Source organism: Streptomyces aidingensis, from assembly GCF_900112355.1.
Lineage (GTDB): Bacteria > Actinomycetota > Actinomycetes > Streptomycetales > Streptomycetaceae > Streptomyces > Streptomyces aidingensis.
The window spans coordinates 1-57,671 of sequence record NZ_FOLM01000019.1 but is presented as its reverse complement, the minus strand read 5'-3'; the positions used below and the strand labels follow the sequence as shown (position 1 = coordinate 57,671).

Below are 57,671 nucleotides of genomic sequence, written 5' to 3'. Positions count from 1 at the left end.
CGCCTGGAGATCGTCCACGCTGGCGGCCAGCAGCTTCTGCAGCCCGCCGAAGTGGTCCACCAGCCGGTCGATGACCGCGCCGGGCAGCCGCGGCACCTTGGCCAGCAGCCGGAAACCGCGCGGCGAGACCGCGCTGTCCAGCGTCTCGGGGGAGGAGCTGTAGCCGATGGCCCGGGCCACCATGGCCAGCTCCAGCAGCTCCGGATGGCTCAGCTCGTCCAGATCGCCCAGGGCCGTGCTCACCTTGCGGGAGCGCTTGCCGCCCGGGGTCTCCGGCAGATAGTCCCGCACCACGAGCTGGCGCTCCGGCTCCACACCGGCGATCAGCTCGTCGAGCTGGAGCGAGAGCAGCCGCCCGTCGGTGCCCAGCTCCACCACGTACTCGGCGATCTCGGCGGCGATCCGGCGCACCATCTCCAGCCGCTGCGCCACCGCCGCCACATCGCGGACCGTCACCAGATCCTCGATCTCCAGGGCGGAGAGCGTGCCCGTGACCTCGTCCAGCCGCAGCTTGTACCGCTCCAGGGTGGCCAGCGCCTGGTTGGCCCGGGAGAGGATGGCGCCGGAATCCTCCAGCACCCGCCGCTGCCCGTCCACATAGAGGGCGATCAGCCGCATCGACTGGCTGACCGAGACCACCGGGAAGCCGGTCTGGATGGACACCCGCTGCGCGGTGCGGTGCCGGGTGCCGGTCTCCTCGGTCTCGATTCCGGCGTCCGGGACGAGCTGCACCCCGGCCCGGACGATCTTGGTGATGTCCTTGTCCAGCACCACGGCCCCGTCCAGCTTGCACAGCTCGCGCAGCCGGGTCGCGGTGAACTCGACATCCAGCACGAAACCGCCGGAGCAGAGCGACTCGACCGTACGGTCGAAGCCCAGCACGAGCAGCCCGCCGGTGTTTCCCCGGAGCACCCGCTCCAGGCCGTCCCGCAGATGCGTGCCCGGGGCGACGGCGCTCAGCGCGGCACGCAGCTTCTCCGATCCGGCTCTTCCGGGCCCTGCTGATCGGTCGCCGCCTGCCATGCACTCCTCCGGTGATGGTTGTTCCCGTGCGGCATGAGTCTACCGGCGGGACTCGTTGGCAGGCTCGGGCTCTGTGCGTGCTCGTGGCGCGCGGCTGCGGCGCGGTGCGGAAGGAAGGACCCGGAGCGCCTCTCCTATGTCCGCCACCTCCAGCACCCGCATACCGGGCGGTACGTCCCCGGAATCGGCCGGGACCAGGGCGTGGGTGAAGCCGAGCCGGTGCGCCTCGGCGAGCCGCCGCTGCACCCCGGTGACCCGGCGGACCTCCCCGGCCAGGCCCACCTCGCCGACCGCCACCAGATTCTTGGGCAGCGGTATGTCGCCCGCGGCGCTGGCCAGGGACAGGGCGATGGCCAGATCGGCGGCGGGCTCGCCGAGCCGGACCCCGCCCACGGTGGCGGTGTAGATGTCGTTCTTGCCCAGGGCGCTGATCTGCCCGCGCTGCTCCAGCACCGCGAGGATCATGGAGACCCGGGAGGTCTCCAGGCCGGAGGTGGTGCGCCGGGGGGAGGGGATCTGGCTGTCCACGGTGAGCGCCTGCACCTCGGCGACCAGCGGCCGGCGGCCCTCCAGGGTGACCGTCAGACAGGTGCCGGGCACCGGCTCGGCACGCCGGGTGAGGAACAGGCCGGAGGGGTCGGCGAGCGAGGTGATGCCCTCGTCGTGCAGCTCGAAGCAGCCGACCTCGTCGGTCGCGCCGTAGCGGTTCTTCACCCCGCGGACCAGGCGCAGCCGGGCATGGCGGTCGCCCTCGAAGTGCAGCACCACGTCCACCAGATGCTCCAGCAGGCGGGGGCCGGCGATGGCGCCGTCCTTGGTGACATGGCCGACCAGGATGGTGGACATGGCGCGCTCCTTGGAGGCGCGGATCAGCGCGCCCGCCACCTCCCGCACCTGGGCCATCCCGCCGGGGGCGCCGTCCACCTCAGGGGAGGCCACGGTCTGCACCGAATCCATGATCAGCAGGGCGGGCCGGACCGCGTCGAGCTGGGCCAGGATGGCGGACAGATCCGTCTCGGCGGCGAGAAAGAGATGGTCGTCGAGGGCGCCGATGCGGTCGGCGCGCAGCCGCACCTGGCCGGCCGATTCCTCGCCGGTGACATAGAGGGTGGGGCGCTGCGCGGAGGCCGCCTTGGCGGCGACGTCCAGCAGCAGGGTGGACTTGCCGACGCCGGGCTCGCCGGCCAGCAGGGCCACGGCGCCGGGCACCAGCCCGCCGCCGAGCACCCGGTCCAGCTCGGGCACACCGGTGGAGCGGGCGGCGACCTGCCGGCCGTCCACCTGCCCGATGGGCAGGGCGGGGTTGACCACCCGGGCGGCGGCGGTGGTCCTGACGGCGGGCGCGCCGCCGACCTCCTCGACCGTGCCCCACGCGTGGCATTCGGGGCAGCGGCCGAGCCACTTGGCGGTGGACCAGCCGCACTCGGTGCACCGGTAGGACGGACGATCGGACTTGCTGCGGGCCATGCGGGAGAACCTACCCGCCCGCACTGACAGCCGGGCCGGGACAGCCGGGCCGTCACGGCCGCGGTCCGCGGCGGCCGGGTCAAGGGCAGGGACGGTACCGACGGGGTGAGGTCACCCATTAGGGGGAACCTTCCGGTGCCGGCGGGAGTGCGCGCGCCCGCTGCCCCTACGGTCGCGTGGTGACCACCACCAGCCGCGAGCGAACCAGGACGACCACCGCGCGCCGGGCCGTCGGGCACGCCCGGGATGCCGTGCCGGCCCCCGTTCCGGGCCGGGCCCCGAAGGAGCGGCAAGAGCCCCCCGCCGCGTACGAAGACGCCTGTCTGGACGGGCTGTTCACCTACTGCCTGTCCGTGATGTGCGAGCATGACGCCGCCGTCGCCGCGCTGGGCGAGGCGCTGGCGGTGGCCGAGCGGCAGCACGCGCGTGGCCGACGGCCGCGCGATCCGGAGCTGCGCCGTCCCTGGCTCTACGCGCTGGCGCGCTGGGCCTGTCTGCGCCGGCTCACCGCCCTCCGGCAGCGGGAGCAGGAGCGGGAGCGGGAGCGCGCCGGCGGCGTCGCCCGGTCCACCTCCGCGCCCCCTGCCGCGCCGGTGCCCGCCCCGGTGCCGCGCGCCGCCGGGCCGTCGGCCGAGCAGCGGCGCCGCGAACTGGCCGCGCTCGCCTGGCCGGAGGCCGCCGGGACCACCCCGGAGCAGCGCGAGGCCCTGGAGCTGGCGGTGCGTCACCATCTCTCCCCGCGCCAGGTCGCCGAGGTGCTGCGGCTGCCCGTCGAGGCCGCACACTCCCTGCTGACCTCCGCCGCCTGCGAGGTGGAACGCACCCGGGGCGCGCTGGCCGCGATCGAGGCCGCGGTCTGCCCCGCGCTCGCCGGTCTGACCGGCGAGGACCGGCTGCTGCTCGCCCCCGGGCTGCGCCGCGAACTCGTCCGGCACGTGGACGAGTGCCGCGCCTGCCGCCGTATCGCGCAGCGCGTGGCGGCCGGCTGGCCGGGCACCTCGGCGTCGTCCGGCTCCGGCCGGCTGACGGTGCTTGCCGCGCCGCGCCGGGCGGTGGCGGCGGCGCGGCTGGGGGCGCTCCGCACTCGCGCGCGCCCCATGCCGCGCTTCGACCGGTCCGGCTTCCCGGTGGACGAGCGGGAGCGCGCGGCCCGCCGCGAGCGGCTGCGCAGCCGTGCCATGACCACCACCGTGGTGGCCACCGTGCTGGCCGCGCCGGTGCTGGCGTTCTGGGCGGCCTACCGGAACGCGCCGTCTCCCGGGGAGGCGGCCGGCGACGGCTCCCCGGCGTCCTCCTCCGGGGACATCCCGCTGGGCCGGGGCGACGAGCTGGACCCGGACCCGGGCCGCGCCGGGGGCCCGGGCGGCGGCGCGGAGCCGACGGCGGGGCAGGAGACGGGCGCCCCGCGGCACACCCCCGACACCGCTGCGGCCGGAGAGCTGCCGTCCGCGGCGGCGGACGCCCGGGAGCGGGGCGGGCAGGCCGCGTCCCGGGAGCGGACCGGCACCGGGACCGCCGGCCGGCCGGGCCGAGAGGACCCGGGCGGCGGGACGGGGCACGGGCCGGGCCGGCTGACGATCGAGGCGGTGCCCACCGCGGCGGGCACCGAGATCACCCTCACCGCCTCGGGTGGCTCGGCCGTGCGGTGGACGGCCACCTCGGACGCCGACTGGCTGCGCCCGAGCGTCACCTCCGGCACCCTGCGGCCGGGCGAGCGCGTCACCGTGCTGGTCACCGTGGACCGCTCCCGGGAGCCGGCCGGGGCCTGGCGCGGGCGGATCACCATCGGCCCCTCGGGCGGAGTGATCACCATCGAGGGCCGGGGCGACGAACCGCAGCCCGAGCCCGGCCCGGAACCGGAGCCCGAGCCCGCGCCGGAACCCGAGCCCGAGCCCGAGCCCGAGCCGGAGCCCGGACCCGAGCCGGAACCCGAGCCCGTTTCCTGAGCGCCTGAGCGGTGTCAGTGCTCCGGCGGCAGCGGGGGCGGGCCGCCGGCGAGGTGGAACTGCACCACCGGGGAGAGCCGGCGGATCAGATCCTCCGCCTCGGCGGAGGCGAGCGGCTCCGCCCGCAGCACATAGCGCAGCATCGCCACGCCCACCAACTGCGCCACGGCCAGCTCGATCCGGGTCTCGATGTCCGGGGCGGGCAGCCGCTGCGCCACCCGGCTCACCAGATTCTTGGTGATGAACTGCCGGAAGATCCGGGCGGCCGTCTGGTGGGTCACCACCGAGCGGATGATGGCCAGCAGCGGCTCGCGCGACGCCGGGTTCTCCCACACGGAGAAGAACAGCCGCGTCATCCGTTCCCCGATCTCCCGGGGGTCGCCCTCCGCGAGGACGGACGGTCCGGCCAGCACCGGAGCCGCGGCCTTTGCCACCGCCGCCTCGAAGACCTGCTCCTTGGTGCCGAAATAGTGGTGCACCAGCGCCGGGTCGACCTCGGCGCGGCGCGCGATGGCCCGCACCGACGCCTTGTCGTAGCCGTGGGCGGCGAAGGTCTCGCGGGCGGCGTCCAGAATCCGGTCCCGGGCGGCGGGGACGTCCGCGGCCGTCCGCCCGGCGCGCGGTGGCCGGCCGCGCCGCCGGGGCGTGGACGGCCCGGAGGACGGGGCGGGCGGGGGCGCCGTCATGCCGGCCTCCGCAGCAGGCCGGGACCGGCCGCCGGGGCGGCCAGATGGCGCCGGGTGAAGGCCAGCGCCTCGGCCAGGTCGGCCTCCCGCTCGGCCGAGGACATCGCCCGGCGGGTGTTGATCTCCAGCACCACATGCCCGTCGAAGCCGCCGGCCGCCACCCGCCGGAGCAGCTCGGCGCACGGCTGGCTGCCGCGGCCCGGCACCAGATGCTCGTCCTTGCCCGAGTCGGTGCCGTCCCCGATATGCAGGTGCGCCAGCCGGTCACCCATGCGTTCGGCCATGGCCAGCGGGTCGCTGTGCGAGGTGGCGGTGTGCGACACATCGAGGGTGAAGTGCCGGTAGTCCTCCTGGGTCGGGTCCCAGCCGGGGGCGTACGCCTGCATGGCACGCCGCCGGTAGCGCCAGGGGTACATGTTCTCCACCGCGAACCGGATGTCGGTCTCCTCTCCCATCCGCCGCAGGCCGGGCACGAAGTCGCGGGCGTAGCCGCGCTGCCAGCGGAACGGCGGATGCACCACCACGGTGGAGGCGCCGAGCCGTTCCGCGGCGAGGCGCGAGAGTTCGAGCTTGCGCCACGGGTCGGTGGACCACACCCGCTGGGTGATCAGCAGACACGGGGCGTGCACCGCGAGCACCGGGATGCCGTGCCGGTCCGAGAGCCGGCCCAGCACGGCGGGGTCCTGGCTGACCGGGTCGGTCCAGACCATCACCTCCACGCCGTCATAGCCCAGCCGGGCGGCCGTCTCGAAGGCCGAGGCCGTGGATTCGGGGTACACGGAAGCCGTCGACAAAGCGACTTTCAGCCTGCGTGCCCCCTGCCCGGCCCGGGCGGACCGCACTGATCCATGACCTGCCACGCGCCCCAGCGTACGGGGCGGCGCGGGCGCACAGCGTGCCGACCGCGGGCGGGCGGCGGGCGGGCGGCAGGCGCGACGGGGCCGGCCGGCGGTTCCGGCTTGACGTCCGGGAGGGCCGGGAGCAATATTCAACACATGATGAATTTTTCCTCCGGGTCCCCTTCCGGGGCCCGCTCCGAGGCCGGACCCGATGCGCCGCCCGGCCCGGCGATACGAGCCGAGGGCCTCTCGGTGATCCGCGGCGGCCGGAAGGTCGTGCGGGAGATCGGCCTGACCGTCGGCCGTGCCACCCTCACCGGCCTGCTCGGCCCCTCCGGCTGCGGCAAGACCACCCTGATGCGGTCCATCGTCGGCGCCCAGGCCCAGGTCAGCGGGGAGCTGGAGGTGCTGGGCCGGCCGGCCGGCAGCGCCGCCCTGCGGCACCGCATCGGCTATGTCACCCAGGCGCCCTCCGTCTACACCGACCTCACCGCCCGGCAGAACCTGGAGTACTTCGGCGCCGTGCTGGGCATCCCGCGCGCCGGGCTGCCCGCCGCCGTGGACCGGGCACTGCGCGACGTCGACCTCTCCTCGCACGCCGACGCGCTGACCGCCAATCTCTCCGGCGGACAGCTCTCCCGGGTCTCGCTCGCCGTGGCGCTGCTCGGCGACCCCGAGCTGCTGGTGCTGGACGAGCCCACCGTCGGCCTCGACCCGGTGCTCCGCCGCGACCTGTGGAACCTCTTCCACAGGCTGGCGTCCGGCGGCGTCACCCTGCTGGTCTCCTCGCATGTGATGGACGAGGCCGACCGCTGCCAGGAACTGCTGCTGATGCGCGAGGGCCGCATTCTCGCCCAGGGCACCCCGGCCGCGCTGCGCGAGCGGACCGGCTCGGCAACCGTGGAGGACGCCTTCCTCCGCCTGATCGACTCCGCCCGCGAAGCCGAGGAGGCCCGCCCGTGAACGCGACCGACGCCGCAGGCACCGGAACCGGCACCGGCGCCGGGACCGGCACCCCGGCCGGCCACGGCCCGCGCCGCCGCCCGGTGCGCGCCGTCAACCCGGTGATCACCCTGGCCACCGCCCGCCGGGTGCTGCGCCAGTTGTCCCACGACCGCCGGACGGTGGCGCTGATGCTGCTCGTCCCGGTGTTCCTGCTGGTGCTGCTCTACTACGTCTTCGACGCCGACGAGCGGATGTTCAGCTCCACCGGCGCCTCGCTGCTGGGCATCTTCCCGCTGATCACCATGTTTCTGGTGACCTCCATCGCCACCCTGCGGGAGCGCACCTCGGGCACCCTGGAACGCCTGATGACCATGCCGTTCGGCAAGGCGGACCTGATCCTGGGCTATGCCGTCGCCTTCGGGGTCTTCGCCGTGGCACAGGCCGTCCTGGCCACCGCGGTGGCGATCTGGCCGCTCGGCCTGGAGACCACCGGCTCACCCTGGCTGCTGCTGGTGATCGCGGTGATGGACGCGCTGCTCGGCACCGCCCTGGGCCTGTTCGTCTCCGCCTTCGCCTCCTCCGAGTTCCAGGCGGTGCAGTTCATGCCGGCCGTGGTGCTGCCGCAGATCCTGCTGTGCGGCCTGTTCGTGCCGCGCGAGCAGATGAACGGGGTACTGGAGTGGATCTCCGGCCTGCTGCCGATGTCCTATGCGGTGGACGCCATGCAGGAGGTGGTCACCGAGACCGGGGTCACCGGTAGCTATGTGCGCGATCTGGTGATCGTCGCCGCGTTCGCGCTGGCCATGCTGCTGGTCGGCGCCGCCACGCTGCGCCGCCGCACTCCCTGAGGGCCGCGGCGCCGGAAGGCCGCGGCGCCGCTGTGTCCCTGCGCCGCCCGGACCCGTCCGCGCACCGTGCCCGGCCCCGCCCGGCCCCGCCCGGGCTCAGTCGTGGCCGTTGCGCATCTGGTCCAGGCGGCGCAGGATCACGCCCTCGCGCAGCGCCCACGGACAGATCTCCAGCTCCGGCACCCCGAACAGATCCAGGGCGGCCTCCGCCACCACCGCGCCCGCCAGCAACTGCCGGGCCCGGCCCTCCGACACCCCCGGCAGCCCGGCACGCTCCCGCTCCGGCATCACCGTCAGCTTGGGGCCCCACTCGCGCAGGGCCTGGCGCCCCAGCAGCCGCCGCGCGTACAGGCCCTCCGAACTCGGCGCCGCCCCGGTCAGCCGGGCCAGCTGCCGGAAGGTCTTGGAGGTGCCCACCACCCGGTCCGGCTTGCCCAGCCGATTGAACTCCCCGACCACCCGCGCCATCTGCGAGCGCACATCGCGGCGCAGCGCCCGCACATCCGCCGGGTCCGGCGGATCGCCCGGCAGCCGGCCGTTGGTCAGCCGCCCGGCGCCCAGCGGCAGCGAGACCGCGGCGTCCGGCGCCTCGTCCAGGCCGTAGGCGATCTCCAGCGAGCCGCCGCCGATGTCGAACAGCAGCAGCCGGCCGGCCGACCAGCCCAGCCAGCGGCGGGCGGCCAGAAACGTCAGCCGCGCCTCGTCCTCGCCGGAGAGCACCTGGAGCTCGATGCCGGTCTCCTCCGCCACCCGGGCCAGCACCCGGTCGGCGTTGGTGGCCTCCCGCACCGCCGAGGTGGCGAAGGGGAGCAGTTCGGCCACCCCCTGGTCCTCGGCCACCTCCAGCGCCGACTCGATGGTCTGTGCCAGGCGGTCCACGCCGTCCGGGCCGATCGCTCCGTCGCCGTCCAGCAGCTCGGCCAGCCGGAGCTCGGCCTTGTGGGAGTACGCCGGCAGCGGGCGCGCACCCCGGTGCGCGTCCACCACCAGCAGGTGGACCGTATTCGATCCCACGTCCAGAACACCGAGTCTCATGGGCGCTCACGCTACCGTGGCCGTCTACGCTGGGCGGTGTGGCTGAGACGAACGGGACAAAGCGGGAACACCGGTCCGGCAAAGATCCGGTCAAACCCGCGGGCGGCCCCCCGGCGGGACCGGCGGCGGAACCGGCGGCGGAGCAGGGCGGGCGGACGGTGTGGCAGCTCGACGGCGCCCGCCGCCGGGCCGCCGGGCACGAGGTGGCCCTGGACTTCCCCCGCGCCTGGGTCGAGTTCCCGGACCCCGCCGACCCGGACCAGATCTTCCGCTGCGACCTGACCTGGCTCACCTCCCGCTGGCAGTGCGTCTTCGGCAACGGCTGCGAGGGCATCCACGCCGGACGGGCGAGCGACGGCTGCTGCACCCTCGGCGCGCACTTCACCGACACCGACGACGAGCAGCGGGTCGCCGGCCACGCCGCCCGCCTCACCCCGGACATCTGGCAGCACCACGCGGCCGGCCACCGCGGCAAGCGATGGGGCGACGGCTGGACGGAGCGGAACGCCGACGGCGAGCGCCAGACCAGGCGCATCAAGGGCGCCTGCGTCTTCCTCAACCGGCCCGGCTTCCCCGGCGGCGAGGGCTGCGCCCTGCACATCCTGGCCCGGCAGGAGGGGCGCGAACCCCTGGAGACCAAGCCGGACGTGTGCTGGCAACTGCCGCTGCGCCGCTCCTACGAGTGGATCGAGCAGCCGGACGGCGAGCAGGTGCTGTACGTCACCATCGGCGAGTACGACCGGCGCGGCTGGGGGCCGGGCGGGCACGATCTGCACTGGTGGTGCACGGGCGCCCCGGCCGCGCACACCGCCGTCGAGCCGCTGTACCTCAGCTACCGGCCGGAACTGGTCGAGCTCATGGGCAAGGCCGCCTACGACGTGCTCGCCGAACTCTGCGAGACCCGTCTCGCCGCCGCCCCGGCCGCTCCCCCCGCTCCTCCCGCCGCCCCGGGCGCGGCCCCGGCCGGCACCCGGCTGCTCCCGCTGCTCGCCCCGCACCCCGCCGACCCGGTGGCCTGAACCGGCGCCCCGGCGCGCGCCCCGGCTTGTGCGCCGGTCGGCTCACGGTCTCGCCATCCGGTATTCGCCGTCCCATCCCCCGGGCAAGGGCGTACGCTCGGAAGACGCAGCCGTCCACCTCCAGGAGACCGGAATCATGGCGACACTGAGGTCCCGAACCGTCACCCACGGGCGCAACATGGCGGGCGCCCGGGCTCTCCTCCGCGCCGCCGGTGTAGCGCGGGAGGACTTCGGCAAGCCGATCATCGCGGTGGCCAACAGCTTCACCGAGTTCGTCCCCGGTCACACCCACCTCCAGCCGGTGGGCCGGATCGTCTCCGACGCCATCAAGGCGGCCGGCGGCGTGCCCCGCGAGTTCAACACCATCGCCGTGGACGACGGCATCGCCATGGGCCACGGCGGGATGCTGTACTCCCTGCCCTCCCGGGACCTGATCGCCGACTCCGTCGAGTACATGGCCGAGGCGCACTGCGCCGACGCCCTGGTCTGCATCTCCAACTGCGACAAGATCACCCCCGGCATGCTGATGGCCGCCCTGCGGCTCAACATCCCGGTGGTCTTCGTCTCCGGCGGCCCCATGGAGGCCGGCAAGACCACGCTGGTCGACGGCACCGTCCGCTCCAACCTCGACCTGATCAGCGCCATGTCCGAGGCGGTCAGCGAGACCACCTCCGACGAGGACCTGGCCCGGATCGAGGAGGCCGCCTGCCCCACCTGCGGCTCCTGCTCCGGCATGTTCACCGCCAACTCCATGAACTGCCTGGTGGAGGCCCTCGGCCTGGCCCTGCCCGGCAACGGCTCGGTGCTCGCCACCCACACCGCCCGCCGCGCCCTCTACGAGGAGGCCGGCCGGGCCGTGGTCGCGATCACCCGCCGCTACTACGAGCAGGACGACGCCTCCGTCCTGCCCCGCAACATCGCCTCCCGGGCCGCCTTCGAGAACGCCATGGCGCTGGACGTGGCCATGGGCGGCTCCACCAACACCGTGCTGCATCTGCTGGCCGCCGCCCAGGAGGCGGAGCTCGGCTTCGGCCTGACCGACATCGACGCCGTCTCCCGCCGGGTGCCCTGCGTGTGCAAGGTGGCGCCCAACGGCACCTATCACATGGAGGACGTGCACCGGGCCGGCGGCATCCCCGCCATCCTGGGCGAACTGCACCGGGCCGGCCTGCTCAACGAGGACGTGTCCAGCGTGCACGCCTCCTCGCTGGAGGAATGGCTCAAGAACTGGGACATCCGCGGCGGCTCCGCCTCCCCGCAGGCCGTGGAACTCTTCCACGCCGCGCCCGGCTGCCGCCGCTCCGCCGAGGCGTTCTCCCAGTCCGAGCGCTGGGAGTCGCTGGACACCGACGCGGCCGGCGGCTGCATCCGCGACGCCGCCCACGCCTACTCCGCCGACGGCGGCCTGGCCGTGCTGCGCGGCAACCTCGCCGAGGACGGCTGTGTGGTGAAGACCGCCGGCGTGGACGAGTCCATCTGGACCTTCACCGGCCCCGCCGTCGTCGTCGAGTCCCAGGAGGAGGCGGTCGACGCGATCCTCACCAAGCGGGTCAAGGAGGGCGATGTGGTGGTCGTCCGCTACGAGGGCCCGCGCGGCGGCCCGGGCATGCAGGAGATGCTCTACCCGACCGCCTTCCTCAAGGGCCGGGGCCTGGGCGCCAAGTGCGCCCTGGTCACCGACGGCCGCTTCTCCGGCGGCACCTCCGGCCTGTCCATCGGCCATGTCTCCCCCGAGGCGGCGGCCGGCGGCACCATCGCGCTGGTCCGGGACGGCGACCTGATCTCCATCGACATCCCGAACCGCACCATCGAGCTCAAGGTGGACGAGGCCACCCTGGCCGCCCGCCGGGAGGCGCTGAACGGCCGCTACGCCCCGGCCGCCCGCGACCGCAAGGTGTCCCTCGCGCTGCGCGCCTACGCCGCCATGGCCACCAGCGCGGACAAGGGCGCCGTCCGCGACATCACCCAGCTGGAGAACTGACCGCGCCCGCCGGGGGCGGCCCGCCGCCGCCCCCGGCCGCCCCACCGCCCGTCTCCTCCGGCACCCCTCGCGCGCCGTTCCGTTCCGCAGACCGACACACGGCGGGTGTGGACCTCAGCCCTCGATGCCGGATGCCTGACGCAGATCGGCCAACTGCGCACCTCCCACAGGGGCCGAGCGCGGCGGGCAACATGTGCCCGCCGCGCTCGGCTGCGTTCTGCGACCGGTGGCTGTCAGCGGAGGTAGGTCTGCTGCCACTCCACCGAGGTCATCGTCAGCGCCGCCTCGGCGAGGGCCTGAGCGGAGGCGGTCTTGAGGCTGTTCTTGCTGGTGTCGATCCAGTTCTGGACGTTCTGGTGCCCCTGCTCGCGGTACTCGACGGCCTGGAGGAGGCATTCGAGCTTGTCCGCGTCGTGGGCGACCGTGACCTCCAGGCCGTGGCCGTTCTCGTACTCGTCCACCACCCGCTGCACGCCGGCCGCGACGTCCGGGTGGGCGTCGGCGAGCTGGTCACGGGTGACCTCCTCGTTGGAGGCGGCGGTCAGGTAACGGCGGCCGATGTGCGGGATGTCGCCGACCCGGGTCTCCTGGGTGTCGTGGAACAGACACATCAGCGCGACCTGGGCCGGGTCCGCGCCCTCCATCATGGCCAGCACCGCGCCGATGACGCCCACCCGGAAGGAGTGCTCCGCGATGCTCTCCGGGTCCTTGACCCCGGCGATCCACCAGCCGGACCGCTTGGCCCGCTTCAGCATCCCCATCTCCCTCAGGAATCCGGCCGTTCCCCGGGCCGCCGCGGTGTCACCGGAGTGCTCAGTCATCAGTTCAGGTCCTCTCAACTGCGGTTCTGCAGACGGTAATGCACCGCACCGAGCTCACGTCGGGAACGGGCGGAGATCCGGCCGCCGTCCAGCAGCCGCTGGACACGGAGATCGAGTTCGCCGACGAGCGACGGCACGGCTTGCGGGAGCCAGGAGTGAGCGTGCAGCAGCGCCCACAGGGAGTGGACATACAGGTCGATGTACCCGGGTGCCTCGTGCAGGCCCGCAACGAGGAGACGCAGCAGGGTGATCGGGTCCCAGACCGGATCGCGGTCGGGCATGAACCGGTCGTCGGCCTGGGGGGCGGGAACGGCTCCGAGCCAGTAGGCCCAGTAGTTGAGATTTGCAGCCTCGCCCGCGTCGTCGTCGACGAGGGCACGGTCGATGAAGTCGATCAGTGGCTGTGGGTCGCCCTGCCGGGCCAGCGCCGTGGCGGTGGACCGGGCTTCCGGCCAGTGCGGTGACCATCCACGGAGCGAGAGCACTCCACGGTGGCCGTGCAGGGTGTGGATCGTCCAGGCCGAACCGCCCGGGCCACGGTCGTAGGAGGCCAGGTACAGGGCTTGGCGGCGGAGCAGGGCGGCGCTGTCGCCAGCCCGGTGGGCGGCCTCGGTCGTCTCCCGCAGGTTCGAGAAGAAGGCGTTCTTCTCCGCCGCCGTCAGGACAGGTCCCGGCGGGACGGCACCGCGACGCCGCTGCGACGGCAATGTGGGCAGCGTTCGCGGCGGAGTCCCGTTCAAGGCCCACGCGATCATGTGTGCGGTGGCCCGGGTGTGCACCCACACCGCAAGCGGGTGGTCCCCTGGGCTTGCGCCGGGAGGGTCAAGCGTGGAGGTGATGACGCGGTCGGCGTCCATGGCCGCGTCCATGAGGTGCACCAAGGCAGGGTCGGCCCCGATTGCCGGTAACCGCCGTCGCAGGTCCAGCAACGCCCCGGCCTTCATGTTCATCAGGGGGCGTCGGCCGGACTCCCAGCCCTGGACGGTCGCTAGGTCCACGCCGAGCCGCTCGGCGAGGCCGGACTGCGTCGCCGGGATGCTCTCCCGTGCCAGCCGCAGCACATAGCCGGTGATGGTTCCCCCTGCGCGTTTCCGGTTCACCGGGCTCATCAGCAACCCCTGTCATCTCGCGTGACAGAACACGTACTCACAGTCAGTTCCAGTGCATCCGGAGTGCTCCTACGGTCATAACCGGTAACCACGCGGCCACGCCAGCAGTCCGGTTGAGGCCGCAGGTTCCCTCGAACGAGCGTCGTTTCCATTGGGCCGCCCGGTGCTTGAGCGCCCCGATTCCCTCCCGGAGTACAGAGATGCCCCACCCGATGACGCAAGCCGACCGTCCTCCCGACCTGCACGAGGTGCACCGGGACGTAGCTCTCGCCCTGCCCCTGGCCCGCCACAGACGCTGCCACGGGGAGCTCGCGGCAGCACTCCGCCGGCGCCTTCGCGGCTACGCCCTGGTCCTGAAGCCCGACGCCCGCCGTCTCGCTGCTCTCCAGCCGGGAACAGCGAAACGGGCCGGGATTCAGACGACCGTCCGCCAGGCTGTGGACATCGCACGGGCCTCGACCGGACACGACGCGGCTCACTCAATCGCTGCGAGTGTTGGCCAAAGCCGCAGACGTAAAGGCACGGCTCTCAGACGTACCTGAACGCCCGGCCGCACAACGGGAGGCGTCGTGATCATCCCGCAGCCACGCGACCCCAACGAACACCGCCCGGAGCCTGCCCAGGGGTGCGTGGCCTGCGCGTACCTGGCGCGCCTCCGCGAGCGCGCCCACGCCGCTGGAGATGGCTCGGGCGTGTCGGACGCCAATGTCCGGATGCGCCGCCACCAGGCACAGGAGCACCCGACGTGATCCGCGCTCTGCGCCGTGCCGGATACGCCCCCGGGCTCCTGGCCGGGCCGCTGTCCATCTGGGCCGTCGGCTTCGGCATGGGCTTCACGCTCGCGGCCGCCCGGGCCAGATAAAGCCCGACGCCGAATCAGGCGCCAGATCTTCCGCACCCCGCAGTCGACAACAGGACGAGCGACAGCCATGCGCGACGACACCCTGATCACCGCATACGACCGACGCATCGCGTCGGTGCCACACACAGTGGTCCTCCAGCCGACGAGCTTCTGCAACCTGGACTGCACCTACTGCTACCTCCCCGACCGCGAGCGGCGCAGCACCATGACACCGGATGTGGCCGAAGCCGTCGTCCTTTCGGTCAGCGAGATCACCGACGCGGGCCCGGACCGGCGAGTGGATGTGATCTGGCACGCCGGCGAGCCGCTGGCCCTCGGTCGGCGCCGGTTCGCCGATCTGCTGGAGTCCTTCGAGGTCCTGCGGCAAGCGGGCCGGGTCCACCATTACGTGCAGACCAACGCCACGCTGATCACGGATTCTTGGTGCGAGTTCCTGACCCGCTACGGCTTCCGCGTCGGAGTGAGCATCGACGGCCCCGCCGCGCTCAATGTGCAGCGGGTGGACCGAGCCGGGCGGCCGACGTTCAGCAGGACGATCCGCGGCATCGAACACCTGCGACAGGCCGGGATCGGGTTCTCGGGCATCGCCGTTGTCACCGCCGACAGCATCACCCGCCCGGAGCCCCTGTTGGACTTCCTCGCCCGGCTCGGCTGCCACACCGCAGGGCTCAACATCGAGGAGGCCGAAGGCGTCAACACAGCCCGGCAGCAGCCCACCCTGCGTCAGGCCACGGAGTTCTGGCAACGCACCATTGCCTGGAGCCGCCGCAACCCCGGCCTGATCATCAGGGAGCTGGCCCGCCTCGGCGACTACCTCGCCCTGAACCGCACGGGCCTTGGCCATGAATGGGGACAGCGGCTGATCGACCCCATCCCCACCATCGCCGCCAACGGCGACGTGACGCTGCTCTCGCCCGAACTGTCCGGGATCACCGATCCCCGCTACGACGATTTCCGCGCCGGGAACATCCGCGACCAGACCCTCACCAGCATCCTCGCCCAGGCCCACCGTCTCACCTACGTACAGGAGTTCCTGAGCGGCCTCGACCGCTGCGAAGCCACCTGCGCCTTCTTCGACTTCTGCCAGGGCGCACAGGCCGGCAACCGCTACTTCGAGAACGGCCGCCTGGACACCACCGAAACCAACTACTGCCGCACCTCGCGGCAAGCCCTGATCACCGCACTGTCCGATACCGTCCGAGAGGAACACGCAGCGTGACTCTGCTCGAACTGCTCGCCATCGCCGACACCCCGGCCATCACCCACATCACCGGCCACGGCCGGCCGGAACTCACCATGAACAAGTTCAACAACCAGCCCACCTGGGACAACGCCGGAGGAGGCGCCTTCGACAACCGCCCCACCTGGGACAACTGGAACAAGAAGAAGTGACCCCTTCGCGTCAGCCCCGCCTCCGACGAGCAGCGAAACCGACGCCGCCCTCTCTTGGAGCACACCACCCATGACTGAGCGCACCTTCGGCCGCGTCACCGCCACCCTCCCTGATCTGGACGAGCCCGGCCTCTACCTCACCAACCGCACCTCACTGGAGAGCGGACGCGGCATCCTCCAGGACTTCCAGTACACCGGTGCCGACCTCCGCGACCTCGACCTCACCGACACCCGTCTCATCACCGGCCGCATCACCGACCTCTCCGCCAAGCGCACGCACCTCCACGGGGCACGCGCGGACTCCATCGAATTCGCCGGCTGCGACCTCGGCACCGCCGAGATGACCGACAGCAGACTCACCCGAGTCCTCTTCCGCGACTGCAAGCTCATGGGCGCCACCCTCAACAAGATCACCCTCGAAAACGCCGTCTTCGACACCTGCCGCCTCGACTACGCCACCCTCACCGAGGTCCGCGCCACCGGCCCGGTCCTCTTCACCCGCTGCGTCCTCACCGAAGCCGTCCTGGACCGCTGCGACCTCACCGGCGCGGTCTTCGACCAGTGCACGCTGCGCCTGACCGAGTTCGGCACCGGCCGCTACCACGACACCGACCTCAGCGGCAGCGACCTCTCCACCGTCCGCGGCGTCACCAACCTGCGCGGGACCATCATCGGCCGCCACCAGCAGACCGAGCTCGCCCACGCCCTTACCGCAGAACTCGACATCACCTACAGCGACACCCTCGCCCCCACCTGACCACCATGGACCTCAAGGTCGCCCACACCCACCCAACTTGGCAGCCCAACAGCCCCAGGGGGAATCACCCGCTGGGGCTGCTCGCTATCCCGGAGCCTTGCCGGGGCGTACTGTGCCGAGTGCGACCAACAGCACAGTCACGACAACGGAGCCCAGAATGCCACAGGGCACTGACGACCACATCGGCGCGCGCCTTGCTGACTACCGGAAGCTGCGCGGTCTGACGCAAAGCGGTCTGGCCCAGAAGGCTTTCGTCTCTCGTGGCACCATCGCCAAGGTGGAGGCGGGCCTTTCGCCGGCCACCCCGGGCATCGTGGCCGCCGCTTCCCGAGCCCTGCACGTCCCGGTTGACGTTCTCAACGGCCAGCCGTACATGTCCGAGCTACAGCAGGACCGCCTGGACGCGATGATCGAACCCCTTACCGCGGCCCTGGACATGTACGATCTCGGGCCCGACCCGGACATCACGCCCCGCCCCGTCGCGGCGCTGGCCGCCGACGTGGAGCGCCTGTGTGAGGGGACCTGCGCCACCGAGTACAAAGGCATCGGGGAAGCGCTGCCCGGGTTGATGAGCGAACTCACCACGGCCGTCGGTCTCGCTTCCTTCGGGGCCGAGCGGCAGCGACTCGCCGAACTCCTCGCCTGGACCTACTGGGTGGCCTACGAGTTCGCCTATCGCCTCGGCTATCACCACCTGGCGGCCATCGCGCTGGAGCGCATGGGGTGGATGGGCGAGCAGGCCCAAGACCCGCTGCTGCTGGCGCTGCGACTCGCGCGCCGTTCCAGCATGCTGCTGCGGCGCGGGGACAACCAGATGGCTGAGCGCATTCTGGAGCGTGGCCATCGGCTGGTGGAGCAGGCGGACGATCCGCACGCCGTGCCGGCGCTGGCGGTGGGGGGCAGCTTGCACCTGGCCGGAGCGATCGCCGCGGCGCAGGCGAAGAACAAGGACTCGGTGGAGGAGTACCTGAAGGAGGCCGGCGCGGCGGCCAAGCGGATCGGGCGGGATGTGCCCGGGGTGTACTGGGCCTCCTTCGGTCTGACGAACGTCAAGCATTTCGAGGTGGCCACGGCCGTGGAGCTGGGGGATCTTGGTGCAGCGGTGAAGGAGGCGAGGAAGCTGCACTTCCCGGCCGGGCATCCTCCGATGCGGACGGGGCGCTACTACATCGAGATGGGCCGGGCGTATGCGCAGATGGGGCGCTACGAGAAGGCGGAGGAGCAGTTGCACAGGGCGCGGAAAATCGCGCCGCAGCAGGCCCGGTATCACCCGCTGATGCGGTCCACGATCGGTGTCCTGGTGCGGCACCAGCGCCGCGCCCCGGATGGTTTGGTGTCCCTCGCCGGGTGGGTCGGCATGATCTGAAACCCGGAAATGTTCCCGGATCGGGGAACTCTACGGGCTGCTCCGGCCGCCAGGCTGTGACTGTCAGCGATGACCACGTCACAGGAGCCCCGTCATGACGGAGCGACCGCCCGCCGCACCCTGCACCGCCCGGCAATCGGCGCGCCGGATGTGCGCACACTGCAAGGAAATGACCGACACCCCGATCCCGGTCGGTGCGGTGCACCAGAACAGCAGGCCGGGGTGGACCGTATATGCCTGCCCCGAGGACGCGTCCCTGTTCCTGGATCGTGCGGGGCTGTGGGCGGCGCTGATGGATCACGCGCTGACCTGCGAACCCTGCCGCCGCACCGCCCAGGGCCCCGGCTGCGCCGTCGCCCGGACCCTGCACGACTCACACCGAGGCGCCCCCGAGGCCGGCCGGTGACCGCGCCGGCCATGACGCTCGGCGTCCCGGCCGAGCCCGGGCGGCCGGTCACCGGCATGTGCCGGCTGTGGTGCGGCGGTACCGCCGTACCGGTCTGGTGGGCCGGACATGTCCGCTTCGGCGCCGCCGCAGCCGGGCTGTGGGCCTGCCGCCCGTGCCTGGAACCCCTCGCCCGCATGGTCCGCGCTGCGGCCGACGCCGAGGAACGCGCCCGCCGCCTGGCCCCATAGAGCCGGCCGTCCGCCTGCTGCTGGGGAGCTTTCGGTGGGCGGCCAACCTCATCCCGTGGCCGGTCGGCGTTCTCGTCCTGCCCGGCCACGGGCCAATGACCGCCGCCGCCGGCTGGGTGCGGAAAGCGGCGGGCGCAGCCATCACGGGCCGCGTGTCGGGATCGAGCGTCAGCATCCCGGTCCTCTGCGTCGTCGTGGGGTGCCGCCCCGAGCCGGGGAGGTTTGCGGAGGCAGCCGCCGCGCGGGTGGCCCGTCACCACGGGCGAGTGGGGTGCCACCCCTGGTACTCGTCGGTACTTTGCCGCCTGGCCTGCGGGTTTTGCCGGGCGGCTGGAGCATTAGGGTGCCTTGTGTCGTGAGGAAGGCAGTGGCAAGGCGAGTGGCACGGGTCACGGTGCAGTGTGTGAGGGACGTATGCGACCGCCGGACGAACCGCGGACCCGGGCCGCGGACACGGAGGCGTTCGACGCCTTCTACGCGGCGAGCGTCGGCCGGCTGATCGGCCAGCTCTACGCGATGACGGGCGATCTGGCCGAGGCGCAGGACGTGGTCCAGGAAGCCTTTGTCCGGGCCTGGGAGCGCTGGGGCAGGCTGGACCTGGACGACGGTGCCCCCGAGGCGTGGGTGCGCACGGTGGCCTGGCGGCTGGCGGTCAGCCGGTGGCGGCGGATGCGGACCGCGCTGGCCTTCGTCCGGCGGCAGGGCCGGCCCGCCACGGTGCCGCCGCCGGATCCGCACCATGTGCTGCTGGTCCAGGCGCTGCGGCAGATTCCCGAGGCGCAGCGGCGGGCCGTGGTGCTGCACCATCTGTGCGATCTGACGGTCGAGCAGGTGGCCGCCGAGACCGACTGCCCCGTCGGCACGGTCAAGGCGCGGCTGAGCCGGGGGCGGACGGCCCTGGCGCGGCTGCTGGCCGATACTGAGCTGGACCCGCGGACGAGCCGGCTGCCGGAGGTGCGTCATGGCTGACGAGACTGTGCTGGAGGGCTATCTCTCCGACGTCGCCGAGTCGGGCCGCCGGCATGCGGTGCCGCTGGCCGCGGAGCGTATCCGGGCGCGCGCCGAGCAGCGGGTGCGCCGCCGGCGGACCGCGGCGGTCTCCGGCGGTGCGCTGCTGACCGCGGCCCTGGCCGTCGGGGGCCTGTCGCTCGCGCTGGCCCCCCGGGGGGAGCCGGAACCGCCCGCCGTCCCCCCGGAGCCGACCGCCTCGCTGTTCGCGCCGCCCACGCCCGCCGCGGGCGAGGAGTACGCCGACGAGCTGGGCTATGTGTACGGCGCGGTGGCGGAGGGGGACGCGGTGCGGGTCACCGTCGAGCAGCTCCGCACCGAGGGGGACACGACGGCGCCCACCGGTGTGGTGCACACGCTGATCCTGCCGGAGCGGACGCTGGTGGAGGCGCGGGAGCTGGCGGGCGGGGAGCCCGCGGATGTGGAGCTGGGCCGGCTGGTGGGGGAGCTGGCCGCCGGGCCTCGGTGGATCTTCGTCATCGACTACGACAGCGAGGGCCGGGTGCAGTCGCTGCGGGAGGCGTACTGGCTCACCGGGTGAGCCCGGCCCGCCGCGGCCGGGGCGGGCGGGCGGGCGCAGAAGATTCGCATCCGGGTGCAACCTTGCGGGTGGGGTGGCGCGTAGAGGTCGTGTACTGAAGATCCGTACCCGATCCAGGGGGGAACCTTGACCATGCGAGTCTCACACCGCCGGGCCGCCGCCAACTGCCTCATCGCCTTTGCTCTCGGTGCCGTGGTGCTGACCGGGTGCAGCGACGGCGGGACGGAGGCCGCCCCCGAGCCCGCGGACCGGGCGGCGTCGGAGACCTCGGAGACCTCAGAGGCACCGGAGGCACCGGAGGCATCGGAGGAAACGGCCCCGGAGGAGGGGGAGGCTCCGGCGGACGAGGAGTCCCCGGCCGGGGGTGACGGAGGGAGCGGCGGTACGGAGCCGGACGACTCGGCGGGGTCCGGCGACGAGGCCCCCTGGGCGGGCACCAAGCAGTTCGTGCAGATCGAGGAAGCCCGGATCATCGACGGACAGACCTACCTCTCGGTGCGGCCGGCCCAGAAGGAGGCCGTGACGGAGCCGCACGAGTACTGGGTGGTGGTTCCGGGCGAGGGCCCCTACACCATGGTGCCCATGGTGGAGGACGCCCAGGTGCTGCTGTCGGTGCCGATCGGCGACGACAAGCAGGCCTCCCCTTACTCGCAGGCCGAGTTCGTCACCCGGCTGGCGGCCCAGTCGCCCTCGGACCGCTCGCTCGTCGGGTACGACCTGAGCTTCGACGGCGAGGGACGGGTGACCAGGGTGCAGTCGCTGTTCGCCGCCCCCTGAGCGGGCGGGCCGCGGCGGCGCGCCAAGCGCCGTGCCGCCGCGGCCGGGCGTCCCCGAAAGGTCCACCGGAGGGCCACCATCACGATCCCGGGGCGCAACCCTCATGTAACGCGTCGTCAATTCCTGCTCGCATAGCCTCAGTAGTGCACTGCTCAACCAGTGCGCGGTCCCACCGGATTGGAAGCAGGAGCGATGCAGCACGCCCCGTCTGCGCAGCCGTCCTTCAGACCTCCCGCCGCGGCGGCGCGTCCCGGGCCCGCGCCGGTGAGATCCGCCGCGGCGCGGGCGCCCCGGCCGCGGCCCCCGGCCGCCGAGCGCTACCGGGGCCGGCTGCTGCGCTATGTGAGCCGGCTGACCGCCGGGGACCACCACCGCGCCGAGGACATCGTGCAGGAGACCATGGTCCGGGCCTGGCTGGCGGCCGACGAGTTCGCCGGCACCCACTCCCGCCACCAGGAGGAGGACCACCTCGCCGCGTGGCTGCACATCGTGGCCCGCAACCTGGCGGTGGACGCCCGCCGCCGCGACCGCAGCGTGCCGGTGGGCATCATGCCCGAGACGCTGCACCAGCGGTCCGCCGACGACGGCGCCGACCTGGCCGAGGCGGTCGCCAACCGCGTCACCCTGGCCCGGCTGCTGGCGCGCCTGAGCCCTCAGCAGCGCGCCGCCCTCACCCAGGTGCACGGGCTGGGCCTGTCGCAGCCGGCCGCCGCCCGCGCGCTGGGCGTCCCCGCCGGAACGGTCAAGTCCCGCGTGCACTACGCGCTGGCCACCCTGCGGCGGGAGCTGAGCCCCTCCTCATGAGGACCACCGACCCCATCGAGTTTCTCAACCGGCACCGCGAGATCATCTTCCGCTGGATCGGCATCCTCGCCGTCCTGCTGGTGCTGTTCCTGATTCTGCGCCACTTCGCGATGCGGCTCGGCGGCTGGCGCGCCGCCTGGCGGCGGGTGAAACGGGAATGCGCGGTCTCGGCCCATGCCTTCGCCGCGCCCGCCAAAGCCTGGCTGCGGCACCGGCGCTCGCTGCGCGTCCTGGTGCGCGGGCTGCGCGCGCCCGCGACCTGGCGGGACGCCGAACGGGCACTGGCGGCGGCCCGGCAGGCCGCCGCCGGCGCGGGCGGGGTGCCGTACGCGGCCCTGGTGGACGACGTCGGCGTCACGGTGCTGCTGGCCGGCCGACGGCCGCGCCCGCCGGAGGAGGAGCCCTGGTGGGGGGATGAGGAACGGCCCGACTGCTGGAGCGTGGACCGCGACGCCCTGCCGCCCGTGGTCCCGGTGCCCGACCAGACGCCGCCGGTCCTGGTGGCGCTGGGCGAGGACGGCGGCTGCTGCGTGTTCCTGGATGTGGCGGCCGGGCCGCCGCTGCTGAACGTCGAGGGCGACCGCCGGGCGGCCACCGCCGTGCACCAGGCGCTCGCCGCGCAGCTCGACGTCCGGCTCCCCGACGGCCTGGTGGTGGTCGCGCAGGGGGTGCACCGGGCGTTTCCCGGCCTGGAGGTGCGGGCGGCCCACCGGCGGGCCGAGGAGCTTCCGGCGCGGGGCGGCCTCGTGCCGTGGCTGGTCACCGCGGAGCTGCCCGACCCGCTGCCGCCCGGGATCGCCGCCCCGGCCGCCGCCCGCGCCGCCGGGCCGCGGATTCTGCTGCGGGGGCCCGGCCGCGGCTTTCTGCGGACCGTGCTGAGCGACCGGGAGGGCCGGCTGGCGGTGGCCGGCACCCCGCTGCTGGTCGCCGGCAATGCGCTCAGCCGGGCCATCGCCCGCGTGCTGTCCGACATCCCGCCGGTGCTGCCGCCGGGGCCCGGGAGCGTGAGCACCGCGGGGCGGGACGCGGCTCGCGCCTTCGCCGAGGACGACGAGCGGCCCGGCGCCGCGGCGGCGGACGGCGCGGCGCGGCACGAGCACGCGGACGCGGATGCCGGGGCCGACGCATGGCCGGGAGCGGACCGGGCCGCCGCCGCGCCCCCCGGGCCGGCGCCCGAGACCGAGACCGGGTCCGAGACCGAGGCGGAGCGCGAGATCAGGGCCGGGCGCCGTACCGAGGCCGCCCGCGAGCTCGTGGAGGAGGACGCGGAGGACGAGGAAGTCCAGGCGGCCGAGGCGGCCGAGGCGGCCGGGGAGGCCGGGGCGGAGCGCGGGAACGACACCGCGCGCACCGCGCCGGCCGGGCGCCGCCGGGAGCCCGAGGGCAGCGCACCCGTCCGCTCCGCGGCCGACCACTGATCACCTGATCACCTGATCACCCGACCGCCGACCCACCGACCGCTGGGACCGCCCCGTGAAGCTCACCGTCACCGCCGCCGACGCGCGCGGCCGGCTCACCGACCACCTGCTCGACCTGCCCGAGGGCGCCACCGTCGGGGAGCTGGCCGCGGCCCTGGACACTCCCCGGCTGTTCCTGGACCACCGCCCGCTCGACGCCGGCACGCCCCTGGTGGCCAGCGGGGTCCGCGACGGCGCGGTGCTCGGTCTCGACGGCCCCGCCCCGGCCCGCCCGGCGGCGGCCCGCGCCTGGCGGCCCCCGGACGGCGACCCCGTGCTGCTGGAGCTGCGCCATGTCTCCGGGCCGGGCGCCGGCCGGGTGTGGCGGCTCGGCCCCGGCCGCTACGAGGCCGGCACCGACCGCGGCTGCGCCGTCCGCCTCGACCCGGGCACCGGCCAGGAAGAGGTGACGGAGGCCGGCGCGGCGGGCCGGCTCGACCGGCTGCCGGAGCGCGGCGTCTGGATCACGGTCCACACCGACGGCTCGGCCTCCTTCCTGCTGCCCCCGGACGCCGACCCCGCCGCCTGCGGCCTGCGCAGCCTCACCCCGCCGCCGCCGGTGGACCCGGACACCGGAACCCCGCTGACCGACGAGGAGCCGGCCGGCCCGCAGGACGGCGGCCCCGGCGGGCACAGCGCCGAGCCGCCGCCGCCCGGTCCCGACGGTCTGCCGGAGCCGCCGCCCCTGCTGCCGCCCGGCGAGCAGCCGCCCCCGTCCGACGGTTCGCTGCCGTGGCCGCCGTACGCCGACCTCTCCCTCGGCGACCATCTGCTGCGCCTGGTGCCGCCCTCCGAGCCGGACGCCGCGGTCAAGCCCGCCGCCGACGGCCTGACCCTCGACTACAGCCGCCCGCCCCGGATGGCGCCGCATCTGGACGCCGAGCAGCTCACCCTGCCGGGGCCGCCGGCGCCGTCCGGGCCCCGGCCGTTCCCCTTCATCCTGATGATCTCGCCGATGGTGATGGGCCTGGCGATGATCATGCTGTTCCGGTCGTTCTACTTCATGATCCTGATCCTGCTCACCCCGCTGATGGCGGTCGGCAACTGGGTGACCGGGCGCCGCGCCAACCGCAAGCGGCACGAGGAGGCCATGCGCCGCTTCCGGCTGCGCCGCGCCGCCCTGGAGCGGGACATGCGCCGGGCCACCGCCCTGGAGCGGGAGCAGCGGGGCGCCGCCGCCCCCGACCCGGCGGCCGTGCTGCTGGCCGCCACCGGGCCCGGCCGCCATCTGTGGGAACGCCGCCGCCATCACCCCGACTATCTGAGCCTGCGCCTGGGCACCGTGACCCGGGCCTCGCTCAAGCGCATCAGCGACGCGGCCCGGGAGCAGAACCACCGGCAGGTGCACTGGCGGCTGGCGGACGTGCCGATCGGCGCCGAACTGCCGGAGCTCGGCGTGCTCGGCCTGGTCTGCCCGGCTGCCGGCACCGGCACCGCCGCCGACGGGCGGGCCGACACCACCGGGCGGGCCGTCGCCCGGTGGGCCGTCGCCCAGGCCGCGGCCCTGCACAGCCCGCGCGATCTGCGGATCGTCATCCTCACCGAGGAGGACCGCGCCGAGGACTGGGCCTGGGCCCGCTGGCTGCGGCATCTGCGGCCCTACCGGCCCGCCCCGGGCGGCACCCCGCTGCTGTCCCTGGGCACCGACGCGGAGTCCACGGCCCGCCGGGTCAGCGAACTCTACGCGGACATCCAGGCCAGAGCCGCCGCCGCGCCCTCCGGACCCGGCCGGGGCGGCGCGCCCTCGGGCCCCGATGTGCTGGTGGTCCTGGACGGCGCCTACCGGCTGCGCGACGTGCCCGGCCTGGTGGGCATCCTCTCCCAGGGGCCCGCGGTGCGGGTCTTCAGCCTGTGTCTGGAGGAGCGCGAGGAGCGGCTGCCCGAGGAGTGCCGGGCCGTGATCACCGCCGCCGGCGACCGGCTCAGCGTGCGCACCTCCGGCGCCCCCACCGTCAGCGGCATCCGCGCCGACCAGGTGACCCCGCAGTGGTGCGAGGAACTCGCCCGGGGCCTGGCCCCGCTGCGCGATGTCACGGTGGACGCCGACGCGGGCCTGCCGTCCCGGGTGCGGCTGCTGCCGCTCATCGGCCAGGAGCCGCCGGACCCGGAGGCGCTGGTCATGGCCTGGCGGCGACGGCCCGCCAGCACGGCGTTCGCGGTCGGCGCCGGCTTCGAGGGGACCGTCCATCTCGATCTGGTCGCGGACGGGCCGCACGGTCTGATCGGCGGCACCACCGGCTCCGGGAAGTCGGAGCTGCTGCAGACGGTCATCGCCTCACTGGCCGCCGTCAACCGGCCCGACGAGCTGACCTTCGTCCTGGTGGACTACAAGGGCGGCAGCGCGTTCCGCGAATGCGCCGAACTGCCGCACACCCTGGGCATGATCACCGACCTCGACGGACACCTGGTGCAGCGGGCGCTGGCCTCGCTCGACGCCGAGCTGAAGCGCCGTGAGCAGGTGCTGGCGGACGCCGGGGTGAAGGACCACCGGGAGTACCGCGCCAAGCGGGCCAGGGACCCGCAGCTTCCGCCCCTGCCCCGGCTGCTGCTGGTCATCGACGAGTTCGCCACCCTGGTGCGGGAGCAGGTGGAGTTCGTGCCGGGGCTGATCGGTCTGGCGCAGCGCGGCCGGTCGCTCGGCCTGCATCTGCTGCTGGCCACCCAGCGCCCGGCCGGCTCGGTCAGCAACGAGATCCGCGCCAACACCAATCTGCGCATCGCGCTGCGGGTCACCGACCGCACCGAGAGCCAGGACATCATCAACGCCCCCGACGCGGCGGCCATCTCGCCCCGGACCCCGGGCCGGGCCCTGGTCCGGCGCGGCAGCGGCGCGCCGATGCCGTTCCAGACCGCGTGGGCCGGCGCCGAGCGGCAGGGCGGCGGACCGGCGTCCGGCGCGGCCGGCGACGGCAGGCCGCGCGAGGTGCGCCGCGCCGAGCTGAGCTGGGCGCGGCTCGGCCGCCCGCCGGTGCTGTCCGCGGCCCGGACCGGGCCCGCCCCGGACGCGGCCCCGGACGGAGCGGCGGTGACCGCCGGAGGTGCCGGGGACCCGGGCACCCCCGCCGATCCGCCCACCGACCTGTCCGAACTGGTGGCGGCCATCCGCGCCGCCGCCGAGGCGCTGCCGGACTTCACGCCGCAGCCCCGCCCGTGGCTGCCGCCGCTGCCGACCGGCATCCCGGTGGCCGAGCCGGCCAAGGACCCCCTCCCCGGCACCCTGCGCCTGCCGCCCGTGCCCTATGTGATGTTCGACCTTCCGGGCAGCCAGAAGCAGGTGCTGGGCCATCTGGACTTCGCCGCCTTCGGCCATCTGTATGTGCTCGGCGCGCCCCGCTCCGGCCGTACCCAGACGCTGCGCACCATCGCCGGCTCCGCCGCACTGCACCTGTGCTCCGACCAGCTCCACCTCTACGGCATCGACGCGGCCGGCGGGGGCCTGACCGCGCTGGGCGAACTGCCGCACTGCGGCGCCGTGGTCTCCCGGCACGACTCCGAGCGCCTGGGCCGGCTGGTGCAGTTCCTGCTCGACGAACTGACCCGCCGACAGGGGCTGCTGGCCCGGCACGGCGCCGGCTCCCTCACCGAACTGCGCGCCAGACTGCCCCGCGAGGAGCGCCCGGCCCATCTGCTGGTGCTGATCGACGGCTGGGACGCGCTCTCCGCCCAACTGGAACGGGCCGACGGCGGCCGGACCCTGGAGGAGCTGCTGCGGCTGCTGCGCGAGGGCGCCGCGGCCGGCGTCCATGTCGTCGCCACCTCCGAGAAGTCGCTGCTCGGCGGCCGGGCCGCACAGCACAACGACCGCCGGGTGATGCTGCGCCAGGCCGACCGGATGGACTACGGCCTGATCGGCGTCAACCGGCGGGTGGTGCCGGAGCATGTGCCGCCGGGCCGGGGCTGGTTCGCGCCGGGCGGCGCCGAGGGCCAGATCCTCACCCTGCCGCTGTCCGCGCTGGCCAAGGGGGACGACCAGGCGGACGCGCTGGCCGCCATCGGCCGGCGGGCCGGCGCCCGGGACGGCGCGGTGCCCCCCGGGCAGCGGCCGGTCCCGGTCGCCGAGCTGCCGGCGGCGGTCGGCTTCACCGAGGCGGCCGGACTGATCCCGGACACCGACCGCCGCCCGCTGTGGGCGCTGCTGGGCCTCGGCGGCAACGACGCCGGCCCGGTGGGCTTCGACTTCGCCGAGTCCGGCACCTTCGTGGTGTACGGCCCGCCGCGCTCGGGGCGGTCCACGGCGCTGGCCGCGATGAGTGTGTCGCTGCTGATGGGCGGCACCTCCCTGGTGGTGGTCACGCCCCGGGACTCGCCGCTGCGGCGGCTCGCCGCGCACGGCCTGGCCCGCGTCCTCGACGGGCCCGACCTGGAGCCCGGGACGCTGAACGAGGCACTGGAGCAGCTCGCCGGCCGCCCGGCCGTGGTCGTCGTCGACGACGCCGATCTGCTGGCCAACGGCAAGGCCGACCAGGCCCTGCGCAAGGTCGGTTCGGCGGGCCGGGAACGCTCTCTGGGGCTGCTGCTGGCCGGGCCGGCCGACGGCCTGCCCTCGATGGGCTGGGTCGGGGTGGCCCGCCGGGCCCGCCGCGGCATGCTGATGGCGGCCCGCGGCCTCGGCGACGGGGAACTGATCGGCACCCGGCTCACCCCGGACCATCTGCGGCCCGCGGCGGCCCCGGGCCGGGCCTGGACCACGGACCGGTCGGGGTCCCCGATGGCCGTCCAGGTGCCGCTGACCGTGCTGGAGGAATAGCCGCCGGCCCCGGCGGGCGGCGGCGCACCCGGCGACGGGTCCCCGGCCGCGGGAGGCGGCCGGGGACCCGTCGCGTGGTGTGCGGGCCGGCGGGGCCGGCGGCGGCCGGGTGGCCTATGCGGAGTTCCCGACGGTGATCTGCGAGTGGTCCTCGTTCCACACCACCGGCGTGCCGTCCGAGCCGCCGCCCGGCGGGGACCACTCCGGCGGGTCGTCGGTCGGGGTGGTGACCTCCTCGGGCGTCAGCTCCAGGCCGCCCTCACCGTCGATGCTGGACAGCGTGGCGGCGAACAGGGCGGCGTCGTTGTTCTGGAACGCGTCGCTGATCGCGGTCAGCAGGTTGGCATAGCCCTGGATGTTGGCCGCCGCCATCTGGAGCGACTTGCTGAACTCCTCGTAGGCGGTCTTCAGCGCCGGGCTGGCCTGCTCCAGATACAGCCCGTTGTCCAGCAGCGTGTTGACCTTCTCCATCAGGCTGTAGATCTCGGGAACCATGATCCCGCACTGCGTGCTCATCTTCTGGCTGGCTTCCGCGATGCCCGCGTACTCGGCGGAAATGTCCGCCATCTGCTACCTCCTCGGATTTCCGGCGGGTGGACGCTACTTCGGGTTGCGGATGTTCTCCGCGTACTGGTGGTCGAAGTCCTCCATGCCGTCCTTGATCTGGATGAACTGGTCGGCGAAGCTGTCCACCGCCTCGCAGAGCAGGGTGAGCTGGTCGTAGATCTCGTTGAACTTGTCCTCGATGGCGCGGCTGGTCTCCGGCATCACCAGGGCGGTGGTGACCGCGGTGTTGAGCGCGTCCTTGGCCGCGTCCTTGGCCGGGGTGAGCACGTTCGCGTTGCTGCTCTTCATCGCGGCGGCACACTCCTCGACGTCCTGGTAGGTGATGCTGACGTTGGCTGCCATGGCGGTATCTCCTCACTGAACGGGGGCGGATCGGTGCCCGGGGACGGCGGGGCCGGCTACTGCTTTTCCTCCCAGTCCGCGAACGGGCCCGAGCGGGTGTACTCGGTGGTCTCGGTCTTCTCGCCGCCCTCCCCGTCCGGGTAGGTGGTGGTGATGGACCGGGTGCCGGAGCCGTCGTCGTTGATGACGACCTTCTCCACCGCCGTGGAGCCGTCCGGGCCGTTGCTGGTGACCGTGTAGTCGCGGGAGTCGTAGCTGAGCCCGGGATGGTCCGGGTCGTCGGAGTGGGGCACCGTGTGCACCTCCGGCGGGCCGTCGTACGCGATGGCCGAGGTGAAGGTCTCGCCGCCGGCGGTGGTGATGGTGGTCTCCTCCCGCATGATGTTGTAGTCCTCGTCGTAGGAGAGGACGACCTCCGTGCTGCTGCCGTCCTCGCCCTCGTACCGCAGGCGGCTCGGCGGGTGGTCGTCCGGGACGGGCGGTTCCGCGCCGGGCGGCGCCACCTTGTTCTCGTGGTCCTCCCACGCCTGGCACCAGTCCGGCCGGCCGTCGCCCGCGGAGCACACCTCGGAGGGGTCCGCGTCCGGGTGCTCCTGGAAGTACTCGGTGGCGCCGATCTCCGCCAGGAAGCCGTCCCACTCCTCCTTGCGGGCCTCCCACGCCTCGCGCTCGGCCCATTCGGCACGCCACTCGTCGATATAGGACTTGCCGACGGAGGCCGCGGCGCCCGAGGCGATCATCGCGTCCTGCTGGAACAGCCCGTCGGCCACGCCCCCGAACATGTCCCCGAACCGGCGCAGCTTGTCCTTGCCCTCCTCCACCCGGGACCTGGACCGGGAGTAGAAGAAGCGGAACGACTGCGCCAGATCCCTGAAGCCGAACACCGACAGGGTGTCGTTGGAGTGCTGCTCGCCGATCTCCAGGAACACCCCGGTCGCGCCGCCGTCCTCGGCACGGTCGGCCAGGCCGTGCAGACCGTCCCGCATGGCGTACAGCGCGTCGTAGTCCATGGCGAAATCCGGCACGTGCACCTCTCCCCTCTCTCCCGGTCCTTCCCCGGCCCCGGTCCTCAGTCCTGGTTCTCTGCGCGGGGCCGCGCGGCACCCCCTCTACGCCCGGGGGCGGCTGATGGTTCACAGGCCGCCTCATGGCATGGCTCACATGAACCATCCGCCCGCCCCGGACGTAGAGGAGGTGCCGCGGTCGCCCGGCGGGCGGCGTCCCGCGCCGGGCACGCGGAGCGGAGCGAAGCAGCAGCGGAAAGCAGCGGAACAGCAGCGGAAAAGAGAGGCAGGACTCGCCGATGCCCCGTCCTTCGGACTGGAGCGTCCTCGATCTCGACGGCGACCCCACCCCGGGAGACCCCGGCCGCATCCGGGAGCTGCTGGCGTCGCAGCAGACCCTCATCGAGCTCGCGAGCGAACTCGACGACGGGCTGAACCAGTTGATGCAGGAGAACTCCGCCGCCTTCATCGGCGAGACCGCCGCCGCGCTCCGGGAGACGATGGACGAACGGGTGCGCAGCTTCGTCCAGGACTTCCGGGCGGCCCATGAAGCGGTCCACGCCGCGCTGACCACCTACCAGGGCGAGATGGAGACCCAGCAGGGCATCGCCGACGCCGCGCTGGCCGAGGCCGCGGGCCTGGACAAGGAGAGCGGGGAGTGGGAGACGCTGCGCGGCAAGGCGCTCTCCGCCGGTGAATCGCTGGGGGCCGCCGCCTCGACGGCCGCGTCCGCGATCGACGACGCCAGAGGCATGATCGGCAGCATGATCGACCCGTGCGAGGCGTTCTGGGAGTTCCTCTCCTACTTCGGCATCGCGCTGGCCATCATCGGCGTGTTCACCGGCGGTGTCATCAGCCTCATCGCCCTCGCCATCAACGCGGCGATCCTGATCAAGACCGCCGTGGACTACGCCGGCGGCAGAACCAATGAACTCGGCCTGATCCTGGGCATCCTCGGGGTGCTCATTCCCACCACCCGGGGCCTGCCGGTGGGCAAGATCTGGGGTGGCGCCAAGGGCTGGTTCAACCAGCAGCGCAACGCCTGGGCGCTGATGAACACCACGCAGCGCATCCAGTACGTGTCGAACATTCTGCTGGCCCCGTTCCGCTTCGGCTGGAGTGTCATCAGCACGACCTTCAAGGGCGGCGCGCAGGCCTTCAAAGGCGTCGCCTGGGCGGACAACGCCATCTACCACGGCCTCGGCGGCAAGCCGGGCTTCGCCGGGTATCTGGCCGCCAACTTCCGCGGCTTCGGCCCGCTGTCGCTGATCCTGCCGGTCAACGCGACGGAGATCGGCGCCAGGTTCTCCGCCTCCGGGCTCGCCCACGGCCTGAAGATCGGTGTCATCGACCGGGGCCTGTTCAACCAGTTCCGGATGGGCGCCTGGGTCGGTGACGGCACCGCCGCCATCGACCTGCGCGCCATCCGGGGGTTCGCCCCGGACGGCAAGCCCCTCATCGACACCGGAAAGCTGCTGAAGTACCAGCCGGGCGGTGCCGGGGCGTTGCGCATCGCGGGCGGTGTCGGGCACCTGGTGACCCCGCCCCCCGTCAACCTGGCCGGGCTGGGCAACGGCGGGCCGGCCGTTCCCTCGTTCGATCTCTTCCAGGGCAACAAGAACGTCGGCCCCACCATCGCCAACCTGGCGCTGGCCGGTCTGATCACCTCCAGCCCCGGCTCCGCCGTACGCGCTGCCCCGCCGGTGCCGCCGCCGGCGGCCGGGTCCGTCGTGCCGCCCGGGGCGGGGGCCGGGGTGCTCGCCCCGCCGCCGTCACCCGTGACGGGCCCGGCGCCGGCGGCCGGCCTGCCGGCCCCGCCGCCCCTCTCCGTCAGCTTCGCCGAGCAGGGCCGGGGCCTGGACTTCGGGATCACCGGCGGTGTGCCCGGCGCCTCCGGCGGCTCGGGCAGCGGGCTCTACCTGCCCGATCCGGCGTCGGTGATCCTGCATCAGCCGGCCGCCGACGGCAAGCTGCTGCCCACCGAGTTCGGGCTGGTGCCGCAGGGCGCCGCGGTCGATCCGCTGGGCCACCTCGTGCCCACGCCGGGGGCCATGCCCGGGATGCCGGCCACGCACCCGCCCACCCCGCTGGTCACGCCCGGCGCGATGGGCGACGCCGGGACCGTGACCCCCGGGACGACTCCCGCCGTGGGCGCCGGGGGGAACGCCGCCCAGGCCGCCGGCTCGCCCGGCAGCCTCTCCCCCGAGCGGGCGATGGGCACCTCCGCCGACATCGCGCCGCAGCAGCGGTTCGCCGACGCGGGCGCCACGCTCGCCCCGCCGGACACCGCCCGGCTCGGGGCCGTCACCGAGGTGCCGGGCGCCACCCAGCTCGCGGCGCCCGGCGCGGCCACCTCCGCCCCGGGCGCCGCCCCGGGTGTCACCGGTGCCGCCCCGCTGCCCCCGCCCATCGCGGGTGCCCAGGTCCATGTCGCGGGCGGCGGGGCCGCGCCGCCCGCGACCGGCGGCCAGGCCGCCTCGGCGATACCGGTCCCGCCGGTGTCGGCGGGCACCGGCCTCCCGGCCGGGCCGGTGCCCGCCGGCCCGGCGGGCGGATCCGCCGCGCCGGGCGGTGCCCAGGGCGGCCAGGGTGTCCAGGGCGCCGCAGGCGGGCAGCACGTCAGTCTCGGTGCGCTCGCGGACAGCACATCCGCGCCCCCGTCCGCCCGCGCCGAGACCACCACGGCGCCGCCGCCCGCGGCCGGGCAGGTCGCCGCCGCCACACCGGGCGCGGCGGCTGCCACCGGGCACCTGCCGCCGCCGGCCGGCCGCACCGCCGAGACGGCGACCCCGGCCCCCGCCACGGCACAGCTTCCCGCCCCGCTCCCCGCCCAGCGGCCACCCGGCAGGGGCGCGGACGGCCCGGGCGGCGGCCCGGCCGGCGGTGCCGGCGAGGGCGGCCGGGTCCTGACGCTGGAATGGCGCCAGGGCCCTCCCGGCCGGCAGACCCTGGTGGTCGAGATCGGCCCGGACGGCACGCCGTACCCGTTCCCCCGCACGCCCGAGGGGGACACCGTCCGCGATGTCGTGGTGCGGAGCACCTCCGACGGCGGCCATGTCCAGCTCTACGGCCCCGACCACACCTTCACCCGCTACGACGGCACCACCGGCGCCGTGCTGAGCCACGGTCCCACCGCACCCGGGCTGGGCCGGGTCGGGGGCGACGAGTACCGGCTGCTGAACCGGGCGGACCAGGAGTTCGTCCGCCAGGAGGTGCTGGCCGCCCGGGCCGCGCGCGCCGGGCAGCAGCCGCCGCCCGTCCCGGCCGGCGGCAACCACCTCACCGTCGCCTTCACCGGCCGGATCGAGCTGGACGGCAGCGGCGTCCACCTGGTCGACAACGGCCCCGACCACACGCCCCGCCTTTTCGGCGCCGACGGCGCGCCGGTTCCCGGCTCCGAGGTCCACCGGCTCGGGGACGACCAGTTCTACATGGTCCGGACCGGCGACGAGGCCGGCCTGGTGGACGGCACCGGCCTGCGCACCCACCGCATCCATGAGTTCGAGGTGCCCGACGGCACGGGCGCGACCAGCCACCGGGCGTATGCGCTGCCGGCCGGCGCGCCCGCGCACCGGCCGCCGGACGCCGTGTGGATGGAGTACGCCGCGCTCCGGGTCGAGGGCGGGCCGGGCGGGGTGTCCCTCTTCTTCGACTCGGACGGCACCCTGCTGGGCCGGATGACCGACGGGCGCGGCACCCCGCTGGCCCCGGTGCTCGACGGCAACCGTCTGGTGCTGTCCGAGCAGGTCCGCGGCGGCGCCGTGGTGGTGGACGCCGACGACATGATCGTCGAGGGCACGTCCGTCGCCGAGCTGACCGACGATCTGCTGCTGGTGACCGGTGCCGGTGGCCGCCGGGCCGTCGTCGACGCCACCGGCCGGTACACCCACGACGTGGTCCCGCTGCGGACCTGGCAGGGCACGGCCAGTGGCCGCTCCGTCGCCGTCCCCGCCGGCGGGCCGGACCGGCCGCTGGTCTTCCGCGACGACGGCACCCAGGCCCTCGACGACCCGCAGCGCATCACGGCCGGAGCCGACGGCATCACCGTCACCAGCGGCCGGACCCGTTTCCACTTCGACGCGGACGGCATACCGCTGCGGCAGGAGCTGGAGCTGACCGGCACCCCCTCGCACGCCCGCCTCCTGGTCGACGAGGGCCCCGGCTCCCGCCCGCATCTGGTCGGCTTCGACGGCAGCCGGCTCGCGGGGGAGGTCACCCACTTCGGCCCCGGCCGCTATCTGGTCGACTCCACCCTGGTGGACCCGGGCGGCATCGACACCCTCGGCGTGCACCACTATCTGGTCGGCGCGGAGGACGGCCACTATCAGGGTGTGGTGCGTCTGGCCCAGGGCGAGGGCCGGCGTGAGGTGATGGCCGTGTTCCGGTGGGACGACGAGCTGTATCCGCTGCCCTTCACCCCCGAGGGCCGGCCGTATCACGACGCGGTGCTGCGCCGCGGGCCGTCCGGCTTCATCCACCTGTACGCGCCCGACCACACCGTCACCCGCTTCACCGGCGACGGTGTCCTGCTGGGCCGCGGGCATGTGACGCCCGGCCTGGAACGCCCCACCGCCGCCGAATTCGTCCTGCTGACCGACGCCGACCGGCGGACCGTCCGGCAGGCCATGGCGGCGGCACCGGGGGCACCGGGGGCACCGGGGGCGCCCGGGACAGCCGGGGCACCGTCCGTGCCGCCGCCCGGCTCCGGCGCCTCCGCCTTCCGGCAGATCCCGCTCCGCTACCCCGACGGGCGGCCCGCCGGCGTCACCGCCGTGGTGTCCGCGGACGGCTCCCACGGCGCCCTGGCACGCGGCGGCCGGACGGTGCCGACGGAGCATGTGTCGATCCTCGACGGCCACCTCTACGTGCGGCGGGACGCCGGCGTGGACATCTACGACGCCAGCGGCCGCCTCTACCGGTCCGTTCCGCTCGGCCGCGGACTGCCCGACAACGACGCCCTGCTGCACCGGGAGTTGTGGCCGCCGTCGGTCCTCGGCAGTCCCGGCCCCGGACTGCCGGGCCCGTCCGACCTGGCACCGCGCGTCGACGGCGTCACCCGCCTGCCCGGCAACGGGCACCACCCCGACGTGCTGGTGCTGTTCCTGCGCGACGGCACGCCCTACCCCGTCCCCCGCACGCCGGAGGGGGAGCCGGTGTACGACAGCGTCGTGCGCCGGAACGGCACCGGCGAACTCCAGCTTTTCCGCCCCGGCGGCGTCCTCAGCCGCTACCACGCCGACACCGGCGCCTTCCTGGCCGACCAGCCCGCCGGCCCCGGCCTGAACCGGGTGGGCGGCGACGAGTATGTGCTGCTCGGCCGGGCCGACCGGGCCGCGGTCCGGGAGCAGGCGGAGGCCGCCCGGGCCGCGCGCGCCGGGGAGCAGCTTCCGCAGCCCCCGGCCGGCGGTCACCACCCCGTCGTGATGCTGGCCGACGAGATGGTGCTGGACGATCCCGCCGCGGCGGCGGCGACGGTCCCCGGCGCCCGGCCCGGCGGCGACCGCGACGGGGGCTCGCCCGCCCCGGGCCGCGCCGGCGGCACCCCGGCCGGCCAGACGTTCCTGGTGCACGGCGGCCCCGGGCACGGCATGGAGGTGCGCCTCCCGGCGCCGGGCGACGGCACGCCCGCCGTGCGGCTGCCGGACGGGCGGCCCGACGGGGACGCGGTCGTGGTCCGGGCCGGGGAGGACCGGATCGCGGTCTTTCCGGGGGACCACGACGGGGGCGTCATGATCGACGGCTCCGGCGCCCACACCCACGACATCGTCCTGCTGCGCGACGGCCGCGGGGCATCGCTGCGGCAGTTCGCCGCCGTCCCGCCCGGCGGCGGGAGAGGGCTGCTCTTCCGCTGGTCCGGAGCGGGCGGTGTGCCGGAGCAACTGCCGCACCATGTCGACTTCCGCAGTTCGGCCCTCACCGTCATCGAGCCGCCCCGGTCCGACGGCGCCCCCCGGGCCGTCACCCTGTACACCGAGGGAGGCTTCGAACGGGCGAACGCGGGGGCCACTGCCCTCGGCATCACCTCGGACGCCCCCTGGCTGGCCGGGCACACCCTGGTGCACCGGGGCAACGGCCCGGCGCGCGTCTACCCGCCCGAGGGTCCCCCGGTTCCCGGGACCGTGCGGCCGGCCGGCGACGGCCGGCTCCGCCTCGACTTCGGGGGCCGCAGCGTGCTGCTCGACCGCGGCGGCCTGCACCTGACCGACGCGGCCGACGGCCTCCCCGCACCGCGGGTCCAGGCCCCGGCCGCGTCCTCCTCCCCGGCTCCGGCCCCGTCCTCCGGTGCGCCGTCCGCCGGTCCCGGCCAGCGGCCACCGGCGCCCGGCGGGGAGCCCATCCGGCTGACCGGCCCGGACGGCACCCCCACCGGCGTCAGCGTGACCCGCTCCCCGGACCGGCCGGAACGGGGGCTGGTACGCCAGGAGAACCCGGACCAGGACCGGGGCGGCCCGTTCGCCGCCCACCTCGGCGAGGACTTCCTGCTGCTGGTCCGCGCCGGGGAGACCCGGGGCACCGTGCACACCCTGGACGGCTCCTTCAGCGGCGCCGCGCACCGCGTCGGGCACGGGGAACGCGCCGGGGAGTGGGTCGTCGCACCGGCCGACGGCCGCCCGCCGTGGCTGCTCGGCCGCGACGGCCGTCCGGTCCGGGGCGGCTCCTGGACGCCGCTGCCGGGCGACCGTTTCCTCTTCGACCCCGGCCCCGCCGCCCGCCGCCCGCCGCTGGTGGTCTCCGCGGAGGGCGTGCCGACCCACACCGGCGCCCGGCTGCGGGACGCCGAAGGGCGCCCCTCGGACCTGGTGCTGGCCCGCCCGCACGACGCCTCCGCGGAGCCGCCCCTCGTGCTGCGCGTGGCGGCCGACGGCCGCGTGACCACCGGCCGGGTGGAGACCACCCTCGGCGGCGCCCGGCACACCGTGCTGATCGACAACACCGCCCTGGTCCACGACCGCGGCGGGCGGCTGCTGTCCTCCGGCGCCTTCGACCCGGACGATCCGCTGGGCGGCGCCCGCCTCGACGTGCCGGAGGACGGCGGCCCGCCCCGGCTGACCGGGCGCGACGGGCGGCCCGTGCCGGACGCCGAGGTCACCCGGCTGGAGGACGGCCTGTTCGCCGTCCGGGCGCCGGGCCGCCACCCGCTGCTCGTCGGCGGCGACGGCGCGCCGGTCCCCGGTGCGGAGGTGATCTTGCTGCGCGGCGCCCCGGACGGCGACGCCGACGCGTTCCTGGCCGCCTGGACCAGCGGGGAGACCCGGCTGTTCCGCCGCGACCCCACCGGCGAGGCGCAGGCGCGGCCCGCCGTGGAGACGCCGCGGCCGGCGGGCGACATCCTGGTCGTCACCGGCGGGCACCCCCGCGTCCGGGGCCACTACGACGTGAGCGGCGTCCTCCTCGCGGAGACCTACACCGTGCGGGACGGCCTGTTCCAGGGCTTCGAGGTCACCGTGCCCGTACCCGGGCCCGGCCGTGCGCGGGCGGTGCCGCCCGGGGTGCGGGACCCCGACCTCGGCATGGTGGACGCGGCGGTGGTGCGGCTCACCGACGACCAGGTGTGGGTGCGCGTGGGCCACGCCGAGTTCGTGATCGGCCGCACCGGGGCCGTCACCCATGCCGTCCGCCCGCTGCTGGAGGGCGATCTGCGGCATGCCGTCACCGTTCCGGAGCCCGGCGCCGGGCCCGGCGTGCTGCTCCGCCACCCGGGCGACATCCCGCGGGTGCTGTCCGGCGAGGTCACCTACGTCCAGTCCACCATCGTGGTCCGCCGCGGCGGCCCGGACGGCACCGGCACGGTCGCCCGCTACGACTCCTTCGGCTTCCCGCTGCACGACGCGGGCCTGGTCACCCCCGCCCGCGGCAATGAACTGCTCGGCGAGCACAGCCTGCTGCTGCTGGACGGCGGCGGCGTGCGGGTGCTCGGCCCGGACCGGTCCCTGGCCACCGGCAATGTGCACGCCGAGCGGCTCGGCGACGAGCTGTTCTACGTCGGCATCGACGGCCGGGCCGGCCTGGTCGACCGGGCCGGCGTGCAGACCCACCACGCCGTCCATGTGCGGCCCGACGGCTTCGCCGAAGAGCGGACGCTCGCGGTGCCCGTGGGCCAGGCGTCCCGGGAGCCGTCCGACGGGATGTGGCCGCCCATCGCCGCGCTGCGGGTCGAGGGCGGCCCGGGCCGGGCGACCGTGTTCTTCGACGAGCGCGGCACGCCGGTGGGCCGCATCACCGACGGGCGGGGCGCCGGGCCGGCGGACGTCCTGGACGGCAACCGCCTCTACCTGCCCGCGGCCGGCCCCGCGCGGCTGCTGCGCCCCGACGGCACCGTGGTACCCGGCTCCCGGGTCACCCCCCTGGGGGAGCACGGCTTCCTGGTCACCGTGGACGGCGGCCGGCCGGTCGTGGTCGGCCCCACCGGAGAACCCCTGCCGCCGGCCGGCACCGCCGGCCGGCCGGGCGCGACACCGCTGCCCGGACGGCCCGGCGGCGAGGCCGGCTGGGTGGTCCTCACCCCGCAGGGCGGGCCCCGCGGCGCCGCGGACACCGCCACCGGCGAGGTGTTCCGCGCCGACGGCACACCGCTCGGCCGCCCGGCGCTGCTCACCGGGGACCGGATCGAGATCACCGACGGAAACCTCACCGCGGCCTTCGGCCCGGACGGCACGCCGGGCACCAGGACGCTGGAACTCACCGGCGACCGCCTGGGCGGCCACCGGATCACCGACCACGGCCCGGGCACCGTCCCGCGCCTGGCCGGCCCGGACGGCCGGCCGCTGGACGCCGAGGTGACCCGGCTGGGCGGCGGCTACCTCGTCGCCGCCGGCGCCGCCGCCGGCCTCCCGGGCGGCGCCGGCCACCTGCTGGCCGACGCCGCCGGGGAGGTGGCCTTCGGTGTCCTCCGGCTCACCGGCCCACGCGACGCCACCATCGCCCTGGCCCAGTTCCGGCTCGGCGACGGCGCGCTGCACCCGCTGCCGCGCAGCCCGCGCGGCGGCGCCCTGATGGACGACCACGAGATCCGGCGCGGCCCCGGCGGCGAGCTCGTCCTCCACGGACCGGAGCGGCGGCGGACCGTCTTCGACGGCACCACCGGCGAGTACCGGCTGCACGACCGCGCCGGCGCGCCGGACGGCAACCGCCCCGCCCCGGAGCAGACCGGCCGGACCGGACCGGCCGGGCCGCCGTCCGGCGGCGGCCACGGCATCGACGTCAACCTGGCGCGCCTCCCCGGCCCCGGCCCGGCCGGTCCGCCCGGGCGGGACACCCCGGCGCCGCCGCCCGCCGCCGCGGGCGGGCCCGGGGACGGCCCGGGCCGTGTGCTGTGGCTGGTCTGGGAGCGGTCCCCGGGCGAGAAGCAGATCCTGACGGTCGGCATCGGCCCGGACGGCACGCCCTATCCGCTGCCCCGCGCCTTCGGCGGCGGCACCGTCCACGACATCGTGGTGCGGCGGGCCGGTACCGGCGAGCTGCATCTGCACGGGCCCGGCCCCGACGGCACCCACACCCTGACCGTCTACCACGGCCGGACCGGTGCCCTGCTGGACCGGCAGCCATCCGTCGCCGGGCTCAACCGGGTCGACGGCGAGGAGTACCGCCTGCTGGACCCGGCCGACCGGGCCGCCGTCATGGAGCAGATCGAGGCCGGCCGGGCCGCCCGCGCCGGAACGCGGCCGCCCGTGCCGCCGCCCGGCGGCGAGCGGCCCGCCGTCTACATGGTGCGCGTCCCCGAGACCTCTCCGGCGCCGCCCGCGCCGCCCGCGCCGCCGCCCGGCAGCGCCCCGGCCTCGTCCGCACCGTCGTCCGCACCGTCGTCCGCGGCGTCCTCGTCCGCGTCCTCGTCCTCGCCGGGCCGGGACGCGTTCGCGGTGCCGGGGGTGCCGGGGCTGCGCCTGGTGCCCGAGCCGGACCCGGCGACCGGGCGGCTCGCCGGCGCCCGGCTCGACGGCGACCGCGAGGGGTTCGCGCTCTCCCACCGGTTCGAGGGCGACACCGCGGTGGTCCGCGTCCAGCAGGTCCCCGCCGAGGGAGCGGCCGGCCCGGTGCGCGCCGTGCACACCGAGCGGTGGGTGCCGCTCACCGGCACCGGGACCCTGCTGCGCTTCACCGAGGACGCCCCCGGCGCGGCCGGCCCGGCGGCCGGTACGCCGGCGCTGGTCCGGATCGCGGACGACGGGCGGGCGGTGCCGGTGCCCGGCGCCGTCACCGCGTTCGCCGACGGCACCGGTCTGGGCGCCGCCCACCGGATCGACCTGCCCGGCGGCGGCCGGCTCGCGGTCGGCCCCGCCGGTGCCCGCACCCACACCCTCACCCCCTGGCCCGGCCGGGACGGCAGCTATCTGTTCACCCCGGCCGACGGCCGGGGCGGCCCGCCCTCGATGCGCCACGCCGACGGCCGGCCCGACCCGGGGGCCCGCTACGACGAGGCCACCGGCACCGTGCGGGTGGTCCGCACCGGCGCCCCGCACGCCACCGATGTGCACGGTCTGGACACCCACCGGCTGCACACCGAGCACGCCCTCGACCCGGGTGCCGCCCACTCCCCGCTGACCGGCCACCGGCTCGCCGTGCCGGACGGGCCCGGCGAGCCCCGGGTGCTGGACGCGCACGGCGCACAGCCGCCCGGCGCCACCGCCCGGCGGGCCGGCGACGACGGAACCCACCGCGTCGACATCCCGCGGCCGGGCACCCGCACCACCGAGACCTACCTGGTCCGGGCCGGCGACGGCGGCGCTTTCCACGGCACGCTGGTCCAGCGCAGCCACACCGTCGACGCCGGGCCGCTGCGCGACGGCCGGCTCGTGGTGCCCCTGGACGGCGAGGCGCCGCATGTGCTGCACAACGGCAGGCGCCTGCCGGCCGAGCGGCAGGACGACGGCACCTACCGCGTCACCCCGGCGGGCGGCGCCACCGCCGCCGGGCATCCGCTGCTCTCCGCCGACGGCGGGCACCACGGCACCGCCGTGCCGCTGACCCGCCCCGGCGCGGACGCCCCCGACGCCTATGCGGTCCGGCCCGCCGGGGGCGAGGACACCGCGCCGCGGCTGCGCACCGCCACCGGCTCCGCCGTCCCCGGCCGCGTCCTCACCTGGGACGCCGCCCCGGACGGCGCCCCCGCCGCCTACACCGTCACCGACACCGCCACCGGCGTCGGCCGGATCCACGGCGCGGACGGCAGGCTGACCGGCCACCGCTACACGCTGCACGGCGGCCCCTTCGACGGCCGGTCGCTGACCGTGCCCACCGACCCCGCGGCCACCCCGCGGCTGGCGCCCGCCCGGAACGCCGGGGACGCCGGGGGCGGCGGGGACGGCGGGGGCGGCGGCCCCGCCACCGTCACCCCGCAGCGCGACGGCACCCTGCGGGTCGAGCACGGCGGCGAGCACTTCCTCGTCGACCCGGCCACGGGGAATGTCACCCACCCCCGGGGCACCACGCTGGTCCGGCCCGGCGGGGCGGGGGCGGCCGGGGACACCATCACCGGCTACTCCTTCGTCCGGGCCGACGGCACCCGGGAGGACGTGCTGCGCGCCGCCGACGGCGGCCCGGCCGGGGGCGCCACCGTCCGCGAACTGCCCGGCGGCGACCTGCTGCTGCGCCGCGCCGACACCCCGGAGACGGCCCGCTACGCCCACCACGGCACCACCACGGCCACCTTCCGCTTCGAGGCCGTCGCGCTGCGCGAGCCCGGCGCCACCGGGCAGGCCGCCGCGGCCGGCGGCCATGTCCGGGTGCACCGGATGACCGGCCGGGACGGCGCCGAGCACCGCGCCTTCGACGTGCTCGACGACGCGATGGAGGCCGCCCCCGGCCGGATCGCCGCCCCGCGCCTCGGGCCGGACGGCCAGGCGCGCCCCGGGTTCCGGATCACCGACCCGGCCACCGGCGAGCGCTGGCTGTTCGGCGCCCGGGGCGATCTGGAATGGCACATCGGGCCGCCCGGCGACACCGGTCTGCGCACCGTCACCCGGCACCGCGCCCCGGACGCGACCGGGGCGGAGGCCGGCGCCGGTGCCGGCGCCGGCACCGGGCCGGGCGGCTTCACCGTCGTGGAGCTCTCCGACGCCACCGGCCGCCGCTTCCTCGACCCCGCCGGCGGGCGGGTCCTGGACGGCGACACGGGCGAGCCCGTGCCGCACGGCGCGATCACCTCCGGCCCCGACGGCCACCGGATCGAGGGCCCGCCCGGCGGCGCCCGCGAGGGCGAGTTCCAGCGGTACGACACCCGCGGCCGGCTGCTGGAGCAGCGGATCAACCCCGTGGACCGGGGCCGGCCCGTCACCGGCCAGCACTTCCTCGTCAGCTACCGGTACGACGACGCCGGGCAGCTGACCGGCGCCACCTGGGAACGGTGGCGGGACGGCGCCGCCCCGCCCACCCCGGCCCCGGTGATGGACCGCGGCAAGGCGGACCTCTCCGGCGCCGCCCACGGCCATGTGCGGCTGCTGACCGCCTCCGGCGCCTTTGTCTTCGAGCGCCGTCCGCTGCTCGGCGGCACCCTGCTCGACGCCCACGCCCCCGGCAGCGTCTCCGGGCTCGGCCACCGCTGGCTCTGGCTGCCGCACACCCACGCCCGGCAGCGGTGGTCGGAACTGACCGCGGCCGGCGAGCCCGTCACCGGCGCGCACGGGGTGCGGATCTGGGCCACCCGCGGCGACGAGTGGTGGGACTACCACGACCTGCCCGGCCCGGGGCGCGCCTGGTCCGGCCCGGTCCGGCACTTCCAGCAGACGCCGTTCGGCGGCCATGTGCTGGCCACCCGCACCACCGGCCGCCTCGGCGTATGGCAGGCGCACGACGGGGCGGGCGCCCTGCTCGCCCACGGCGAGCGCCGGTGGGGCCCGCTCGCCAACACCTGGACCGACCGGGTGGCCGATCCGCGCCGCGGCGCCTTCGCGGTCGTGGCCACCCGCCACGGGCCGTTCCACTGGGACAATGTGCGCGGCCTGACGGCGTACCGGCTCGGCCCCGACGGTCTGCCCACCGACGAGTGGCGCGCCACCTCCCACCAGGGCAAGGAGTCCGGCGCGGGGCGGACATCCGGCGACGGCACCCGGACCGAGACGCACCGGATCGCGGAGCAGCGCCCGCCCAACTGGTGGCGCACCCTGACCATCGGCGATCTGCGGGCCACCCCGGCCGGCTCGTTCACCACCCGGTTCGCCAACCACTTCGGGGCGCAGCGCTTCGCCGACGCCTCCAACGGCCCCGCCTGGCTGCTGGACAGCCGCTTCCAGACGCACGCCTTCCGCTCGGGCGACACCCGCGGCGTGCAGGTGGTCGGCCAGCAGGGTGAGGTCTCCCGCACCGTGCTGCGCAGCGGCGAACTGGCCGGCGAGACCCGCAGACTGTTCGGCGGCGCCACCCTCACCGCCGGCCACGGCGTGGAGCTGCCGCCGGGCGTGGCGCGCACCGGCCGCTACCAGCCCTGGTCCGAGGGGCCCGGCGGACCGCGCGGCCACCGCACCTTCGAACCGGGCGACTTCACGCCGCCGCCCGCCGGATCGGGCCGCGGCCTCAACGACGTGGCCTGGCAGGACCGCGTCGCCACCGGCCCCGGCGACGACTGGTACACCCCGGTTCCGGGGCGGGAGTGGCGCACGGTCCGCATCGGCTTCACCGACGGCACGGTCCTCGACTTCCGGCCCCGCCCCGGCGGCGGCGCACCCGACTGGATTCACCACGGCCGCCACAACGAGGTGCTGGGGCGGCAGGACACCTGGCGCTCCGGCGGCCCGGGCACGGACGGCGGGGAGATCACCGTGGTCAGCCGGTATCCCTCGCACGGCCGCGCCACCTGGCACATCCCCGGCACCGACCTGCGCGGCACCCGGACCCTCGCCGCCAGAAACCAGTTCGACCACCACAACTACTGGGACGCCCACTCCTACCGGGACTTCGACGCCGGCGGCCGGATGGTGCGCGAGCACCGGCTGCTGTCGGACGGAGTCACCGTCAACGCCTGGCTGCACGAGCGGCGCGCGGACGGCGGCGAGGTCTGGCGGTGGACCAAGACCGACCGCGACGGCAACGTCCTGGCCTTCGGCGGCGACGCCGACCGCGTCCGCCGCTGGTTCGACGGCAGCCGGCCGCTGGACCGCTGGCAGCGCGGCGCCCGCTGGCAGGACCAGCAGCTCACCCCCGGCCTGCCGGGCGGGCCGGCCGGGCAGCCGGGGCATGTGGTGATCCAGGAGATCCCCGTGCCTGCCGGCGGCCCGGCCCGGCGGTTCTTCACCGACGCCCCGCAGCGGGTCCGCGAATACGCGCCGACCCCGGCGGCGGCCGGCACCGCCGTGCACGGCCCCGGCGCCTACCGCACCTGGCGGGAGTTCGAATCCGGCGCCGTGGCCCGCAGCAGGACCGCGGTGGGCGACGGCACCTTCCTGGAGGTGGAGAGCGTCACCCAGCAGTGGCGCCGGTACGCCCACGACGCCGAGGGCCGGCCCGTGGTGATCACCGAGCGCACCATGTCCGGCCAGGTCCGGGAAGTGCCCGCCGCGGCCTTCACCGAACAGCGGTTCACCCGTGACGGGCTCCGCCCGATCGGCCGGGAGACCCCGTTCGTCGACTGGTCCACCGAGTTCCGCGGCTTTGAGCGGATGCTCCGCCACCCGCGGCGCGCGGACTGGGGCCCGGCGGTCAACGGCGAGTCCGCCTACACGCCGTTCGCGGCGCAGGCGGCCACCCACCTGATGATCGAGTTCACCCAGGAGTTCGTCCTCGACTTCGCCGTGACCCTGGCCGTCTACGCGGCGCTGCCGGGCGACCTCACCGGCATCGATGTCGCCCACGCCGCGGTGACGGCCGCGATCGGCGCCGGTTTCCGGGCCGGCGTGGTGGGGCTGCACAGCCATGCCATGGCCCGCGGCAACTTCGCCAACCCGCTGGCCCACCGGATGGGCCTGGACTGGACCGACAAGGGCCGGCCGTACCGCATGCGGCAGGACAACGAGAACTGGTCGCACGAGTGGGCCGGCAACGAGGCCGTGGTCCGCTGGCGCGCCGGGACCTGGGACTACCTCCGGGACACCGCGTTCATCTCACCGGTGGGCACCTTCCTCGGCAACCTGGCCGCCACCGCGGCGTTCGGCGTGCGGGACAGCGAGGGCAACCGGCACGAGGTGTCCCTGGGGGACGCGCTGCTGGTCGCCGCGACCGCCGCGGCCGGCTCCGCCGCCGGGGCCGCCGCCATCGGCACCGCGCGGACCATCCTCCAGCACACCGCAGGATCGCGCTGGTACCACCGGCAGGGGCTGATCGACTTCGTCATCGTGCCCGTCGTGGGCAAGTTCGCCGAGAAGTCACTGGTCTACTTCGTGCTCCGCCCGGAGATCCGCCAGTCGATGGGCCTGCACGTCGGCCCCGCCCCGGCCGGGCACGGGAACCCGCACGCCGAGGCCAGCCCGGTACCCGCTCCGCCTCCGCCTCCGCCTCCGATCGAGACCGACCAAGGGACGCCCTCAGCATGACCGGCATACCGAACGACCCGCCGCTCCGCGTGGCACCCCGCAGCCGGGGCGCCTACCGGACCATCACCGATGCGCTGCACGCCGCCCCGGCCGGCGCCGTGATCAGCATCGCGCCCGGCGCCTACACCGAGTCGTTCCGGCTGGTCCGCCGCGTGACCCTGGAGCCGCAGCACGGCAGCGGCTCCGTCACCGTCATGGTGCCGGCCGCCGCCGGGCCGCTGGCCGTGGCCGCCCCCGACTGCCGGCTGACCGGCCTGGTACTGCGCGGGGACAGCCCGGAGGAGCCCGTGCTGCGTGTGGAGGACGCCGCCGGCCTGACCCTGCACGACTGCACCGTCAGCCATGGCCGCGTCGAGGTGCTCGGCTCGCGCAACGGCATCCCCCGCCCCGAGGTGCCGGTCACCGACATCCCGCTCGACGACGACCTGTCCGCCGAACTCGCCGACCCCACCGCCGGCGGGGTGCTGGTGATGCGCCGCACCCGGCTGCGCGCCGCCCGGCATGCCGCGCTGCACCTGACCGGTGACGCCCTGGCCCGGCTGGAGGACACCGAGATCGAGGGCGTGGAGGGCATCGGGGTGGCCGCCTCCGGCTGCGCCGTGTTCCGCGCCGACGAACTGCGGGTCCGCGGCGGCGCCGGCTCCGCGCTGCGCGCCCGCGACTCCGCCCGCCTGCTGCTGCGCGGCAGCCGGCTGACCGGCGCGGGCCGCAACGGCGTGCTGCTCCAGGACGCCGGCGAGGCGCTGCTGACGGACTGCCGGGTGGCGGACGCCGCCCGCTCCGCGGTCCGGCTGGAGCACACCGCGCGCGCCGAGATCCGCGAGTCCACGCTGACCGGCGCCCGGCTGTCCGCCGTCGAGGCGCGCGACCAGTCCCGGCTCGTGATGCGGGGGGTGCGGGTGATCAACGGCGAGACCGGGGTGCGGCTGCGGACCACCGAGGAGGCCGTGCTGCTGCACTGCTCGCTGGACGGGCAGCGGGGCAACGGCGTCGAGCTGACGCCCGGCGCCGATCCGCTGCTGCGCGGGGTGCGGGTGACCCGCAGCGGCAAGCACGGCCTGCTGCTGGGCGAGGCCACCCGCGGCATGTTCGAGGACTGCGACGTGGTCGCCCCCGGCTTCCCCGCGCTGCATGTGGCGCGGGACGCCGCCCCGCACTTCCGGCGCTGCCGGGTCTTCAACGCCGCGCAGGACCTCAGCGTGGCCGAGGGCGCCGCGCCGGCCTTCGAGCACTGCGCGTCCGTCAATGTCGCCACCGCCCGGCTGCCCGCCGCCGGTCATGACGGCGCCGGGCCGCGCCCGGCGGGCCGCGGCGGCGACGGCGGCGGTGCGGGCGGCGGTGCGGGCGGCGGCCGGGGCCCCTCGGCGCCGCCGCCGGGCCCGTCCGGCCGGACCGGCCCGCCCGGCGGCGCCGCCCCCGCCCCCGCCCCCGCCGCGGCCCGGCAGACCCCGGAGCAGCAGCGGACCGACGGGCCCGGCGAGGAGGAGCAGCCCGCCTCGCTCGACGAACTCCTCGCCGAACTCGATGAACTCGTCGGCCTGGACAGCGTCAAGCGCGATGTCGGCTCCATGGTGAAGCTGATGCAGACCGTGCGGCTGCGCCAGCAGGCCGGGCTGCCCGCCCCGCCGCTCAGCCGCCACCTGGTGTTCGCCGGCAACCCGGGCACCGGCAAGACCACGGTGGCCCGGCTGTACGGGCGGCTGCTGCACGCCCTCGGCCTGCTGACCCGGGGCCATCTGGTCGAGGTGGACCGCAGCTCGCTGGTCGGCGAATACGTCGGCCACACCGGCCCCAAGACCACCGAGGCGTTCGAACGGGCCCGCGGCGGTGTGCTGTTCATCGACGAGGCCTATGCGCTCACCCCGCAGGGCATCGGGCAGGACTTCGGCCAGGAGGCCATCGCCACCCTGGTCAAGCTGATGGAGGACCACCGTGACGAGGTGGTCGTCATCGCCGCCGGCTACCCCGACGACATGGAGCGGTTCATCGACTCCAACCCCGGCCTGGCCTCCCGCTTCACCCGCACCCTGCGCTTCGCCGACTACGCCGACGACGAACTGGTGCGGATCGTGGAACACCACGCGCGCCGGCACCAGTACGAGCTGAGCGAGGCGGCCCGCAAGGAACTCCCCGCCTTCCTGGCCGCCCTGCCGCGCGGCGACCGGTTCGGCAACGGCCGGACCGCCCGCCAGCTGTTCCAGCAGATGACCGAGCGCCAGGCGATGCGGGTGGCCGAGATGTCCGAGCCCGACCCCCGGGAGCTGATGATCCTCGACGCCCGCGACCTGCCCCCGGCCACCGCCTGAAACCCCGGCCCCCGAGACCGTGAGACCCGTAAGGAATCTCTCCATGCCGAAGACCCCCGGCCCCCGCTTCTCCCACACCTTCGCCCGGCGGCCCGCCGTGGCGCCGCGCGGGCTGCGGCCCCCGCGGCGGGTGTTCAGCTCGCTCGGCTGCGGCGCGGTGACCTCGGCCGCCGCGGTGCTGCTGGTGTGGCTGGCCGGAGCGGTGCTGTTCGACGGGCGCGGCGACACCGCCCGGCCCGCCGCCGCCTCACTCAGCCCCGCCCCCACCGCCGAGGGCCCGTCCGGGGACGCCGCCGCACCGCCGGCGGAGGACTCCCCGGCCGAGGAGCCGGAGGAGACCGGGGTCCCCTCGGAGCCGGAGGAGGAGGAACAGGAACCGGCCGGGGAGGAGCCCGCCGGGGACTCCGGCCGGGGCACCGCCGAGGAGCCCGCCGGGCGGCCGGCCGGCGAACCCGCGGACGAACCGGCCGAGCAGCCCGCGGAGCAGCCGGAGGACGGCCCCGCCGAGCAGCCCGCCGAGGAGCCCGCGGACGAACCGGCCGGCGAGCCCGCCGGGCAGCCGGCCGAGGAACCCCGGCAGGCGGAGACCGGCCCCGTCACCCAGGTTCAGCACAGGGTGACCTACCGCATCCACACCGCCTTCGGCGCCTGCCTCGACGTGGGCGCCGACGACCCGCTGGGCGCCAACGTCCAGCAGTGGGCCTGCAACGGCACGGCGGCCCAGAAGGTCACGGTGAACCGCACCGGCAACGGCACCTACACCCTGCACGTCAAGTCGCACTGCGCCGACGTGGAGAACCAGTCCACCAGCCTGGCCGCCAACGTCCAGCTGTGGGCGTGCAACGGCGGGCCGAACCAGCAGTGGCGCATCGAGAACACCGGCGACACCACCTTCCGGATCGTCTCCTACCAGACCGGCTACTGCCTCGACGTCTTCAACAGCGACCCGCGAAGCGGCGTCAATGTGCACATGTGGGAGTGCAACGGCACCGCGGCCCAGCGCTGGACGTTCGAACGGCTGTGAACCGGTGACGCCCGGCCGGGCGTCACCCGGGGCGGGTGGCGTAGAGGGTGTTGCCGGTGGTGATGACATAGACCCGGTCGCCGAGGACGACGGGTGCGGGAGGAAAGGCGTCACTGCCGGGACCCGGGGTGCCCTCGTGCGGCTCGCCGGACCACAGCGGGGTGCCGTCCGAGGCGTCCACCCGGTGCAGGCGGCCGTCCGAGCCGCTGAACCAGATGCTGCCGCCGGCCAGGGCCGGCTCCGAGGACGGGCCGGCCGCGCCGGTCTCCGCCGTCCACAGCACCCCGCCGTCGCCCGCGGCGTCCACCGCGGTGAGCCGGCCGGCGCCGTCGGTGGCGTAGACGACCCCGTTCTCCCCGAGAGCGGAACGCGGCTCCGAGCCCTCCGGCAGCTCCGTCCGGTGCCAGGACCGGTCGGTGAGGCCGAGCCGCCACACCCCCCGCGACACCGGCAGCCCGTCGGCGTCGAACTCGTCGAAGTAGGCCGCCTCCCCGTCCATCCCGATCATGCGCAGGTCCTGCGCCTCGGGCGGCAGCCGCAGCGGCTCCGGCCACAGGGGGCGCCCGGCCGCGTCCAGCAGCGTCAGATCCGGGCCGGAGCCGGGGAAGTCGCCCCCCGCGACACGGCTCTCCGCCAGCACCCGGGAACCGTGGGCCATGAGCTGCGTGAAGTAGCGCCCCGGCACCTGGAACCCGCCGAGGCGTTCGGGGGAGTCCAGCGCGTGGAAGCGCAGCGCGCTGTCCCCGTTCTGCACCACCAGGGAGGAATCGGTGCGGGCCATCGACTGGCCCAGCGCGGGGACGTCGATCTCCCACAGCTCGCTGCCGTCGTCCGGGTCCAGTGCCACCAGCCCCGCGGGCGAGGGGCTGAACACGGCGTCCGGGGTTATCAGCACCCGCGGCAGGGTGAAGGCGCTGCGCGGCGGGTTGTGGCGCCACAGCTCCGAACCGTCCGAGGCGTCCAGCGCCACCGTGGCCGCGAAACCCGAGTAGCACAGCAGCCGGTCCCCGTCCTCGCCGAGCGGCCGGCACCGCGGGTTCTCGGTGATGTCCCGCACCCCCAGCTCCAGCAGATCCCGCTCCCACGGCCCGAAGGCCGCGGCCGGCGACGAGGTCGCGGAGGTCTCCGTGGCGGCCGGCCCGGCGCCGTTCCCGTCCCCGTCCTCCGCCGCGCCGGACGCCCCCCAGACCGCCCACACCCCGGCCGTGGCCACCGCCGCCACCGTCACCGCCGCGGCGCTCACCAGCGGCCACCGCCGGCGGCGGCGCGGCGGGTCACCGGCCCCGCCGGGCCCGGGAGGCAGCTCCGCCAGCCCGGACGGCGGGGTGACCGCTTCCGGGCGGGCACCGCCCGCGGTGCGGTCGTCCGCATCGTCGCCGTCGCCGTCGCCGTCGTCCTCACCGGCGGCCGTTTCCCCCGCGGCCGGCGAGGAGAAGGGCAGCGCCGCGGCGGAGCCGGGCCCCGCGGAGTCCCCGGGGAGCCGGGCGAGCGCGGCGCCGGCCAGGCGCAGGACGGTTTCCACGCCGGGCCGTCGGTGGGGCTGTTTGGCCAGGCAGCTGCTGATCAGGGTGTGGAGGGCGGGGGGTATGTCGTGCAGGTCGGGTTCCTCGTGGACGACGCGGTAGGCGATGGCGAGGGGGTCTTCGACGGTGCCGCGCGGCGCGAAGGGGCTGTGTCCGGTCGCGGCGTAGGCGACGACGGTGCCCAGGGCGAAGATGTCGGCCGGTTCGGAGACGGTGTGCCGTGCGGTGAGCTGCTCGGGGGCCATGAAGGGGGGCGAGCCCAGGATGGTGCCGTGCTCGGTCAGGCGGCGGCTGTCGGCCAGTGCGCGGGAGATGCCGAAGTCGATGACCCGTACGCCGTCCTGGGCGAGCAGGACGTTGCCGGGCTTGAGGTCGCGGTGCACGATGCCCTGGCGGTGGATGTCGCGCAGGGCCTCGGCGAGCTGGGCGGCCAGCCGTGCGGTCTGGGTCCCCGGCAGCGGGCCGGAGTGCTGGACCCGGTCGGCCAGGGAGCCGCCGGGCACGTGGAGGGTGGCCAGCCAGGGCGGGTCGCCCTCGGTGTCGGCGTCCACCACCGCGGCGGTGAAGGCGCCGCTGACCTGCCGGGCCACCGCGACCTCGCGCCGGAAACGGGCGCGGAAGCCCTCGTCCCCGGCGTATTCCGGGCGCACCACCTTCAGGGCGACCGTCCGGCCCGCCGTGCTGCGCGCCAGATAGACCACGCCCATGCCGCCCGAGCCCAGACGGCGTTCCAGGAGGTACTCCCCGACCCGCCGCGGCGGCACCACTCCTCCCTCCGCCATCGCTTCCCCCTTCGCCGACCCGGGCCTGTCCGTCAGCACAGGGTATCGATGCCCCGCGTCTCCCCAGCAGCGGTGGCCAAAGGTGATAATCGGGGTCATGAGCAGCAAGGACCAGTCCCCGGCCCCCGCCGCCGCCGCACCGGAAGACCGCGGCCGTCCCGAGCCCGCGGCCATCCGCTTCTACGGCACGAGCTGGCTGGACCACTCGCGCGGCTATCTGCCGCGGCGCTTTCTGCTCGGGCTCGGCGCGTCGCTGCTCGCGGTGGCGGGGGTGCTGCTGCTGCGCCTGGCGTATGACGGCCTGGAGCTCTCGGAGACCTCGGACTGGCTCCGTGTGCTGCTGGTGGTCGCCTTCGCACTGTGCAGCTCCATCGCCTTCACCCGCACCTGGGGCTCCTACCGGCGGCCCGCCGCGCTGCGCGGCGACGAGCCCAGCTTCGCGTCCATCAAGCTGATCGGCTTCATCGGCGTGCTGCTGGCGTACGCGCTGCGCAGCGGCATCGAGGCCCCCGGCGAGGGGCTGCGGCGGGCCGAGTACGAGCGGGCCCTGGAGCAGTACGAGCGCCGGGGCAGCCGGCGTTCCGGCAATCCCTCGCGCCGCACGAAGAAGCGCACCTGACCCGCGGGCGCGTCACCCGGAGACCGCGTCCGGGTCCGGGCCCGCCACGGGCCCGCGGCCCGGCCGGGGTGTGCGCCGAGTGGGGGTCGCTCGGGCGGCGTAACTTGCGCCGTCCCCGCCGGGCCGAACCTCACCCCGCTGACCTGCGGTTTCTCCCGCCCGCGGCGCCCGGAGGGAGGCCCGTGGCCCGGGCCTGCCCGCGCGGCCCGGCGCGCGTCCGGCCGCCGCGGGCGATGGGATCGAGGCATGCGGTGCGTACCGGCACCGTGGCTGCGTTTCCCTGCGGAGGACAGGACCCAACATGCGTGCACCCCGAGCCCTCGCTCCGGCGACTCTGACCACGGCCGCGACTGCAGCCGCCCTGGTCCTGTCCGCGGGCATCGCGTCCGCGGGCGACTTCGGCGAAGCCGAACTCTTCCCGAACCAGGCCAGGCCGGGCGACTCCGTGGCCGTCACCACCGACTACTGCCAGGACGACACCAGCGCCACCGGCGACGCCACCTCCGTCGGCGTGGGCACCTTCACCCTGAGCCCCACCACCGACAGCAGCGGGCTGATCGGCCAGTTCACGGTGCCCGCCAACACCGCGGTCGGCAACTACGGCATCGCGGTGAGCTGCGCCACCGGCAACCGGATCGCCACCGCCACCCTGCGCGTCGTGCAGACCAGCTCCACCGCCACCGCGACCACCACCACCTCGCCCTCCGGCAGCGTCAGCGGCGGTGTCGGCGGCTCCGGCCAGGACCGTACCGCGCTGATCGCCGGCACCTCGGCCGCGCTGGTCGCCGCCGCGGCGGGCGCCGTCTGGCTGATCCGCCGCCGCAGCGCGGGCAGCGAGGACTGACCGCGCGGTCCGGAGGATCCGGAAGAGGGGACGGACGGGCCGGGGCGCAGTCCTCGGCCCCGGCCGGCCGGAACCGGCAGGCCTGAGCCGCCGGGAGTGCCGGGAGCGCCGGGAGGAGGACCGATGCGGACCGCCGACAAGACCGCCAACGCGCTGCTGGCCGGCGCGCTGGCCACCGCCCTGGCCACCACGGTCTGGCTGCTGACCGGGCCCGGCGGCCACCCCGACCCGCCCCAGCCCAGCGCGGAGCAGGGCTTTCCCGCCGGCCCCGGCGGGGAAGGCGATCCCGGCCGAATAGACGCCCGCGCCGAGATCCCCGCCGGGGCCACGGCGGTCACCGGATCGCTGCCGCCGTCCACGCCCATCGGCGTCCGCATACCCGCGATCGACGTGGACGCCCCGACCGTCGGCTACGGGCTCGGCCCGGACGGCAGCCTGGAGATCCCGCCCGAGGACAAGTCCCATCTGGCCGGCTGGTACCACGGCGGTGTCACCCCGGGCTCCGAGGGCACCGCCCTGATCGCCGGCCATGTCGACGACGCCGACGGCCCCGCCGTCTTCTACGACCTGGGCGCGCTGCGCCGCGGCGACCTGGTGGAGGTCGCCCGCGCCGACGGCCGCACCGCCCTCTTCCTGGTGGACGCCGTGGAGGTCTTCGGCCGCGAGATGTTCCCCGACGAGCTTGTCTACGGCCACACCGGACGCCCCGAGCTCCGCCTGATCACCTGCGGCGGCGGCTTCTCGCACAGCCAGGGCTACCTCGGCAATGTCGTGGTCTTCGCCCACCTCATCGGCCAGGCATAGCCCCCCGCGCCCCGCCGTCCGCCCCCGCCGTCCGCCCCCGCCGTCCGGTTCCGCAGCGTGGACGGCCGCGCGGCGCGACCGGCCTGGGTGCCACCATGAGAGTCACGCCCCCCGAGACCGTGACAAGGTGAGCCACCCCATGACCGAGAAGATCGCCGTCCTCGGCGCCGGAAAGATCGGTGAAGCGCTGCTCGGCGGCATGCGCCGCGGCGGCCGGGCCGCCGCCGACCTGCTGGCCACCTGCCGCCGCGCCGAACGCGCCGCCGAGCTGCGCGCCCGCCACGGCATCGAGGTCGTCACCAACGCCGAGGCCGCCAAGACCGCCGACACCCTGATCCTCGCCGTCAAGCCGCAGGACATGGGCGCCCTGCTGGAGGAGCTGGCCCCGCACACCCCGGCCGACCGGCTGGTGATCAGCACCGCCGCCGGTATCACCACCCGCTTCGTGGAGGACCGGCTCAGCCCCGGCACCCCCGTCGTGCGTGCCATGCCCAACACCCCCGCCCTGGTCGACGAGGCGATGTCCGTGCTCTCCGCCGGTGCGCACGCCGGGGAGGAGCATCTGGCCCACGCCGAGGCGGTGTTCCGGAGCGTGGGCCGGACCATCCGGCTTCCCGAGTCGCAGCAGGACGCCGCCACCGCGCTCTCCGGCTCCGGCCCCGCCTACTTCTATTTCCTGGTCGAGGCCATGACCGACGCCGGCATCCTGCTCGGCCTGCCCCGCGACAAGGCGCACGACCTCATCGTCCAGGCCGCCTACGGCGCCTCGGTGATGCTGCGGGACAGCGGCGAGCACCCGGTACGGCTGCGGGAGGCCGTCACCTCGCCCGGCGGCACCACCATCAGCGCCATCCGGGAACTGGAGAAGCACGGCGTGCGGGCCGCCTTCCTGGCCGCGCTGGAGGCCGCCCGGGACCGCAGCCGTGAACTCGCCTCCGGCGGCAACGGCCCCACCTGACCACGGTCCCGGGGCCGCCACGCGGGACGCCGGCTGCCCGGCGCTACCCGTCCGCGCGCCCGCCCCGGGCGTACATCCGGGCGATCACCTCCTCGATCTCCGGCTCCCGCACCGACAGATCGGCCAGTGGATACCCCTCCGCGATTTGCGCCACCAGCGGTGCGGCACTCGCCTCGGCCGGGAACGCCAGCCACTGCCGCGGTCCCTCCACCCGCACCGTGCGCGCCCCGGGAATCCCGATCGGCTCCGTCTCCCGCTCCAGATCCACCACCAGGGTCCGCTCGCTCCGGCCGCGCCGGTGCAGCCCGGACAGCGTCCCGTCGTACATCAGCCGGCCGTGGTCGATCACCACCACCCGGCGGCAGAGCTGTTCGATGTCCGACAGGTCGTGCGTGGTCAGCAGCACGGTGGTGCCCCGCTCGGTGTTCAGCTCGCGCAGAAAGCCCCGCACCTTCGCCTTGCTCACCACATCCAGCCCGATCGTCGGCTCGTCCAGATACAGCACCTCCGGATCGTGCAGCAGGGCCGCCGCGATGTCGCCGCGCATCCGCTGCCCCAGCGAGAGCTGGCGCACCGGAACGTCCATCAGCGGCTCCAGGTCCAGCAGCTCCATGCAGCGCTCCAGATTCGCCCGGAAACGGGCCTGGGGCACCCGGTACATCCGCCGCACCAGCGCATAGGAGTCGCGCAGCGGCAGATCCCACCACAGCGTGGTGCGCTGGCCGAACACCACGCCCATCCGCCGCGCCAGCCGGGTCCGTTCCCGGGACGGATCGATGCCCGCCACCCGGATACGGCCCCCGCTGGGCGTGAGAATCCCGGTCAGCATCTTGATGGTGGTGGACTTCCCGGCACCGTTCGGCCCGATGTAGCCCACCATCTCGCCGCGCGCCACCCGGAACGAGATCCCGTCCACCGCCCGCACCCGCTGCCGCTCCCGGCGCAGCCGCCCACGGCCGGGCACCCGCCGCCGCACCGTGAAGACCTTCTCCAGCCCCTGGACCACGACCAGATCGCCCGTGCCCGCCCGGACCTCACCGGCCGCCGCCGCTGCCGCTTCCGCTTCCGCCGCACCGGGCGCTCCGCCCGCTTCCGCCGTCGTCACATTCCTCACCTCGGCATCCCTCAGCTTCCCGTGCTCCGGTAACTGCGCACCCCGGCCCGCCACACCAGCGCCGTCAGCCCGCACATCGCCGCCGCCACCACCGGCGACAGCAGATCCACCCAGCCGGGCAGCCCCAGGGGATCGTCCCGGCCCAGCAGCCGCAGCGCCGGAAGCCAGTTCACAAAGGCCAGCGGCACCACAAAGGTCACCCCGCGCACCAGATCCTTGGCGAAGATCGTCGGCGGATACTGCAGCAGCGTGCTGCCGCCGTAGGTGAACGAGTTCTGCGCCTCGGCCGCGTCCTGCGCCCAGAACTGGAAGGCGCCGCCGAGGGCGAAGAGGGAACCGAAGATGGCCCCGCCGCTCACCACCATGACCACCAGCAGCAGCGCCCGGCCCGGCGACCAGTCCAGGTCGAGCCGGGTCAGCGACCAGGCCAGCACCAGCAGCCCCTGGGTCACCCGGCCGAGGCGGCGCAGGGCGAAGCGGTCGGCGGCGAGCTGCGCGAACACCGGTACCGGGCGGACCAGCAGGGTGTCCAGCGTGCCGTCCCTGATCCGCGCCCCCAGCCGGTCCATGTTGCCCAGCAGCAGATCCGCCAGCCCCAGCGACAGGCTCGTCGTCCCGTACAGCAGGGCGACCTCCGCCACGCCGAAGCCGCCCAGCGTCTCCACATGGGTGAACATGATGAGGATCGCCACGAAGTCCAGTGCCGTGGCCAGCCCGTGCCCGGCCATGGTGACGAGGAAGGAGGCCCGGTAGGTCATGGTGGAGCGCACCCACATGGCCACGATCAGCCCGTAGGCGCGGATCCCGTCCACGGTCCGGCCGGCGAGTTCAGCCACCCTGGACCACCACCTTCCGGGTGGCCGCCGCCTGTACCGCCCGCCCGGCCAGGAGCAGCACCACCGCCCAGCCCGCCTGGAAGGCGAACGCGGCCAGCAGCCCGGCGCCGGTGTGCCGCCCCAGCAGCACATCGGCCGGCACCTGGAGGACGGACGACCAGGGCAGCCACCGCACGGCCTCGCCGAAGGAGCCGGGGAAGACGGTCAGCGGCAGCAGCATCCCGGAGAAGAAGACGGAGCACAGGCTGGCGGCCATGTTGATCCCGGCGCCGTCCATCAGCCAGAAGGCGGTCAGCCCCACCATGTAGCGGATGGCGATGCTCACCAGGAACGCGAGCGCGGTGGACAGCAGGAAGGCCGCCCAGCGCAGCGGGTCCAGCGGCAGCGCCAGCGGGAACGCCAGCGCGCCGGCGGCCATCGGCAGCAGGCCGCGGGCGAGGAGGTGGTAGCCGGCCCGGCCGGCGTCCGCCGCCGCCCACCACGTCTGGAGATCCGCCGGCCGGTACATGTCGATGGCCACGTCCCCGCTGCGGATACGGGACTGGAGCTCGACCTCCAGACCGCCGCCCATGATGGCCAGGGCCATCAGCAGGGCCTGGCCGACCCAGACGAAGGTGAGCGCCTGGGACTGGTCATAGCCGCCGAGCCCCGGACGCTGACTCCACAGGGCGATATAGGTGTAGCTGAGAATGAAGCCGAAGACGGTATTGGTGAAGATGCCGGCCGCGGTGGCGACCCGATACGTGGCAAACCGCCGGAAACTCCCGCGCGTCACCGCCCAGTACAGCCCGGTCGAGCGCATCACATTCCTGCCTCCCCTCGCGCGAGTGAGCGACAGTAGTGCGGAGCGTCATCGATCGGCTACTCAATAAACGGCGGCGCGGAAGCCCCGTGCGCATACTGGTGACCCATGAGGTGACACAGGCCACACTTGACACTCCCGACCCGGATCCGTAACGTTGCTCGGGTTGCCGTGAAGCCGCTAGGGCTCCACGGCCTCCGTTGCCACCAGGCGTTTTCTCTTTCCTCCCCGATTTGGCGGAGCCCGGGTGAATGCTCTACGGTGGTGATCACCGCCCGGAGGGATTCCCGAGAGGGATACCGATGGCAGTGTCCGTTCCTTGAGAACTCAACAGCGTGCCAAAAGTCAACGCCAGATATTTGGCAACCCCCGTTTCCGTCGCGGGCCGCATTGTGTGTGCCTGTGGTGGTTGTGGTGGTTCCTTTGATTGATTGTTTGTTGTTTGACAGCGAGGATGCTGTGTGCGTGGCCGGCTGATTCCGCCGGTGGCGCACCGCTCTTGTGATGCTGTTGTTTCGAGAGCATTCACGGAGAGTTTGATCCTGGCTCAGGACGAACGCTGGCGGCGTGCTTAACACATGCAAGTCGAACGCTGAACCGCTTTCGGGCGGGGATGAGTGGC

38 protein-coding genes and 1 rRNA gene (1 of these 39 running past the window's edge) are annotated in these 57,671 nt (G+C 75.0%); 25 read left to right on the top strand and 14 right to left on the bottom strand.

Annotation, left to right across the window (positions count from 1 at the left end):
* Both disA and radA read right to left on the bottom strand, forming a co-directional pair.
* Positions 1-1,023, bottom strand: partial view of a DNA integrity scanning diadenylate cyclase DisA gene (gene disA / locus BM242_RS24710; RefSeq protein ID WP_093841147.1) — the 5' portion only. The gene continues 90 nt to the left of window position 1, outside the view; the window shows 1,023 of its 1,113 coding nt (coding positions 1-1,023); the start codon lies at positions 1,021-1,023; its stop codon lies off the left edge, out of view.
* Between the two features lie 39 nt (positions 1,024-1,062).
* The gene (gene radA / locus BM242_RS24705; protein WP_093841146.1) at positions 1,063-2,490 is read right to left on the bottom strand and encodes a DNA repair protein RadA; all 1,428 of its coding nucleotides are present in this window, start codon (positions 2,488-2,490) and stop codon (positions 1,063-1,065) included.
* Between the two features lie 179 nt (positions 2,491-2,669).
* Here radA and BM242_RS24700 point away from each other — a divergent pair, with 179 nt between their 5' ends.
* Positions 2,670-4,436, top strand: coding sequence for a BACON domain-containing protein (locus BM242_RS24700; protein ID WP_139238435.1), 1,767 nt, complete (start codon positions 2,670-2,672; stop codon positions 4,434-4,436).
* 14 nt (positions 4,437-4,450) lie between these two features.
* Here BM242_RS24700 and BM242_RS24695 read toward each other — a convergent pair whose 3' ends face one another.
* Positions 4,451-5,122, bottom strand: coding sequence for a TetR/AcrR family transcriptional regulator (locus BM242_RS24695; protein ID WP_093841144.1), 672 nt, complete (start codon positions 5,120-5,122; stop codon positions 4,451-4,453).
* Positions 5,119-5,928, bottom strand: a complete 810-nt coding sequence (locus BM242_RS24690; protein WP_093841181.1) for a sugar phosphate isomerase/epimerase family protein — start codon at positions 5,926-5,928, stop codon at positions 5,119-5,121. The genes BM242_RS24695 and BM242_RS24690 overlap by 4 nt, the downstream gene beginning before the upstream one ends.
* 189 nt (positions 5,929-6,117) lie before the next feature.
* Here BM242_RS24690 and BM242_RS24685 point away from each other — a divergent pair, with 189 nt between their 5' ends.
* Complete coding sequence (locus tag BM242_RS24685) at positions 6,118-6,924, top strand: ABC transporter ATP-binding protein (protein ID WP_093841143.1); 807 nt, start codon at positions 6,118-6,120, stop codon at positions 6,922-6,924.
* 83 nt (positions 6,925-7,007) lie between these two features.
* Positions 7,008-7,754: an ABC transporter permease gene (locus BM242_RS24680; protein WP_093841180.1), complete on the top strand. Its 747-nt coding sequence runs from the start codon at positions 7,008-7,010 to the stop codon at positions 7,752-7,754.
* Positions 7,755-7,850: 96 nt separating this feature from the next.
* Here the strand turns inward: BM242_RS24680 and BM242_RS24675 are convergent, their stop codons facing one another.
* Entirely contained in the window at positions 7,851-8,789 is a 939-nt protein-coding gene (locus BM242_RS24675) for a Ppx/GppA family phosphatase (RefSeq protein ID WP_093841142.1), read from the bottom strand.
* 158 nt (positions 8,790-8,947) lie between these two features.
* On the opposite strand from BM242_RS24675, the gene BM242_RS24670 reads away from it, so the two are divergent.
* The gene (locus BM242_RS24670) at positions 8,948-9,808 is read left to right on the top strand and encodes a DUF3109 family protein (RefSeq protein WP_093841141.1); all 861 of its coding nucleotides are present in this window, start codon (positions 8,948-8,950) and stop codon (positions 9,806-9,808) included.
* A gap of 136 nt (positions 9,809-9,944) precedes the next feature.
* The gene (gene ilvD / locus BM242_RS24665) at positions 9,945-11,789 is read left to right on the top strand and encodes a dihydroxy-acid dehydratase (RefSeq protein WP_093841140.1); all 1,845 of its coding nucleotides are present in this window, start codon (positions 9,945-9,947) and stop codon (positions 11,787-11,789) included.
* 233 nt (positions 11,790-12,022) lie between these two features.
* On the opposite strand, the gene BM242_RS24660 is transcribed toward ilvD, so the two are convergent.
* Positions 12,023-12,610, bottom strand: a complete 588-nt coding sequence (locus BM242_RS24660; protein WP_093841139.1) for an HD domain-containing protein — start codon at positions 12,608-12,610, stop codon at positions 12,023-12,025.
* A gap of 14 nt (positions 12,611-12,624) precedes the next feature.
* Entirely contained in the window at positions 12,625-13,719 is a 1,095-nt protein-coding gene (locus BM242_RS24655) for a helix-turn-helix domain-containing protein (protein ID WP_093841138.1), read from the bottom strand.
* Between the two features lie 929 nt (positions 13,720-14,648).
* On the opposite strand from BM242_RS24655, the gene amcB reads away from it, so the two are divergent.
* The 12 genes from amcB to BM242_RS24595 all read left to right on the top strand — a co-directional run bounded on the left by amcB (position 14,649) and on the right by BM242_RS24595 (position 28,066).
* Positions 14,649-15,800: a cyclophane-forming radical SAM peptide maturase AmcB gene (gene amcB, locus BM242_RS24645; protein ID WP_093841136.1), complete on the top strand. Its 1,152-nt coding sequence runs from the start codon at positions 14,649-14,651 to the stop codon at positions 15,798-15,800.
* Complete coding sequence (amcA, locus tag BM242_RS29660; protein ID WP_175541561.1) at positions 15,797-15,973, top strand: multiple cyclophane-containing RiPP AmcA; 177 nt, start codon at positions 15,797-15,799, stop codon at positions 15,971-15,973. The genes amcB and amcA overlap by 4 nt, the downstream gene beginning before the upstream one ends.
* 70 nt (positions 15,974-16,043) lie before the next feature.
* Positions 16,044-16,730 carry a pentapeptide repeat-containing protein gene (locus BM242_RS24640; RefSeq protein WP_093841135.1) on the top strand — a complete coding sequence of 229 codons (687 nt, stop codon included), beginning with the start codon at positions 16,044-16,046 and terminating at the stop codon, positions 16,728-16,730.
* Positions 16,731-16,887: 157 nt separating this feature from the next.
* Positions 16,888-18,096 carry a helix-turn-helix domain-containing protein gene (locus tag BM242_RS24635; RefSeq protein ID WP_093841134.1) on the top strand — a complete coding sequence of 403 codons (1,209 nt, stop codon included), beginning with the start codon at positions 16,888-16,890 and terminating at the stop codon, positions 18,094-18,096.
* A gap of 169 nt (positions 18,097-18,265) precedes the next feature.
* On the top strand, positions 18,266-18,502 hold the full coding sequence (locus BM242_RS24630) for a hypothetical protein (protein WP_093841133.1): 237 nt from the start codon (positions 18,266-18,268) through the stop codon (positions 18,500-18,502).
* An 11-nt stretch (positions 18,503-18,513) separates the two neighbouring features.
* A complete protein-coding gene (locus tag BM242_RS24625) occupies positions 18,514-18,732 on the top strand; it encodes a hypothetical protein (protein ID WP_139238434.1) in 219 nt (72 codons plus the stop codon).
* Positions 18,733-19,146: 414 nt separating this feature from the next.
* Positions 19,147-19,701 (top strand): SigE family RNA polymerase sigma factor, encoded by a 555-nt coding sequence (locus BM242_RS24620; RefSeq protein ID WP_093841131.1) that lies wholly within the window; start codon positions 19,147-19,149, stop codon positions 19,699-19,701.
* Entirely contained in the window at positions 19,694-20,281 is a 588-nt protein-coding gene (locus BM242_RS24615) for a hypothetical protein (protein ID WP_093841130.1), read from the top strand. Before BM242_RS24620 ends, BM242_RS24615 begins: the two co-directional genes overlap by 8 nt.
* 132 nt (positions 20,282-20,413) lie before the next feature.
* Complete coding sequence (locus BM242_RS29655; RefSeq protein WP_093841129.1) at positions 20,414-21,058, top strand: hypothetical protein; 645 nt, start codon at positions 20,414-20,416, stop codon at positions 21,056-21,058.
* 264 nt (positions 21,059-21,322) lie between these two features.
* Positions 21,323-21,862 (top strand): sigma-70 family RNA polymerase sigma factor, encoded by a 540-nt coding sequence (locus BM242_RS24605; protein WP_245834487.1) that lies wholly within the window; start codon positions 21,323-21,325, stop codon positions 21,860-21,862.
* On the top strand, positions 21,859-23,280 hold the full coding sequence (locus BM242_RS24600; protein ID WP_093841127.1) for a hypothetical protein: 1,422 nt from the start codon (positions 21,859-21,861) through the stop codon (positions 23,278-23,280). The genes BM242_RS24605 and BM242_RS24600 overlap by 4 nt, the downstream gene beginning before the upstream one ends.
* Before the next feature lie 55 nt (positions 23,281-23,335).
* The gene (locus BM242_RS24595; protein WP_093841126.1) at positions 23,336-28,066 is read left to right on the top strand and encodes an FtsK/SpoIIIE domain-containing protein; all 4,731 of its coding nucleotides are present in this window, start codon (positions 23,336-23,338) and stop codon (positions 28,064-28,066) included.
* Positions 28,067-28,180: 114 nt separating this feature from the next.
* Here the strand turns inward: BM242_RS24595 and BM242_RS24590 are convergent, their stop codons facing one another.
* From BM242_RS24590 to BM242_RS24580, 3 genes are read right to left on the bottom strand one after another with little or no spacing between them, the layout of a single operon-like run.
* Positions 28,181-28,633, bottom strand: coding sequence for a hypothetical protein (locus BM242_RS24590; protein WP_093841125.1), 453 nt, complete (start codon positions 28,631-28,633; stop codon positions 28,181-28,183).
* Between the two features lie 33 nt (positions 28,634-28,666).
* Positions 28,667-28,975, bottom strand: coding sequence for a hypothetical protein (locus BM242_RS24585; protein WP_093841124.1), 309 nt, complete (start codon positions 28,973-28,975; stop codon positions 28,667-28,669).
* Positions 28,976-29,031: 56 nt separating this feature from the next.
* The gene (locus BM242_RS24580; RefSeq protein ID WP_139238433.1) at positions 29,032-30,000 is read right to left on the bottom strand and encodes a serine/arginine repetitive matrix protein 2; all 969 of its coding nucleotides are present in this window, start codon (positions 29,998-30,000) and stop codon (positions 29,032-29,034) included.
* Between the two features lie 278 nt (positions 30,001-30,278).
* Between BM242_RS24580 and BM242_RS24575 the strand changes: the two genes are divergently transcribed.
* The 3 genes from BM242_RS24575 to BM242_RS30970 are packed head-to-tail and all read left to right on the top strand — an operon-like array spanning position 30,279 to position 48,767.
* Positions 30,279-45,437, top strand: coding sequence for a hypothetical protein (locus BM242_RS24575; protein ID WP_093841122.1), 15,159 nt, complete (start codon positions 30,279-30,281; stop codon positions 45,435-45,437).
* Positions 45,434-47,743, top strand: a complete 2,310-nt coding sequence (locus BM242_RS24570) for an AAA family ATPase (protein ID WP_093841121.1) — start codon at positions 45,434-45,436, stop codon at positions 47,741-47,743. The genes BM242_RS24575 and BM242_RS24570 overlap by 4 nt, the downstream gene beginning before the upstream one ends.
* A gap of 43 nt (positions 47,744-47,786) precedes the next feature.
* A complete protein-coding gene (locus BM242_RS30970) occupies positions 47,787-48,767 on the top strand; it encodes an RICIN domain-containing protein (RefSeq protein WP_093841120.1) in 981 nt (326 codons plus the stop codon).
* A gap of 22 nt (positions 48,768-48,789) precedes the next feature.
* Here BM242_RS30970 and BM242_RS24560 read toward each other — a convergent pair whose 3' ends face one another.
* On the bottom strand, positions 48,790-51,072 hold the full coding sequence (locus BM242_RS24560) for a protein kinase domain-containing protein (protein ID WP_175541563.1): 2,283 nt from the start codon (positions 51,070-51,072) through the stop codon (positions 48,790-48,792).
* A 97-nt stretch (positions 51,073-51,169) separates the two neighbouring features.
* On the opposite strand from BM242_RS24560, the gene BM242_RS24555 reads away from it, so the two are divergent.
* The 4 genes from BM242_RS24555 to proC all read left to right on the top strand — a co-directional run bounded on the left by BM242_RS24555 (position 51,170) and on the right by proC (position 54,297).
* Positions 51,170-51,691: a hypothetical protein gene (locus tag BM242_RS24555; RefSeq protein ID WP_175541562.1), complete on the top strand. Its 522-nt coding sequence runs from the start codon at positions 51,170-51,172 to the stop codon at positions 51,689-51,691.
* A 301-nt stretch (positions 51,692-51,992) separates the two neighbouring features.
* Positions 51,993-52,535, top strand: coding sequence for a hypothetical protein (locus BM242_RS30965; protein ID WP_093841118.1), 543 nt, complete (start codon positions 51,993-51,995; stop codon positions 52,533-52,535).
* A 123-nt stretch (positions 52,536-52,658) separates the two neighbouring features.
* Positions 52,659-53,339 (top strand): class F sortase, encoded by a 681-nt coding sequence (locus BM242_RS24545; protein WP_093841117.1) that lies wholly within the window; start codon positions 52,659-52,661, stop codon positions 53,337-53,339.
* 139 nt (positions 53,340-53,478) lie between these two features.
* Positions 53,479-54,297 (top strand): pyrroline-5-carboxylate reductase, encoded by an 819-nt coding sequence (gene proC, locus BM242_RS24540; RefSeq protein ID WP_093841116.1) that lies wholly within the window; start codon positions 53,479-53,481, stop codon positions 54,295-54,297.
* A 43-nt stretch (positions 54,298-54,340) separates the two neighbouring features.
* Here proC and BM242_RS24535 read toward each other — a convergent pair whose 3' ends face one another.
* From BM242_RS24535 to BM242_RS24525, 3 genes are all read right to left on the bottom strand, one after another.
* The gene (locus BM242_RS24535) at positions 54,341-55,309 is read right to left on the bottom strand and encodes an ABC transporter ATP-binding protein (RefSeq protein ID WP_245834494.1); all 969 of its coding nucleotides are present in this window, start codon (positions 55,307-55,309) and stop codon (positions 54,341-54,343) included.
* Between the two features lie 113 nt (positions 55,310-55,422).
* Positions 55,423-56,187 carry an ABC transporter permease gene (locus BM242_RS24530; protein WP_175541567.1) on the bottom strand — a complete coding sequence of 255 codons (765 nt, stop codon included), beginning with the start codon at positions 56,185-56,187 and terminating at the stop codon, positions 55,423-55,425.
* A 52-nt stretch (positions 56,188-56,239) separates the two neighbouring features.
* Positions 56,240-57,049 carry an ABC transporter permease gene (locus BM242_RS24525; RefSeq protein WP_093841113.1) on the bottom strand — a complete coding sequence of 270 codons (810 nt, stop codon included), beginning with the start codon at positions 57,047-57,049 and terminating at the stop codon, positions 56,240-56,242.
* Positions 57,050-57,573: 524 nt separating this feature from the next.
* Here BM242_RS24525 and BM242_RS24520 point away from each other — a divergent pair.
* A 16S ribosomal RNA gene (locus BM242_RS24520) occupies positions 57,574-57,671 on the top strand; the annotation flags it as partial.

Coding starts and splice junctions, on each gene's coding strand:
- BM242_RS24545 (WP_093841117.1), top strand. CDS start 52,659: ATGCGGACCGCCGACAAGACCGCCAACGCGCTGCTGGCCGGCGCGCTG.
- BM242_RS24590 (WP_093841125.1), bottom strand. CDS start 28,633: ATGGCGGACATTTCCGCCGAGTACGCGGGCATCGCGGAAGCCAGCCAG.
- BM242_RS24555 (WP_175541562.1), top strand. CDS start 51,170: ATGAGCAGCAAGGACCAGTCCCCGGCCCCCGCCGCCGCCGCACCGGAA.
- BM242_RS24525 (WP_093841113.1), bottom strand. CDS start 57,049: ATGCGCTCGACCGGGCTGTACTGGGCGGTGACGCGCGGGAGTTTCCGG.
- amcB (WP_093841136.1), top strand. CDS start 14,649: ATGCGCGACGACACCCTGATCACCGCATACGACCGACGCATCGCGTCG.
- BM242_RS24695 (WP_093841144.1), bottom strand. CDS start 5,122: ATGACGGCGCCCCCGCCCGCCCCGTCCTCCGGGCCGTCCACGCCCCGG.
- proC (WP_093841116.1), top strand. CDS start 53,479: ATGACCGAGAAGATCGCCGTCCTCGGCGCCGGAAAGATCGGTGAAGCG.
- BM242_RS24615 (WP_093841130.1), top strand. CDS start 19,694: ATGGCTGACGAGACTGTGCTGGAGGGCTATCTCTCCGACGTCGCCGAG.
- BM242_RS24685 (WP_093841143.1), top strand. CDS start 6,118: ATGATGAATTTTTCCTCCGGGTCCCCTTCCGGGGCCCGCTCCGAGGCC.
- BM242_RS29655 (WP_093841129.1), top strand. CDS start 20,414: ATGCGAGTCTCACACCGCCGGGCCGCCGCCAACTGCCTCATCGCCTTT.
- BM242_RS24600 (WP_093841127.1), top strand. CDS start 21,859: ATGAGGACCACCGACCCCATCGAGTTTCTCAACCGGCACCGCGAGATC.
- BM242_RS30965 (WP_093841118.1), top strand. CDS start 51,993: ATGCGTGCACCCCGAGCCCTCGCTCCGGCGACTCTGACCACGGCCGCG.
- radA (WP_093841146.1), bottom strand. CDS start 2,490: ATGGCCCGCAGCAAGTCCGATCGTCCGTCCTACCGGTGCACCGAGTGC.
- BM242_RS24575 (WP_093841122.1), top strand. CDS start 30,279: ATGCCCCGTCCTTCGGACTGGAGCGTCCTCGATCTCGACGGCGACCCC.
- BM242_RS24655 (WP_093841138.1), bottom strand. CDS start 13,719: ATGAGCCCGGTGAACCGGAAACGCGCAGGGGGAACCATCACCGGCTAT.
- BM242_RS30970 (WP_093841120.1), top strand. CDS start 47,787: ATGCCGAAGACCCCCGGCCCCCGCTTCTCCCACACCTTCGCCCGGCGG.
- BM242_RS24630 (WP_093841133.1), top strand. CDS start 18,266: ATGACCGACACCCCGATCCCGGTCGGTGCGGTGCACCAGAACAGCAGG.
- BM242_RS24560 (WP_175541563.1), bottom strand. CDS start 51,072: ATGGCGGAGGGAGGAGTGGTGCCGCCGCGGCGGGTCGGGGAGTACCTC.
- BM242_RS24530 (WP_175541567.1), bottom strand. CDS start 56,187: ATGTGGGTGCGCTCCACCATGACCTACCGGGCCTCCTTCCTCGTCACC.
- BM242_RS24585 (WP_093841124.1), bottom strand. CDS start 28,975: ATGGCAGCCAACGTCAGCATCACCTACCAGGACGTCGAGGAGTGTGCC.
- ilvD (WP_093841140.1), top strand. CDS start 9,945: ATGGCGACACTGAGGTCCCGAACCGTCACCCACGGGCGCAACATGGCG.
- BM242_RS24625 (WP_139238434.1), top strand. CDS start 18,514: ATGACGCTCGGCGTCCCGGCCGAGCCCGGGCGGCCGGTCACCGGCATG.
- BM242_RS24640 (WP_093841135.1), top strand. CDS start 16,044: ATGACTGAGCGCACCTTCGGCCGCGTCACCGCCACCCTCCCTGATCTG.
- BM242_RS24620 (WP_093841131.1), top strand. CDS start 19,147: ATGCGACCGCCGGACGAACCGCGGACCCGGGCCGCGGACACGGAGGCG.
- BM242_RS24635 (WP_093841134.1), top strand. CDS start 16,888: ATGCCACAGGGCACTGACGACCACATCGGCGCGCGCCTTGCTGACTAC.
- BM242_RS24570 (WP_093841121.1), top strand. CDS start 45,434: ATGACCGGCATACCGAACGACCCGCCGCTCCGCGTGGCACCCCGCAGC.
- BM242_RS24660 (WP_093841139.1), bottom strand. CDS start 12,610: ATGACTGAGCACTCCGGTGACACCGCGGCGGCCCGGGGAACGGCCGGA.
- BM242_RS24675 (WP_093841142.1), bottom strand. CDS start 8,789: ATGAGACTCGGTGTTCTGGACGTGGGATCGAATACGGTCCACCTGCTG.